The sequence below is a fragment of the Streptococcus sp. 477 genome (assembly GCF_013277295.1).
Taxonomy (GTDB): domain Bacteria; phylum Bacillota; class Bacilli; order Lactobacillales; family Streptococcaceae; genus Streptococcus; species Streptococcus pseudopneumoniae.
This window is the reverse complement of sequence record NZ_VMMQ01000031.1, coordinates 1-54,013: the sequence shown is the minus strand read 5'-3', so window position 1 is coordinate 54,013 and position 54,013 is coordinate 1. Positions and strand designations below refer to the sequence as shown.

Sequence of the window (54,013 nt, the reverse complement as noted above, 5' to 3'; positions counted from 1 at the left end):
AGGTGCCCACCAAGGACTTGTACCTCAGGTGCCCACCAAGGACTTGTACCTCAGATGCACGACATGCCCGTCGTACCAGAAAAGAGCAGGAAAAATTTCCTACTCCAATTTTCTACACTCGTTCTCCATCACTGTTTACTCTGTAGCCATCCACCGTCGTATTAACAGCTAGGGCACCTGAAGAGTAAGAATAATACCACTTACCAGAAACTTGATACCAACCTGTTTTCATTGCCCCTGAACTATCCAGATAATACCACGAGCCATTTTCCTTTAACCATCCTGTCTGCATTTCACCAGATAATTTCAAATAATACCAGCTAGAACCGTCTTTCAGCCAGCCTGTTGATTTAGAACCATTTGATTTGAAATGATACCAACTACCATTTATTTTCTTCCAACCGACAGTTGGACTACTATTGGATCTATAGCTAGAGCTATTTCCTGATTGATTCTGATAATTTTGTGAAGAAGTCACTCCCTCTAGCTGTATATAGCGACGACTTCCGTTATAAGCCGTATAACTCAACCACTTGTAGCCATCTTTTTCGAGAATTTGATCATAATGAACCTTCTCCCCAGGATAATAGTAATCAATCACAGTTGCGCTAGCTAGAGGTTGATTTTTGATAGCTGACTTAGTCTTAAAATAATGTGTGCCCCCTGTTGAAGCTAAGGATTGACTAGTCCCAACACTGCCACCAGCCAAATCTTTAAAATGAATAAATCCTGTCATCGTATTTGCTTTTATACTTCGTTTATTATAGGCTTCTGTATAACCATAGTTATATTCCTCGATCTCAATCTGATCTCCCATTACATTTGACACCCAGGCAACATGCCCATAAGTTCCTGCAGTAGACCAAGCAATGGAGCCAATCGTCGGTGTATTATCTACACGATAGCCTTCACGACGAGCACGATGCCCCCATTCATTCGCATTTCCATAAGCCCTTGGAATCTCAAAACCATTGACATTACTCAAACGAAAGGCTGCGAAAGAAGTACACTGACGAGAATACATGCGCCACTGATCAATCTCCTGGCTCCCATTTTTATAATAAGCAGGATAATCATCTCCACGCGCAATCGATCCATTCCCTCCAGAGTAGGCATAGACACTATCACCCGCTGCTAGCATCAATCCTACTACTAAAAAAGAAACAAGCTTTTTAACTGACATCTTCAAGTAATAACTTGTCCCTCTTGCTATAAACGGTAAAATTTTCATTCTTCCTCCTTGAAAAATAATATAAATCGAAGATTGCCTTCACTTAAACTATTCGGAGAAAAAAGAAAAAGTGAGAAAATTTCTCACTTTAGTCCAGATAATGAATCAAATTCTTTTCTGTAAGGATATCTGAGTAGGTAAAGGATTCAACGTAAACATTAGCTTGTTTATCTCCTTCAACGTTCCCAAATTCCACAATAAATAGGGATGGATAAACTTCAATTAACTTACCCAATCTATTTTTTTGGCGCTTGCGCCCATTTTCCAAAGTCATTTCAATTACATGACCCTCATGCGCCTTGATTTCCTCTTTGATTTTTTTCATCTTGGCTACATCTGTAAATGCATCTGACATCTTATGCCTCCCTCTTTGAGATACTTGAAAATTTATTGTATTCTTTTTGGAAAATCAATTCCACAGTTCCACGAGCTCCACTACGGTTTTTCTCGATAATAACTTCCACCTTATTATTTGGTATGCCTTCCTCTTCTTCACCACCACGCTCATAGTAATCGTCGCGATAAAGAAAGGCTACGATATCAGCGTCCTGCTCGATAGACCCAGATTCACGAATATCAGACAAGACTGGTCTTTTATCCTGACGTTGTTCTACACCACGAGACAACTGACTCAGAGCGATTACTGGAACCTTCAGTTCCTTGGCTAGGATTTTCAACTGACGTGAAATTTCTGAAACTTCTTGTTGGCGGTTTTCTCGCCCAGTTCCCGTGATAAGCTGCAAGTAATCTATCAAAATCAAACCTAGATTGCCCGTTTCTTGAGCCAGTTTACGAGAACGAGAACGAATCTCTGTAATTCGAATCCCTGGCGTATCATCGATATAGATACTTGCGTTTGCTAGGTTCCCTTGAGCAATGGTATATTTTTGCCACTCCTCATCGGTCAATTGACCTGTACGGATAGAATGCGACTCAACCAACCCTTCTGCCGCTAACATACGATCGACTAGACTTTCCGCACCCATTTCGAGCGAAAAGATAGCAACCGTTTTGTCCAACTTAGTTCCAATGTTCTGAGCGATATTCAAGGCAAAGGCTGTCTTACCAACCGCTGGACGGGCTGCTAGAATAATCAACTCCTCCTCGTGTAGACCAGTCGTCATATGATCCAAATCACGATAACCTGTCGCAATACCTGTAATATCGGTCGTTTGTTGCGAGCGAGCTTCCAGATTTCCAAAGTTGACATTCAACACATCTCGAATGTTCTTAAACCCGCTTCGATTAGCATTTTCACTGACATCAATCAGGCCTTTTTCTGCCTGAGCAATGATTTCATCAGCTGGTTGCGACGCTTCGTAAGCTTGGTTGACAGACTCTGTCAACTTAGCGATTAATCGCCGTAACATAGCCTTTTCTGCAACGATTTTAGCATAATACTCCGCATTAGCAGAAGTTGGCACAGAATTGACAATCTCAACTAGGTAAGACAGGCCACCAATATTCTGTAAATCCCCTTGATTATCAAGAATGGTGCGAACCGTTGTTGCATCTATGGCATCACCACGATCGGATAAATCGACCATGGCTTGGAAAATCAAACGATGGGCATACTTAAAAAAGTCCCGAGACTCAATGTATTCTCGCACAAAAACAAGTTTACTCTCATCAATAAAGATAGCCCCCAAAACAGATTGCTCAGCTAAGATGTCTTGAGGTTGTACTCGTAACTCTTCTACTTCTGCCATCAGACTTCCCTTCCTTTTACAATCTTGTCAAGAAGGTGTAAACTTATCCTTCTTTCACACGAAGATTGATTACACTTGTGATATCTTGATAGATTTTCACTGGCACATCAATCAAACCAACCGCTCGAATCGGAGCTTGTACTTGAATATGACGTTTATCAATCTTAATTCCAAATTGCTTTTGCAATTCTTCTGCAATCTTCTTATTGGTAATAGAACCAAAGGTACGACCATCTGGACCAACTTTTTCAACAAATTCTACAACCGTTTCTTCTGCTTCAAGTTGGGCTTTAATTGCTTTTGCTTCTGCAATCATCTCAGCGTGAGCTTTCTCTTCAGATTTTTGTTTACCACGAAGTTCACCTACAGCTTGAGCAGTCGCTTCTTTTGCTAGGTTCTTTTTGATAAGAAAGTTTTGCGCATACCCTGTTGGTACTTCCTTAATTTCGCCTTTTTTACCTTTTCCTTTAACATCTGCTAAAAAAATTACTTTCATTCTTCTTTCTCCTTTTCCTTTATTTCATTTAATACAATTTCTGTCAGTTTTTCACCTGCTTCTGACAAGGTTAAATCTTTAATTTGAGCTGCTGCCAAATTAAAGTGACCTCCACCGCCTAACTCTTCCATAATCCGTTGCACATTCAGTTTACTACGACTCCGAGCTGAGATGGATATAAAGCCTTGTGTATTTTTCGCAAGAACAAAACTCGCTTCAATACCTGACATAGCTAACATGGCATCTGCTGCCTTACTAATAACAACTGTATCATAGCATTTCGTGTCCTTAGCCTCTGCTATTAGTACATCTGAACCTAATTTACGCCCCTGTAAAATCAGTTCATTGACCTCACGATATTCTTCAAAATCTGTCGCAGCGATTTCTTGGATAGCAATACTATCACTTCCGCGCGTTCTGAGATAGCTAGCAACATCAAATGTCCGACTAGTCACTCGTGAGGTGAAATTTTTAGTATCCAGCATCATACCAGCCATCAAGACACTTGCTTGCATACGACTCAAACGATTTTTCTTAGAATTTTGGAACTGAATCAACTCCGTTACCAACTCACTGGCACTGCTTGCACCACTTTCGATATAAGTGATAACTGCATTGTCTGGGAAATCCTGATCCCTTCTATGGTGGTCAATAACAATGGTTTGGGTAAATAAATCATAAAAATCTTTTGATAATGTTAAGGCTGTCTTTGAATGGTCTACAAGAATCAACAAAGAACGATTGGTCACCATCCCCATTGCATCCTTAACAGACAACAACTTCGTAACTCCTTCTTTTTCTAAGAATGAAACAGCTCGTTCAATATCTGGAGACATTTGTTCTTCATCATAAAGAGCATAGCTATTTTCAATCACATTGCTGGCGAACAACTGCATACCTACAGCAGAGCCCAAAGCATCCATATCTAAATTTCTATGCCCAACTACAAACACTTGATCCACACTACGAATCTTATCAGATATGGCTGTCATCATAGCGCGCGTACGAGTCCGTGTACGCTTGATTGAAGCAGCAGACCCACCACCAAAATAAACTGGATTTTTCGTTTCGTCGTTTTCCTTAACAACCACCTGGTCGCCACCACGTACTTCAGCCAAGTTCAAATTGAGCAAAGCAACTTTCCCTATCTCATCATGATTTCCATCGCCATAAGAAAATCCCATACTTAAGGTCAAGGGCAACTGTCTCTGTTTCGACTCTTCTCTGAAAGCATCAATAACAGAAAATTTATCATTCATCAAGCCCTCAAGCACCGTGTAGTCAGTAAATAGATAAAATCGATCCATACTTACCCGACGAGAAAACATCATGTGTTTTTCTGAAAACTCTGATATAAAATTAGCTATAAAACTATTGATTTGACTAATATCTGACTCAGAAGTTGCATCCTCCAAATCATCATAATTATCCACAGAGACAATCCCAATCACTGGTCGACTTGTTACCAATTCATCTGTTATGGCTTGTTCCCTGGATACATCTACAAAATACAAAACACCGGAAGAAGCATCCATATGAACAGCATAACGCTTCTCACCAAGCTTGGCATAAGTAGACGGATTTCCTACTGAAGCCTTGATAATCGTTTGAACAGCTTCTAAATCAAAATCACCATCTTCCTTGGTCAAAATCAATTCAGCATAGGGATTAAACCACTCAACCTCTCCAGAAGATAAATTCAATTTCATAACACCTACAGGCATTTGTTCCAATAGAGATGTCAAACTTTCTTCCGCTTGGTGGTTTACATACTGTATCTGTTCTACATCACTCCTTGTATAATGCACTCTCAGTTTCTTAAATAAAAAAACATAGCCTCCTACAAAAAGAAACAAAATTAAAACCGTCAACAGATTATTATTAACAAAAATAATGAAAGTGGATAAGACTCCAAACGCAATCAATCCTACTAGAATAGGAAAAATTGGACTTACATAAAATTTTTTCATTCAAAACCTCTTGGCACCCATTATACCATAATACCCCTCAAAAAGCGACTTTTTAAAAGTGTAATCAGTAATTCTATCAATTATAAGAAAAAGGTAGTTTACAATTCAGTAAACCTACCTTTACACATATTGAAATTAAGATTCTTTAACCTCTAACAAACCAATTTCGCCATCCTCACGACGATAAATCACATTGGTTGTCTGATCTTCAACATCCACATAGATAAAGAAATCATGCCCCAATAAATCCATTTGTAGAATTGCTTCTTCCAAATCCATTGGTTTTAAATCAATTTGTTTTGAACGAACAACTTTAGACTGGACAATATTTGAATCTTCCACCAAAGCATCTGTAAATAATTGACCAGTTGCTACCTTATTTTTATTTTTACGCTCGATTTTTGTTTTATTTTTACGAATCTGACGTTCAATTTTATCAGTTACAAGGTCAATTGAACCATACATATCTTGAGATACATCTTCTGCGCGGAGAGTAATAGATCCAAGCGGAATCGTTACTTCCACTTTAGCCGTTTTTTCACGATAAACTTTTAAGTTAATTCGGGCATCCAACTCTTGTTCTGGTTGGAAGTACTTTTCGATCTTTTCGAGTTTAGAAACTACATAATCACGAATTGCTTCTGTTACTTCTAGGTTTTCACCACGTATACTATATTTAATCATATGAGTACCTTCTTTCTAAACATTTTTGTTTTTATGATTTTATTATAACGCTTTCATTCTATTTTTGCAAATTTTTTCCTCATCTTACAAGGGAAAATGTTTTTACATCCTTAGCACCAGCTTCTTCCAACAGTTTCTTGACACGATTTATAGTTGCTCCTGTAGTATAGATATCATCTATAAGTAGGATTTTTTTAGGAATAGTGACTCCACTTTTTATAAAGAAAGGAAGTTCTGTCCCCAAGCGTTCTGAACGATTTTTAGAAGAACTGGCTCTCTCTTCTCTTTTCCCTAGTAAATCCAGATACGAAAAACCTGCTGCCTCTACCAAGCCCTCAACCTGATTAAATCCTCTGTTAACATATCTATCAGGACTTAGGGGAATGACTACAAATTGATACTCTTTGTACTTTTTTAACTCCTCACTTAAAACTGAAGCAAACACTTTTCTTAAAAGGAAGTCTCCATCAAACTTATACCGACTGAAAAAATCCTTCATAGCTTGATTGTAAGTAAAAATCGCTCTATGACTGACTTCAACTCCTTCTTTACACCAAAATTGACAATCTTGACACTTTGTTGACAATCCTATTTTCATACAGTTTGGACAGTGCTCTTCTCCAATCCTCTCAAAAGTAGAATCACAATCTAAACAAAGACAGGAGGCATCATTCTTCAGAAGTAAGAGACTACTAAAAGTTAAAACAGTCTTCATAGTCTGCTCACATAACAAGCACTTCATAGACCAGCCTCCTTATTCATCATCTGAATTTCCTTAATCGCCTTCTTAATTGAAGCATTTAACCCATCATGGAAGAAAAGCAAATCTCCTGTCGGTCTATCCATACTTCGTCCAACTCGTCCACCAATTTGAATCAAACTAGACTTGGTAAACAAACGATGATTGGCCTCTACTACAAAAACATCCACACAAGGGAATGTAACTCCACGCTCCAAGATTGTCGTACTGATAAGTATTGTCAGCTCCCCATCTCGAAAAGCTTGTACTTGCTCTAATCGATCCTCTGTTACAGAAGATACAAAGCCAATTTTCTCATTTGGAAATTGCTCCTGTAAGATTTCTTTTAACTGCTCCCCTTTCTTAATTTCTGAAGCAAAAATAAGTAACGGATAACCTGTCTTTCTCTGCTTATCAATATAGGACTTTAACTTTGGCGACAAACACTTCTTATCTAAGTAGCGATTAAAATCCGATAACCAAATTGGTTTTGGAATAATCAACGGATTTCCATGAAACCGTCTCGGTAAGCTCAATCTTTTTAGTTCTCCTAAACGGACTTTCCTATCTAACTCATCTGTCGAAGTCGCTGTTAAAAAGATTCTCAATCCATTCTCCTTTACACTATTCTTGACAGCATGGTAAAGCGTGGGATTGTCAACATAAGGAAAGGCATCTACTTCATCCACTATCAGCAAATCAAAAGCTTGATAAAACTTCAATAACTGATGGGTCGTCGCAACAACTAGTGGTGTTCGAAAATACGGCTCTGATTCTCCGTGTAGTAAAGATATCTCGCAAGCAAAATCATCTTGCAGGCGCTTGTATAGCTCCAAACAAACATCTATGCGAGGACTGGCCAAACATACTGCACCACCTTCATCAATCACTTTGGCCACTACTTGATAAATCATTTCTGTCTTTCCAGCTCCTGTTACAGCGTGAACCAAGGTTGGCTCCTGCTTGTCTACTGCTCGAATCAGTCCCTGTGATACCTTCTCTTGAAAAGGAGTTAATTGACCGCGCCATTTGAGAACATCTTGCTTCGGAAAATCCTCCTGCGGAAAATAGTATAAAGTTTGATCACTTCTGACTCGCTTCATCAGCAAGCACTCTCGACAATAGTAAGCACCGATGGGCAAATACCATTCTTCTAGAATAGTACTATTACAGCGTTGACAGAAAAGTTTCCCCTTCTCCTTTCTCATTGCTGGAAGTTTCTCCGCCAACTGACGTTCTTCTTCTGTTAATTCATTCTCAGTAAATAAACGACCGAGATAATCTAAATTTACTTTCATACTTCTTTATTCGTAAAAACTAGCACTTTAGATGATTTTTTAGTACAATTAAATCATGGAATTTAGGACAATTAAAGAGGACGGTCAAGTCCAAGAAGAAATCAAAAAATCTCGCTTTATCTGCCATGCCAAGCGTGTTTATAGCGAAGAAGAGGCTCGTGACTTCATTACTGCCATCAAAAAAGAACACTACAAAGCGACACATAACTGCTCTGCCTTCATTATTGGAGAACGTAGTGAAATTAAACGTACAAGTGATGATGGTGAGCCTAGTGGTACTGCTGGTGTTCCCATGCTTGGGGTACTAGAAAATCACAATCTCACCAATGTCTGTGTGGTCGTGACACGCTACTTTGGTGGTATTAAACTAGGCGCTGGAGGACTAATTCGTGCTTACGCCGGCAGTGTCGCCTTAGCTGTCAAAGAAATTGGTATTATTGAAATAAAAGAACAGGCTGGCATTGCTATTCAAATGTCTTATGCTCAGTACCAAGAGTACAGTAACTTCCTTAAAGAACATGGTCTCATGGAGCTGGATACAAACTTTACAGATCAAGTCGATACGATGATTTATGTTGATAAAGAAGAAAAAGAAACTATTAAAGCTGCACTTGTGGAGTTTTTTAATGGAAAAGTCACTTTAACTGACCAAGGTTTACGAGAGGTTGAAGTTCCTGTAAACTTAGTGTAAACAATGAATAATACAGCGTTTCGTTGACATTCTCACAACTACTTTAGCGAGCAAAATAAAAAGAGGCGTACCAAAATATACTAGAAAATGAAGCAATTCAAACGAAACCTGATATCGTTTTCCTTCACACCTATTTACTAGAATTAGCTGAACACAATCGCTTAAAAATTAATGGCTTAGACCTGTGATATAAAAAAATCCTATCACTTCGATAGGATTTCTATATTTTACAAATGGTATAGATAGCGTTATACTAGAAATATCTTATACAAAGAGGTATTCATATGTCTATTTATAACAACATTACTGAACTAGTCGGTCAAACACCGATTGTTAGACTCAACAACATTGTGCCAGAAGGTGCTGCAGATGTCTATGTAAAACTTGAAGCATTTAATCCTGGTTCATCTGTAAAAGACCGTATTGCCCTTAGCATGATTGAAAAAGCTGAACAAGATGGTATTCTGAAACCTGGTTCTACTATTGTTGAAGCAACAAGTGGAAACACTGGTATTGGACTTTCATGGGTAGGGGCTGCTAAAGGGTATAAAGTTGTCATCGTTATGCCTGAAACTATGAGTGTAGAACGCCGTAAGATTATCCAAGCCTATGGTGCTGAACTCGTCCTTACGCCTGGTAGCGAAGGAATGAAGGGTGCTATTGCTAAGGCTCAAGAAATCGCTGCTGAACGTGATGGCTTCCTTCCTCTTCAATTTGACAATCCAGCTAATCCAGAAGTACACGAAAGAACAACAGGAGCTGAAATACTAGCTGCTTTCGGTAAAGATGGACTAGATGCCTTTGTTGCTGGAGTGGGTACCGGTGGAACGATTTCTGGTGTTTCTCATGCACTCAAATCAGCAAATTCAAACATTCAAGTTTATGCAGTGGAAGCTGATGAATCTGCTATTCTATCTGGTGAAAAACCTGGTCCTCACAAAATTCAAGGTATCTCAGCTGGATTTATTCCTGATACACTTGATACAAACGCCTATGATGGTATTGTTCGTGTAACATCAGATGATGCTCTTGCACTCGGACGTGAAATTGGTGGAAAAGAAGGCTTCCTTGTAGGGATTTCTTCAGCTGCAGCTATCTACGGAGCCATCGAGGTTGCCAAAAAATTAGGTACAGGTAAAAAGGTCCTTGCTCTAGCACCAGATAACGGTGAACGTTATCTCTCTACAGCACTCTATGAATTTGAAGTTTAGTCTCCTAAATACAATTGGCCCTTATTATAGGGCTTTTTATTTTTACCTTAAAAATAGGAAGCTCTCCCTATAGGGATCGACTGCATAGAAAAAAGGAAGCAAATTTACTTCCTTTCTATAATCAGTTATTCAAGGCTGCTGCCATTGTAGCTGCAACTTCAGCTTCGAAGTCGTTTGCAGCTTTTTCGATACCTTCACCAACTTCAAAGCGAGCGAACTCAACTACTGAAGCGTTAACTGATTCAAGGTATGCTTCAACTGTCTTGCTATCATCCATGATGTAAACTTGTGCAAGAAGTGTGTAAGCTTGGTCAACTTTAGTGTTGTCAAGCATGAAGCGATCCATTTTACCTGGGATAATTTTATCCCAGATTTTTTCTGGTTTGCCTTCTGCAGCCAACTCAGCTTTGATGTCAGCTTCAGCTTGAGCAATAACATCATCAGTCAATTGAGCTTTTGATCCATATTTCAAGTGTGGAAGAGCTGGTTTGTTAACCATTGCACGGCTTTCGTTATCTTGGTCGATAACGTGGTTCAATTGTGCCAACTCATCTTTAACAAATTGCTCATCCAATTCTTTGTATGAAAGAACTGTTGGTTTCATCGCTGCGATGTGCATTGAAATTTGTTTAGCAAGTGCTTCGTCTCCACCTTCGATTACAGAGATAACACCGATACGTCCACCGTTGTGTTGGTATGCTCCGAAGTGTTGTGCATCTGTTTTTTCAATCAAAGCAAAGCGACGGAATGAGATTTTTTCTCCGATAGTCGCTGTTGCAGATACGTATGCAGCTTCAAGAGTTTCACCTGAAGGCATTGTCAAAGCAAGAGCTTCTTCGTTGTTAGCTGGTTTTCCTTCAACGATTGCTTTAGCTGTTGCGTTTACCAACTCAACAAATTGAGCGTTTTTCGCAACGAAGTCAGTTTCAGCATTTACTTCAACAACTGCTGCAATGTTACCGTCAACATAAACACCAGTCAAACCTTCTGCAGCAACACGGTCAGCTTTCTTAGCTGCTTTTGCCATACCTTTTTCGCGAAGCAATTCAATCGCTTTTTCGATATCGCCTTCCACTTCAACCAATGCTTTTTTAGCGTCCATAACACCAGCACCAGATTTTTCACGCAACTCTTTAACAAGTTTAGCTGTAATTTCTGCCATTTTGATTCTCCTATATTTTTTAAAAATAGGAGAGCCGGGCTAAGCCCCGCCCTCCTAGGTAATTACTATTTATTATGAATTAAGCGTTGTCGCCTTCTACAACTTCAACGATTTCTTCAATTGAATCTGCTTGAGTTTCTGAAGCTGCAAATTCTGCTTCAACTGCTGCTGCATCTTCACCTTGACGTCCTTCGATGATAGCGTCAGCCAATTTAGCTGTGATCAATTTAACAGCGCGGATAGCATCATCGTTAGCTGGGATGATTACATCGATATCATCTGGATCAGTGTTTGTGTCAACCATCGCTACAACTGGGATTCCCAATTTCTTAGCTTCTTTAACAGCGATTTGCTCTTTATGTGGGTCAACTACGTACATCACATCTGGGATACGAGGCATATCTTCGATACCACCCAAGAATTTTTCAAGACGTGCACGTTGTTTGTTAAGAAGTGCAACTTCTTTCTTAGGAAGAACTTCGAAAGTTCCATCTTCTTCCATACGTTTGATTTCTTTCAAACGAGCGATACGTTTTTGGATTGTTCCCCAGTTTGTAAGAGTTCCACCCAACCAACGGTGGTTGATGAAGTATTGACCTGAACGTACTGCTTCTTCAGCAACTGCATCAGCTGCTTGTTTCTTAGTACCAACGAACAATACAACTGCATCGTTAGCTGCTGCATCACGCATGAAGTCGTATGCTTGGTCAGCATATTTTACAGTTTGTTGCAAGTCGATAACGTGGATTCCGTTACGTTCAGTAAAGATGTACTTAGCCATCTTAGGGTTCCAGCGACGAGTTTGGTGACCAAAGTGTACACCAGCCTCAAGAAGTTGTTTCATTGAAATTACTGCCATGAGTATTTCTCCTTTTTGTTTTTTCCTCTTCTTGACTTCAACTCGCAAAACGACCCAAGGGCAACTGCTTCACAATTCATCAAGAATGAGTATTATCGTTCATACGACAATTTTTATTCTACCATACTTTTTCGATATTTTCAAGCTATTTTGATGGGATTTTTAATAGTTATTGTCTCTGGTAAAATCTGAAAAGAGGGCTCTATTCGAGTCCCTCTATAATTAGTCTGCATAAATATATGTTACAAAACCTTCAGAAGTCGTTGTTGGATTGAACCATCCACGGTGATTTCCAATTGTACGATTCCCAGCATAATTTGATTCTGATACTTGGATACGTGTTGTTGATTCAACAGCTGTAACAACCGCTACGTGACCATATCCACCATCGTTCCAACATGCAATTGCTCCAACTTGAGGTGTTGAACCTGTACGGAAACCTGCTGCTGCTGCACTTGTGGCCCACTGTGCTCCATTACCCCAATAGTCTCCAGCCCAAGGTGCTAATGTTTTAACTCCCCATGTACATTCACCAATTGGATAAGTTGAGGCATTTGTGTTATATGTTGGACGTACTTTAGCCTGAACAGGTGCTACTGCAGATTCAGATACTGCTTGTACCTGTGCTGTTAGGTTTGTATTACCTGAAGCAAGTACTGACTGTTGTTGGCTAGCTTGTTTTTCTTTATAAGCTGCTTCTGCTGCCGCAGCTGCACGAGCCTCTGCCTCAGCTGCTGCTTTTTGCTCTAATAGACTTGCTTTTTCCCCTTCAGCTGTCGCTTTCTCAGCAGCAAGACTCAATTCAGCAGCCTTTAGTTCTGCCTGTTTCGTAGTCAATGCTTGAGCATCATCAGCTAATTTTTGTTGATTAGCAATTACAGTATTGATAGCATCATTATTTGCTACTTGTTTTTCAGAAATAGCTTTTTTATCTGCCTTTTGTTGTTCTAACATTTTGTTGTTCGCAGATACGATTTCACTCATTGCAGTAACACGTGAAATAGCTTCTGTAATTGATTTTGAGTTTACAATGGTATTGATATAGCTAGTTGCAGCTCCATTTGTTTGAGCACTACGAGCTTGTTTTTCCAAAGATTGGTTACGAGAAACAATGTTTTTGGAAAGTTCTGTAATCTCACCCTCGAGTTTCTTAGATTCTGCTTGTAATCTATCATTTTCAGATTGCAAGTTAGATTGCTCTGCTTGAATCGCAGATACTTGCTCCTGAATTTGATCAACTTGTTTTTGTGCTTCTTCTTGTTGTGCTGTTAAATTACTAATTTTATTATCTTGAGCAGCAATTTTGTCATCAGTCGTTTCTGCATGGGCAGTCGTCAATACTGCTGCCTGGGAAACCATTACTGTACTTAATAAAAGCGAGGCTAAGATTTTTTTCTTCATGGCTAATAAATACTCCTTCTGTTTAAGACAATACTAGTATACCAAAAAAAATTCCAATAAACATTACGCCTTTGTTACATTTATATGTCGTTCTTATAGATAATATTTTTCAAAAATAAATTGAAAAACAGTAATCCATAAAAAATTTAAAATCATCGTCGGTACCAAGCTATAGACTATAAAAATCGACATGCTATCTACTGTCAACCCTACCATAAAAGCCAAAAGATAACTACCCATTTCAAACAGGAATGTCAGCACAATCATAGCTAGCATTCTTGTCCAACGATTCAACAAAATAACACTATTCAATTTATGAAGGAAGGCTCCCAATAAGATAAATAAGAGAGTTGCAATCCCTATTAGATGGAAAAAGTAAACATCATAAACCAAGCCTATAACAAAACAATAGACTAGATAGAGATACTCTGATACTTCTATCGTCTCAAATAAGAGAAATAGAAACAGAAAATGACTAGCCAAATGTACATGGGGGAAAAATGAGCCCAGAAGCTGGCTAATATGGGCGTCAATTAGAACAAAGAAAGGAAGCAATAAAAATACTCCAACCTGCTTCAACTGTCTCATTATGAATTCCCCACTAATTCTATCACATCCACATTATGAGTATCTGCACTCAATTTAACAGTTACTTCTCGTGTCAAATAGTCTGTACTATGCGTTGTGGCAACCACTTCACCAACAGGAATATCCGCAACATTAAAGTTTCCTAATCCACCCGTTGTCACCTTATCGCCTGAACTAATATCGCTATTACTATTTAATTGGCTAATTTTAAGAACTTCATTTTCCTTGTCGTAGCCAACAATAATACCATAAATTGTGGTAGTGCCGTGTTGAATTTTAACAGAAATCTTATCAGCATTTTCCGTATTTGTCAGAAGGTTGACCATAGTAGAGTTGTCCTCCACTTTTGAAACACTCCCAATCAAACCACCGTTTGCAATTACTAACATATTCTCAGAAGCACCTTTTGATCTACCTGCATCCAAGGTCAACTCCTGCTTCCAAGATACCGGAGAACGCATAATAACATCTGCTGCCAAAGTCTTTGTGGCTTGCAATTTAGACTTCATATCAAGCAATTGACGCAGTTGTTCATTTTCCGTCTTTAAACTTTCCGCCTCATTTGATTTGACTTCTAACTGGTAAAGCTGTTTCTTCAAACTTTCATTTTCATTATATGCTCGTGTCAAATGAGCCAAATCTGATTTGACAGAATCAAACCACCGAAAAGGTTTTTGCACAACCCTATCAACCAATGAGATTCCATCTCCTAATTTTGTCACAATTGTACTTGAATAAGTCGTCGCTAAGAGAGCTAAGACAAGCAGAACAGTGACAAAAACAATAATGACATATTTTGATTTTTTAAAACGGTTCATATCCCTACCTTTATATCAAGAACTGTTACAGTAACTTTTTTATCAATTCCTGAAAGCTACTAAGATTTTAAGAAAAATAAGCAACAACCAAGTACGATAATAACAAGAATGGTCAGCGTATCCTTTAGAGTCCATTTCAATTGTCGGTATTGACTTCTGCCTTTTCCACCCTGATAACCACGCGCTTCCATAGCGATAGCCAAGGAATCCGCACGTTTTAAACTTGTTGCAAAAAGAGGAATCAAAATGGGAATCATCGCCTTTACTTTTTGAACAATGCTTCCTTCACCAAAATCCACTCCACGCGCTTTCTGCGCATTCATAATCCGCGTCGTATCATCCATTAATGTTGGGACAAAACGTAGACTCATGGACAGCATCAATCCAATTTCATGAACTGGAACTTTCACACGCTTTAAAGGCGCTAACAAAGCTTCGACAGCTGATGCTAAACTTAAGGGCATGGTCGTTAAGGTTAACAAAGTTGAAAAGAAAATAATCAATACAAAACGACAAAAAATAATTCCAGCTTGTTGCAAAGCATAATCCGTGATTCTCACAAACGAAAACTCAAATAAAACATTCCCATTAGAAATGAAAAATAGTTGAAAAATAGTTGTGAAGGCAATCAAGAAAAACATAGACTTCAAGCCCTGAATAAAAAATGAAAGAGATACTCCTGACAAGGCAATAAATATCCCTGTCGCTATAAAAAGAATCAGATTCGTCAAGGGGTTATTAGCCCAAAACACAATCAAAATCAGTAGCATCATAGCAAGCAATTTGCTACGTGGATCCAATCGGTGAACAATCGAATCCCCTGGGATATAACGCCCCAAAATCATACTATCCATTTAGCGACTCCTTGAACTCCTCTATCTTAATCGGTAATCGTTTAAATGACACGCCTCTATCCACCAATCGTTTACAAAAGGCCGTAATTTTAGGTACTCCCAACTGCACTTCTTCCATAAAGACAACATCTTGAAAGACATCACTTGGTTTACCACCCTTCACCAAACGTCCCTTTTCCATCACATAGACTTGATTCGCATATTCAGCAACATCATCCATCAAATGCGTTACCAAGACAATTGTCATCCCTGACTGGTGGAGTTTTTTGAACAAATTCATCAGCTCTTTTCTTCCCATGGGATCTAGGCCTGCTGTGGGCTCATCTAAGACTAATATGGCTGGTTCCATGGCAAGTATGCCTGCAATGGCGACACGTCTCATTTGTCCACCTGATAGCTCAAACGGACTGCGATCAAAAAGTGATTCATCAATTCCAACCAGAGCCAGTTTTTCACGCGCAATCTGCTCCGCATCTTCTTCAGAAACTCCAAAATTTTGTGGTCCAAAAGCAACGTCCTTCAAAACTGTTTCTTCAAAGATCTGATTTTCAGCAAACTGAAATACCAAGCCAACCTGTTTTCTAATTTGACGAATATCTTTATTTTTAGAAGTCGAGGTGATTAAGGTATCAAAAACCCTCACACTCCCTTGACTTGGCACCAATAAACCATTTAAGAGTTGTAAAATAGTTGATTTACCACTACCTGTGTGCCCAATTAAAGCCGTATAAGAACCATCTTCAATCGTCAAAGAAACATCCGACAAAGCTGTTGAAGCTAAGGGAGTCCCTTCTTGATATGTAAAACTCACATTTTCTAGAGCAATTCCCATAATTTATCCTCTAGCTCACTTTCTGTCAAATAATTTTCAGGTAAATCATAGCCATTCTGGCTCAAAGAATATTTTACTTGATTGGCAAAAGGATCGTCTAATCCAATTTGATCTAAATCATTTCGAGAGAAAAGTTCTCTTGGGCTACTAGTTGATTCAATTTCCCCTTTTTTCATGACCAATACGCGGTCACTCATGGCAACTTCTTCCAAATCATGGGTAATAGAAATGACCGTCATATCATAGTCTTTCCGAATTCCCTGTACTGTCTCAATCAGTTCTCTACGCCCCTCAGGGTCCAACATACTCGTTGCTTCATCTAAGATTAAAATAGCTGGTCTTAGGGCTACAACACCTGCAATGGCCACACGTTGTTTTTGGCCACCTGATAGACGCGCCGGCTCTCTCTTTTTAAAGTCCAACATGCCAACCAAATCTAGAGCTTCCTCCACTCTCTTTTTCATTTCTTGACGAGAAAGACCCTGATTTTCCAAACCAAAGGCTACATCATCTTCAACAGTCGCTCCAACAAATTGATTGTCTGGATTTTGAAAAACCATACCGATTTGACGACGTATTTTCCAAACATTTTCCTCAGTCAACCGTTGACCATCTATTACAATCTCTCCAGATTCTGCTTCCAGTAAGCCATCAATTAATCGAACCGTCGTTGATTTACCACTACCATTATGCCCTACAATCGAAAGCCATTCTCCACGTTTCACGTGAAACGTAATATCCTTCACATCATAGTATTCTTGACTTTCCTTATAACGAAAAGAAAGATTTTTTACATCAATTATTGATTTCATTTCGAACCAAATGTCCCTTTAAATACATAGGCACTACCCTTGAAATAATCATAGCCAGAGTAGATAGTGAAAAACAAGGCTACATAAAGTAGAACTTGACCAAGCAAAGTCCAATGTAATAGCAAGAAAATAATGGCAAACATCTGACTAAAAGTTTTAATTTTTCCAGGCATTGCTGCTGCTAAAACTGTTCCACCAGTTTCAACCAATAAAAGCCTTAAACCTGTCACAGCCAACTCACGACAGATGATCACTGCAACAATCCAAGCTGGAGCCATACCTAACTCAATCAGCATAATAAAAGCCGACATAACTAGTAACTTATCCGCCATAGGATCTGCAAATTTACCAAAATTACTGACCACATTCCATTTACGAGCTAAATATCCATCTAAATAATCTGTAATACTAGCAATAGCAAAGATAATAGCTGCCACTATATGACTCTCTATCGAATTTCCTATCGTTAAAATAAAGATAAAAATAGGTATAAAGAGAATTCGACCTATTGTTAAAAGATTGGGAATTTGTTCTTTTTTCATTCGTTTTTCCTTAATTTTTAGTAAAGGTTACAGTGATTTGTCCAGTCTGAGCTGTTAATTTCGATAAATCAACAGTCTGATTATCTACTGTCAAAGCAACACCTTTTACAACACCTAAGGTAATTGTTACAGGACTTTTAGTTGCAACTGTTGCTTCTGCACTTTTCTTCTCTGGCGATAAGGTTACACCGCCCTCAAGTTCGCTTTCTGAAACGCTGACCCAACTTGTAACATCTGAAACTGCCAATTGCAATTTAACTGTTTCCTTACTTGTCTTATAAGCGATTTCTACATGATTTCCTTCACCTGATACACTTATAGCTGATTCTATACTAGAAGAACTGCTAGATGAACTACTACTTGAGGAGTGGGGAACAGAGCTAGTTGAACTTATTGAACTTGTTGATTGAACCACACTGTAATTAGAAAGAGAAGGCCCCTCTGGTTGAGTTTGAATATAGTTCCAAACATAATAGGTCACAAAAATTAAAATAGATAAGGCAAAAAGGATAAAATAAAATAAAGGTAAAAAGGATGGTTTTTTCTTATTTTTCTTACTTGAACGTCTGCGCCCTGTCAACTCGTCTTCATCAACATCTACTTCCTCATAAGTAATCATACTCCCAGAATCATAAGCATCCAAGACAATTTGGTCATCTAACTCAACAGCCCATGCATATTTTCTCAAGAAAGAACGTGTGTAAAAAGGACTTGGAAGTTGATCGAAATCATCTGCTTCCATTGCTTCCAACATATCTAACTGGATTTCTGTCTTTTTCTGCAATTCATCTAAACTCAATCCCTGATTGATTCTAGCTAATCGTAAAACCTCTCCAATTGTTTTTTTTCTCATACTTGTCATCCCTTCTTTCTAGTGTCTATTATAATAGGTTACTACGATGGGAATATTGTAAAATCAACTATGTCACCATCATCTATTAAATGATGTCCAGCATCAAGGACATCCTCTAAAGTAATTTCCTGTAAAATTTTCGGCAAATCAAAAATTGTCTCACCATTTTCAAAAGCATCATATTGCGTTGCAATAAATTCAAGAGAGTTCATGCTACTGAAAAATTCTCCAAACATCTCTCTTTTGATAATATCTAAATGATCCTCTGTAATATCTAAATCCTTTGTAAAATTACGAATGGCCTTCCTAAATTGATGGGATAAAGCAACTGGCTCTTTCGTATCCATTGTCAACATAACAAAATGAAAACGACTTGTTACTTCAATTTCAAGAGATAAGGACGCATCAATTTTACCTGATTCATATAATTTTTGAAAACGATCCGAAGTCCAACCAAACATCATTGCAAACAATAATTTTAATAAAATATGATGTCGATAGCAATCCGCTTCAGAAACTTCTCGCTTACCTCTAACTCCAATCGCTAGTTTGGGAGAAGATACTTCTATTCTCATACTATCTGTTGGCTTTACAGGCTGTAAAAACAACTTTTCTCTTGCTACTTCCTGAAAATCTGAATCTTTCAGTTCTTTGCTTTCAAAATAGTCCTGTACTCGCTCCACATCAAAATCACCAACTAAAAACAGAGACATGTTTACAGGTTTGTAAAATCTTGCAAAATTTTCTTGCAAATTAGTTAGATTTATTTGGGAAATGGACTCCTCACTTCCAACTATATCCGTCGCTAAAGGTGTACCTGGATACAAATTCGCTAAGGTTGAAAAGAATAAACACGAATCTGGATCATCTTGATACATTTCTCGTTCTTGCTGAATAATATCCTGCTCTCTTAAAATGGAATCTTCAGTAAAATGTGCTGATGTTACCAATTCATCAAGTAAATCTAAATTTTCTAAAAAATGATCCGTTGCTGAAAAAAGATAGCTTGTTTTTGTAAAGCTTGTAAAGGCATTACTATCTGCACCTAGACTCGTAAAAGCCGACATCAAATCGCTAGAATCTTCTCTCTCAAATAATTTATGTTCAAGAAAATGAGCAATTCCCGCAGGATATTCTTTTACATCTCCGTCAACTTCTGTGACAAGCGTATCTACCGAACCAAATTGTACAGTTACACTCCCGTAAACCTCTTTAAATTCCTTTTTAGGCAAAAGAGCAACTGTCAATCCGTTGGCCAAACGAGTTCGATAAATCATTTCTTTTACAGCTGGATAGTATTTTTCTTCAAAAACAACCTTTGTCATTCTATTCCTTCCATAAAGTAAATCGCCTGTAGTTTCACATTATTAGCTGCTCTACAAATAGCATCTTTGTCAACTTGCTCGAGTTTTGCAATCCAACTTTTAAAGTCTGCTGAAGATTTCCCAAGTAAGGCATTTTGATAAGCACGTTCAATCAATGAACCTTGATTATCTTGAGAAAGCAACAAAGACCGACGAATCATTTCCTTGGTCTGCTCTAGCTCAAGCTCTGTAAAATAACCTTTTTTTAAATCAAGTAATTGATTATTCATCATTTTTCGAGCCTGATTCCTATTTTCTCGATTGATACCAGCATACATTCTCAAGAATCCACTAAACAAATCGAGTTGACTTAAAATGGTATAAGCTAATCCAGCATTTTCACGGACATTTGTAAAGAGCTTAGAGTGAGCAAATCCACCAAGTAAACCATTCATTACAATCATGGGTAAATGTTGCTCATCGCCATATTCAGCAGAGCAATAATATCCCAACTCTAAAATAGACTGTCCCACATTTTTCCGAACCATACCTTCCTGAAGGATATTGGAATAAGGTTGACAATACTGAACCTTCATATCTCCTTTTCGAGCTTTAAAGGCAAATGATTCTAATACATTTTGAATTTCAACCTCATTAAAATCACCTAGGAAAAAGAAATCTATTCGATCATTGGCCAAAAATTCTTGGAAACAAGAATAAGAACTTTGTGGAGTTTCAGCTAAAATACGATTTCGTAAATCACTATATTCCAATTGAAGACGTTCATCATGAAAAAACAATTTATCCAATTCTTTATGTGCAAAATAAAAAGAATCATCCATATCAGCTGCTAAACTTGCTAGCAATTGTTTTTTCTCAATTTCAAATAAGGCCGGATCAAACCCATTATCAACTACTACGGGTGAAAAAAGAGTTTCTTTTACAAGTTCCAAAATCTGAGAGGTTAGCACGTTTTTCCTACTTAAAAACTCATCACGAACATAGGTAAATGTCAATTCTATAATGTGGCTTTGCCCTCTTCTGAAACAATTGGTTGACATATCTGTACCGTATAGACTGGCCAAGTGTCTCCTCAAATCTTGAGAAGTGGGGTACATCTGATTAGCAGTCTCTAGCATACTTGCACTCAACATGTGACCTGCAATCGTATCAAGGGATAATGGAGCGGTAAAACGCACGGTAATTTTGTTTGTTTTAAACTTTTTTGATTGGATAAAATGTGTTGAAATTCCATGCACTAACTCCATGATTTACCTCCTTATATACAGACTTCTATTATATCACGAAAACCTGAAATTTTCTTGTTCCCTGTAACACTTTTGAAATAAAAATCGCTTACATTTCTCGCTGTCTCTCTCACTATTTTTAGGAAAATATGGTATAATACCAAAGATTGAGGTGAATTATGGAATACAAATTATTTGAAGAATTTATTACCCTCCAAGCACTACTCAAAGAACTTGGAATTACACATAGCGGAGGAGCTATTAAATCATTTCTCTCTGAACATTCTGTTTACTTTAATAGGGAATTAGAGAGTCGTCGTGGAAAAAAACTTCGTATTGGCGATAAAGTTGACATCCCTGACATGAACATTGACATCTTGTTGACACAACCTACTTCTGAAGAACAAGATGAATACCAAGCTGATAAAGTTGAAAAAGAACGGATCGCTAAACTTGTCAAAAAGATGAATAAGGGAGTTAAAAAAGACAAATCGAAACCTGCTTCATCACCAAAAAGCAAACAAGCTCCACGATTCCCTGGTAGATAATCATGTGGCTACAACACCTATCTCTCAAAACTTTTCGTAACTACAAAGAGACGAAAATAGACTTTAATCCTAAATTAAATGTCTTTTTAGGACGTAATGCACAAGGTAAAACAAATATGTTAGAGGCTATCTATTTTTTAGCCTTAACACGTAGCCATCGAACTCGAACAGATAAAAATCTCATTCATTTTGATGAGGAACAACTTCATCTTTCAGGTCTCGTTCAGAAAAAAACGGGATCTATTCCTCTCGAAATTGAACTAACACAAAAAGGACGTGTTACAAAAGTTAATCACTTAAAACAGGCACGACTTTCAGACTATGTAGGACACATGAATGTTGTCTTATTTGCTCCTGAAGATTTACAACTAATTAAAGGGGCACCTTCAGTTCGACGAAAATTCATTGATATGGAGCTTGGGCAAATTAAGCCAATCTATTTATCGGATTTAACCAATTATAACCACATCCTAAAACAAAGAAACACTTACCTAAAATCAGCTCAAAAAATAGATGAAACCTTCCTTTCAGTCTTAGATGATCAGCTAGTTGATTATGGATGTCGTGTAATGAATCACCGCTTAGATTTCATAAAAAAACTAGAATATTTTGGTCGTGAGACACATTTTGAACTTTCTAATCAGATTGAAGAGTTGTCAATATCCTATCAATCTTCTGTAAAGATAACTGACAAGGAAGGCTTATCAGAATCTTTCAAAATTGCTTTAGAAAAAAGTAGGTCCAGAGATTTATTTAAAAAGAATACTGGTGTTGGTCCTCATCGAGATGATATTTCTTTTTATATAAATGGTATGGATGCTAGTTTTGGAAGTCAAGGTCAACATCGTAGTCTCGTCCTCTCGATAAAATTAGCAGAAATCGAGTTAATGGAAAGCATTACTACAGAATCTCCAATATTACTGCTTGACGATGTTATGAGCGAACTTGACAACACTAGACAACTAAAATTATTAGAAACGATTTCTCATTCAATCCAAACCTTTATCACAACAACAAGCTTAGACCATCTTCAAAATCTACCAGAAAATCTAAGTATCTTCACTATTCAAGATGGTAAAGTTATTGTAAATGAAAATTGACAACATTGTAAAAGAACTCCTGTTTCCACGGGAGTTCTTTTCATTGTTTTTTTACATAGAATAATTTGGTGCCTCATTCGTAATTTGTACATCATGAGGATGGCTTTCTTTCAAACCAGCACCAGACATTTCAATAAATTGAGCATTATCGTGTAGTTCTTTAAGGTTAGCTGCACCACAGTAACCCATACCAGAGCGAATACCACCAATCATTTGGAAGACAATATCAGCTGCAGCACCTTTATAAGCAACACGACCTTCAATTCCTTCTGGAACAAGTTTGTTTGCTTCATTGACAGAACCTTGGAAGTAACGATCGCTTGAACCTTTCTTCATAGCAGCAATTGATCCCATACCACGGTAAGTCTTAAACTTACGTCCTTGGAAGATTTCAGTTTCGCCTGGAGCTTCATCAGTTCCAGCAAACATTGATCCAAGCATAACTGCATTTCCACCTGCAGCAAGGGCTTTTACAATATCTCCAGAATACTTGATTCCACCGTCAGCAATAATCGTTTTTCCATATTCACGCGCAACAGCTGCAGCATCGTAGATAGCTGTTACTTGCGGAACACCAACACCAGCAATCACACGAGTAGTACAGATAGAACCTGGTCCAATCCCAACCTTGACAACGTCCACACCTGCTTCGTAAAGTGCGCGCGCTCCTTCAGCAGTAGCAATATTTCCAGCAATCAAAGTACGATCTGGGAAGTGAGCACGAATCTCAGCAATTTTACGCAAGACACCTGCAGAATGACCATGTGCAGTATCAATAACAATCGCATCCGCTCCTGCCTCAAAAAGAGCCTCTGCACGTTCAAATGTATCTGAAGTAACACCTACTGCACCTGCAACTAGAAGACGACCAAACTCATCTTTAGCAGCATTTGGAAACTCAATAACTTTTTCAATATCTTTGATAGTAATCAAGCCAGAAAGACGACCTTCTTCATCTACCAACGGAAGTTTTTCAATACGGTGTTCTTGAAGAATATTCTCAGCTGTTGCAAGGTCTGTACCCACAGGAGCAGTAACAAGATTTTCACTAGTCATATGGTTTGAGATTGGTTGGTTATAATCTGAAATAAAACGAAGATCTCGGTTTGTCAAAATACCAACCAATTTACGATTTTCAAGTGTTTCAACAACTGGAACACCACTGATGCGGTAACGACCCATAAGCTCATCTGCTTCAGCAATTGTATGTTCAGGTGTCAAGAAGAACGGATCAATAATAACTCCATTTTCAGAACGTTTTACCTTACGAACCTCGTCTGCTTGTTGAGCAATTGACATGTTTTTATGGATAACTCCGAGACCGCCTGCACGAGCAATAGCAATAGCCATTTGACTCTCTGTAACTGTGTCCATGGCAGCGGTAATAATTGGGATATTTAAAGTCAGATTATCTGCCAATTTAGTTGTTAAATCTGCATCGTTAGGCAACACATGACTTTCAGCTGGAATAAGTAATACATCATCAAAGGTAAAACCTTTTTTCAAAAATTTAGTGTCCCAATTAGACATTCGAAGTTTCCTCTTTTCTTTCTTTTTGAGCTTGACTCTTTTTATATTGTATCTATCATACCATTCTATAAAAATTTGTCAAATGTTACAGGGGTAAATAAAAAACTATCTTTTCTTCGAGATAGAAATGATAGTTTCTTGTAAAATAAACTTAGTTAAAGTAATGAAGTCCCATTGCTCCTTTAACCTCAGATAGGGTTTGACCTGCAACTTCACGCGCTCTTTCACTACCTTTTTGAAGCATATTATAAACTTCTCCCATATCCTTAGCAAATTCGATACGGCGCTCACGAATAGGACCCAGTTCACGTTCTAATATTTCAAGTAGATAACGCTTGGTCTTCACATCACCAAGACCACCTCGTTGATAATGTTCTTTCATTTCAGCAATTTCTTGAGCATCTTCTGGGCGACCAAAAACATCTAGATAATGGAAAACCATATTTCCTTCAATTTTACCTGGATCCTCAACGCGGATATGATCTGGGTCTGTATACATACTCATTACTTTTTTACGCAAAGTATCCGCATCATCAGCTAAATAAATACCGTTATTGAGTGATTTAGACATTTTAGCATTCCCATCTAAACCAGGCAAACGCCCTGCTCTCTCATTTTCTGGATAAATACCTTCCGGTTCTACCAAGACATCACAGTTATATGCATTGTTAAAAGAACGAGCAATTTCACGAGTTTGCTCAATCATTGGTTTCTGATCTGTCCCAACAGGAACATAGTTAGCCTTGAAAGCTGTGATGTCAGCTGCTTGAGCTATTGGATAGACCAAGAATCCTGTCGGAATGCTTTCTCCAAATCCTTTCTGAGCAATTTCTGTCTTGACAGTTGGATTACGCTCCAGACGTGCTAATGAAACCAGATTCATATAATACATAGACAACTCAGCCAGCTCTGGAATCTGGCTTTGAATAAAGATAGTTGATTTACTTGGATCCAATCCAACTGCAAGATAATCCAAAGCCACATTTCCGATAGACTCTACAATGGTTTGAGGATCTTTGGCATGATCTGTCAAGGCTTGTTGGTCAGCCAAGAACACAAACATATCATACTTATCCTCTTCCTGTAATAATACTCGATTTTTGAGACTTCCAACATAATGTCCAATATGCAATTTTCCTGTTGGACGGTCTCCTGTTAAAATAATGGGTTTAGTCATTTTGTTCTCCTTCGATATAGTCCCTTCAATTATAGCATTTTTTTAATGAAATAACCGCAATTTATCAAAATAAATCAACCTTACTATTCACGGATTTGTGTAAAGTATGCTGTAAAATTAATTTACACAAAATTGACAGATAAAAATTTGAATATTTCCGTATTTTCTAGTAGAATAAATATATTACACATATAGGAGAAAAACATTGCTTACAGTATCTGATGTTTCACTACGTTTTAGTGATCGCAAACTTTTTGATGATGTCAATATCAAATTTACAGAAGGAAATACTTACGGATTAATCGGTGCTAATGGTGCCGGAAAATCAACCTTTTTAAAAATTTTAGCCGGAGATATCGAACCTACTACTGGTCACATCTCTCTTGGTCCAGATGAACGTCTCTCTGTTCTTCGTCAAAATCACTTTGACTATGAAGATGAACGTGCCATTGATGTTGTTATCATGGGAAATGAAAAACTTTATAGCATCATGAAAGAGAAAGATGCTATCTACATGAAGGAAGATTTCTCAGACGAGGACGGGGTTCGTGCTGCCGAACTCGAAGAAGAGTTTGCTGAGCTTGGAGGCTGGGAAGCAGAAAGCGAAGCCTCTCAACTCCTTCAAAACCTAAACATTCCAGAAGAATTACACTACCAAAACATGAGCGAATTGGCCAACGGTGAGAAAGTAAAGGTTCTCCTTGCCAAAGCACTTTTTGGTAAACCAGATGTTCTTCTCTTGGACGAGCCTACCAACGGTTTAGACATCCAATCAATTACATGGTTAGAAGACTTCTTGATTGACTTTGATAACACAGTTATCGTAGTATCCCACGACCGTCACTTCTTAAACAAAGTATGTACTCACATGGCCGACCTTGACTTTGGAAAAATCAAACTCTATGTCGGAAACTACGACTTCTGGAAGGAATCTTCTGAACTCGCTGCTAAATTGCTAGCAGACCGTAATGCTAAAGCAGAAGAAAAAATTAAACAATTGCAAGAATTCGTTGCTCGTTTCTCTGCTAATGCTTCTAAATCAAGACAAGCAACATCACGTAAGAAAATGCTTGATAAGATTGAACTAGAAGAGATTGTACCATCTAGTCGTAAATATCCATTTATTAACTTTAAAGCGGAGCGTGAAATAGGTAATGATCTCCTGACAGTAGAAAATCTAACTGTAAAGATTGATGGTGAGACTATTTTAGATAATATCAGTTTTATCTTGCGTCCAGGTGATAAGACAGCGCTTATTGGTCAAAATGACATCCAAACGACTGCATTAATTCGTGCAATCATGGGGGACATTGACTATGAAGGAACTGTCAAGTGGGGAGTAACTACTAGCCGTTCTTACTTGCCAAAAGATAACTCGGCAGATTTTGCAGGAGGAGAGTCAATCCTTGACTGGTTGCGTCAATTCGCAAGTAAAGAAGAAGATGACAATACTTTCCTACGTGGCTTCCTCGGCCGTATGCTCTTCTCTGGAGATGAGGTTAACAAACCTGTAAATGTCTTGTCAGGGGGAGAAAAAGTTCGTGTCATGCTTTCAAAACTCATGCTTTTAAAATCAAATGTCCTTGTACTTGATGATCCAACAAATCACTTGGACTTGGAATCTATCTCAAGCTTGAATGATGGATTGAAAAACTTTAAAGAATCAATCATCTTTGCCAGCCATGACCACGAGTTTATTCAAACTCTAGCTAACCATATCATTGTCTTGTCTAAAAATGGCGTCATTGACCGTATCGATGAAACCTATGATGAATTCCTAGAAAATGCAGAAGTACAAGCAAAAGTTAAAGAACTTTGGAAAGACTAAAAAAATTCAAAACTCAGTTGGGTTAACCAGCTGAGTTTTCTAACATTTTATGAGGTAACATGAAATTATTTTTTAAAACATATTGGATCTATTTTGTTTCTTTCATCATTCCTGTAGTAATTATGATAGGAGTATATCTATCTCAAGGTATCTACTGGAATAGCGACAAATCTCCTCTATTAGGAGATGGCTTTCATCAATACGTTATTTTTGATATAGCTCTAAGAAATATCCTACATGGAAATAGTAGTCTGTTTTACACCTTTACAAGTGGTCTAGGGCTAAACTTCTATGCTCTATCTAGTTATTACTTGGGTAGTTTTCTTTCACCTCTGGTTTACTTTTTTGATCTAACGAATATGCCAGATGCTGTCTATCTGACCACTCTCTTAAAATTTGGATTGATTGGTTTGTCAACTTACTTTAGTTTAAATAAATTATTTCAATCGATTCCTAAGCCTTTAAAACTAGCCTTATCTACTTCCTATACTCTGATGAGTTTCACTGTCAGTCAATTAGAGATAAAAACCTGGCTAGATGTTTTTATCTTGATTCCTTTAATTATAACTGGTTTACATCTACTGATAACTGAAAAGAAACTCCTATTGTACTTTACAAGTCTGTCAATCTTATTTATTCAAAATTATTATTTTGGATATATGACAGTATTGTTTCTTATTTTCTGGTATCTCTGTCAAATTTCGTGGGACTTTAAGACTCGAAAATCATCTGTTCTTGATTTCATAGTTATCTCCTTTTTAGCTGGTATGGCTAGTTTGATTATGACTCTTCCCACTCTGTTTGATTTACAGACACATGGGGAAAAATTGACTGAAGTTACAAAGTTTCAAACTGAAAGTAGCTGGTATCTTGATCTCTTTGCTAAGCAATTCATTGGTTCCTTTGACACAACAAAGTATGGGGCCATCCCAATGATTTTTGTTGGACTACTTCCCTTTATTTTGACCATTTTATTTTTTACGCTGAAATCTATTAAGTTTCACGTGAAACTCATATATGTAATATTCTTTGCATTTCTAATTGCAAGCTTTTACATAGAAGCTCTTGACTTATTTTGGCAAGGTATGCATACTCCAAATATGTTTTTACATCGCTATTCTTGGATTTTCTCTACCTTGTTAATTTACACAGCAGCGGAAGTCTTAAATCGTCTGAAAGAAATTAAAATCTGGAATTTTTTAGTTTCGCTTTTTCTTATAGTAACAGGATTTTTAGCTACCATCTATCTAAAATCACATTATTCTTTTTTAACAGATTTGAATATTCTACTGACTCTTGAATTTTTAGTTGTCTATTCTCTTTTACTCCTTGCAGTTATCAAAAAGTTTATCTCTGTAAATCTATTTGCCATTCTAATCTCTTTATTTATAATGGTTGAAATAAGTTTAAATGCTTCATCTCAAATAGACGGAATTGCTAAAGAATGGGGATTTGCTTCTCGAAGTGCATATAATCGAGATATCCCAGCTATGAAATCTTTCTCAACATATATTGGAAATCAATTTACTCGTACTGAAAAACTAGAGACTCAAACAGGAAATGACAGTATGAAATTCAACTACAATGGAATATCTCAATTTTCATCTGTTCGAAATCGTTCAGCAAGCTCTACTTTGGATAAACTTGGGTTTAAATCCTCTGGGACTAATCTCAATCTACGCTATGCAAATAATAGTATTTTGGCTGATAGTTTATTTGGTATCCAGTACAATATCTCAGACAGTCCTAGTGATAAGTATGGTTTTAAAGATATCTATCAAAAAGATAATCTTACCCTATATGAAAATCAATTCTCTCTTCCGATTGCCTTTGCTAGTCAATCTGTTTACAATGATGTCAAGTTCAATGAACATACTTTAGATAATCAAGCCTCGTTTTTAAATCAACTTGCTAACGTCGATTTTGATTATTTTTCTACAATCCCTTATGACAAAACAGAAAATACTAATGATTTGATTATTGTCACAAGTTCTTCAAATGAGGATGCAGCAATCCAGTATCAAATTGAAGTGCCAGAAAACAGCCAAGTTTATCTTTCTTTCACAAACCTTCACTTTTCTAATGATAAACAAAAAAAGGTTGACATCCTTGTAAATGGAGAAAAGAAAACTTTTACAACTGATAATATCTTCTCCTTCTTTAATCTAGGCTATACAAAAGAGAAAAAAACTTTCAATATCAATGTTAGTTTCCCTGGAAATTCACAAGTATCATTTGAATCTCCTACCTTCTACCGTTTAGATACCAAAACATTCACCGAGGCAATTCAAAAAATTAAAGAACAACCTGTCACAGTATCAACTTCTAAAAACAAGGTCTTTGCTACATATGATGTTAAACAAGATACGTCCATTTTCTTCACCATTCCTTATGACAAAGGTTGGTCTGCCTACCAAGATGGTAAGAAAATAGAAATTAAACAAGCTCAAACTGGATTTATGAAAGTTGAGGTTCCCAAGGGGAAAGGAACTATTACACTCTCCTTCATTCCCAATGGTTTTATTACTGGAGCAATTTGTTCCTTTACTTCTCTCTTACTATTTGGAACCTATAATCACAGACGAAAGTCATATAAGGCATAAAAAATCGACCAATTAATCGGTCGATTTTTTTAATCTTCTTCCATTTTCTTAGGTTGATAGGCTAGCATACCTAAACCAGTAAATAGAGCTAGTATGGCATCTAGGAAAATGACTTGCTGATGAATATTTCCTGTCATAGAGATTGTTTGTCGTAATCCCGAAACTGAATAACTCATTGGTAACCAAGGACTAATAGTTCTAAAGAAATCATTTGTCAAGGCAAGTGGATAAGTACCGGCACTTGATGCTAACTGTAATAAAAGCAAAATAAGTGAGAAGAAAGCTCCTATACGGCTATTCCATGTTGTTAATGCGGTCACCATGGACATGAATACTAAACTTGTTAGGATAATGAGAATAAATGTTCTCATCTCATGATTAGCCGTTAGACCAATAAGATGAACTCCTCCATATACCAAAATTCCTGCCAAAACAGCTATAATACCATTTATTTCAGCCCGAGATTTCAACCAAGCCCAACGGCTCTCTGGATGAGGTCCTGAAGGCAGCTTCGCAAAGATCATATTCGTTGATATTGCTGCAACAAAGAGAGCAACTGATATCATATAAGGAGCCATTGCAATTCCATTTACAGGAACTTGGTCATTGTCTGTTTTGGAAAGATTGAGTGGATTTGACAAAATATCTGCATTTTGAGATTCCGTAGATGCTGATTTGAGTTGATCACTAGCATTACTTAGTCCTTGTCCTAAAGAAGCAACTCCTGTCTGTAAACCTTCCAATCCAGAAGTTAACTTTGTTCCACCTTCTGCTAATTTCCCAGCTCCATCTGCCAATTTATTAGCTCCACTTTCTAATTGAGAAGCACCTGAAAGTAACTGACTGGATTTGTCAGCTAGTCGGCTAGATCCTGACTGCAATTTATCAACTCCTGCTATCAATTCTTGACTCTTTTGATTCAATTGGTTAGAGCCAGTTGATAATTTTTCAATACCAGATACTAATTCTGGAGTTTTTTCAACTAATTGACTAACTCCTGCTGTCAAGCTAGAAGATTTTTGTGTCAAGGTGTTTGAGCCTGAAACTAGTTGATCCAAACTACCTGTCAAGGTGGCATTTTTTTCACTTAGTTTACTTGCTCCCTGAGAAACTTTATCAACACCTGTAGTATATGCGTTTACACCTGATGCAATCGACTGACTATCAGGAACTAATTTGCTAGTAACAGCTCCTTGTATCTCTGTTAATCCACTTGACAATCTTGTCAAAGAAGTAGAAGCAATAGGTAATACTTGATTAGCTTGATTTTTTAAAGTCGCAAGATTAGAAGATTGATTTTGTAAGTTTTCTAAACTTCCCTGTAAACCTTTAACTACAGCTACAATTGACTGTGCTGATTGAATACTATCAGTCGAATTTTGAGATACAGAAGCACTTATTTCAGCTTGTTGCTCACTTGTCAAAGATTGATAAGCTGCTGTCGATTGAATATTGGCTAATGTAGTCGCTTTAGCAGACTGAGCACTTGCTAACATTTGATTAGAAAGAGATACTATACTTGATAAAACAGAATCTAATTGTTTTGTATCTCCAACATCAATATTTTGAATGGCTTGATTTAACTGATTCAGACCAGAAGATAATTGATTAATTTGATCTTTTTTCCCAGACGAAGCATCTAACTTGCTAGAAAGTTGTTGAATCCCTTCACTTAATTGCTCCACCCCTATTCGAAGTGTAGCTGATTGATTAGATAACTGATTAGCACCTGTTGCAAGACTTCCCACTCCATTGGTGTAGGCACTAACACCAGATGAAAATTGATTAAGACCAGCATTAAGCTGAGAAACACCGCCAGTATAGGATTCTACACCAGAATATAACTGATTGATTCCTCCTACTAATTCAGGACTTTTAGAAGATAATTGACCTAATCCGCTATCTAATTGACTCACTGCACCAGTATATGTAACTAAACCACTATTAAAATTCCCTAAGCCAAGATGAAGTTGTTCAACACCAGAGACATAAGAGGATAATCCTTTAGTAAACTGCTCCGTTCCATTTGAAAATGTTAAACTTGAAGCTGCTAAAGAGTGTAGGTTAGTAGTTAATGTTTGACTTCCTGCCACTAACTGATTCGCTACATCAGTTAGTTTTTCACTTCCAGAATCTGCTTGGCTCATACCATCCTTTAAATAGACCATTTTGTTGAATAAAGCTTTAGTATAGGTCTCGGTTACATTGGTAGAAACACTCTGCTTTAATTGTGTCATAGCAGAATCGCTCATCTTGCTGGCAATAAAACTATGACCACTTGAAGTCTGATAATCGATTTGCATTTGCTCTGGATAATCCGTTAAAATAGAAGCTGCTTTTTCAGATAAATCACTTGGTAAAGTCACTACCATATAGTAATCGCCATTTTCTAAACCCTTCTTACCTTCTTCATCTACAAAATGAAAATCCAAGGTTTTATTTTCTTTTAAATTGGACACCATGTCTTTTCCTATAGACATGCTATTACCATTATAGGAAGCCTCTTTATCATTATTGACAACTGCCACAGGTAAGTCAGACAATTGCCCATATGGATCCCACATTGATGACAAAAATATGATATTGTACAGAGCTGGAATAAGAGAAATCCCTATCATGACAATAATAAAGGTTGGTTTTTTAAAAATTGCTTTCCATTCTTTAAACATAGTTTCTCCTTTTTTAAACATATTGTCTAAAATTTTGATATAATAGATTATACAATAAAAAATCTAAATTACAATATAAAAAATCCATTTTTAGACATATAGTCTAATTTGTTTACAAGGAGGAAATATGCAAGAAAGTAACAAACGCTTAAAAACAAAGCGAACTATTGAAAATGCTATGGTACAATTACTAATGGAACAGCCATTTGATCAAATTTCTACTGTCAAGTTAGCAGAAAAATCCAGAATTAGCCGTTCCAGCTTCTATACGCACTATAAGGATAAGTATGATATGATTGAGCACTATCAAAGCAAGCTATTTCATACATTTGAATATATTTTTCAAAAACATGCTCATCACAAAAGAGACGCTATTTTAGAAGTTTTTGAATATCTAGAGTCAGAACCACTTCTGGCTGCCCTTCTTTCTGAAAATGGGACTAAAGAAATCCAAAATTTCTTACGAAATAAACTTCATATCATGCTCAGTACAGATTTACAAAAGCGATTTATGCAACTGAATCTAAATACCACTGAATTAGAATATAGTAGCATCTATCTAACTCATGCACTTTTTGGTGTCTGCCAAACTTGGATTGCACATGGAAAAAAAGAAAGTTCTCAAGAAATAACAAACTTCCTTATGAAAATGCTTGGTGATACAAATTGATACAAAAAGAGGAACACAGCTGTGTTCCCTTTTATCTATACTCCGCCAGTAGGACTCGAACCTACGACATCATGATTAACAGTCATGCGCTACTACCAACTGAGCTATGGCGGATAAAATAGTCCGTACGGGATTCGAACCCGTGTTACCGCCGTGAAAAGGCGGTGTCTTAACCCCTTGACCAACGGACCTTCTATCTGTAGCAGATATAACCATTATATCAATTTCTTGCTAATTGTCAATCACTTTTGAGATTTTTTCTCTAAAATATCTTTTAATTTTCTAATTTTTAATCTTGAAATAGGACAACGATGATCTTCATAGAAAACAATTTCTAGATTTTTTCGATCAATCTCTCTAATATTGCCTATATTTACCAAAAATGACTTATGAGGAGAATAAAATCGCTGAGTATGTTTGTCCTTTTCCTGAATATCTGTCATAGTACCGTAAAACTCTTTGGCAAAATTCTTACCAATAATACGTAATTTATGAGAGACTCCTGTCGTTTCAATATACAAAATATCATGGTAAGGGATTTTTAAATCATTTCCCTTGTAATTGTAGTCAAAATAATCCACTACATCTTCATTTTCAAGTAACATACTCTTCGTGTAAAAGATATTTTGCTCAATTCTCTTCTTAAACATCTCATCGTTGATATCCTTATCAACAAAATCTAGGGCTGATACCTGGTATTTATAGGTTAGAGTCGCAAACTCTGATCGACTGGTGATAAAGACGATAATAGCGTAAGGATTGTAATGACGAATGAGCTGAGCCACTTCAAATCCCTTTTTCTCAATTCCATGAATATCAATATCTAGGAAATAAAGCTGATTTACTTCATCGTTTTCAATGTATTCTTCAAATTCACGGACTTTTCCCGTTGTCTTGTATGATATTGGAATATTCGATTCTTTCGAAATTTCATCCAATATTCTCTCTAGTCTCACTTGATGTTCAATAACATCTTCTAAAATTAAAACTTTCATTCAAATTCCCTCTTACATCTAATGATTTGTCTAAATGTACTGCCTTCCATCTCTGTTTCTAAAATAATATTGTTGTACTTATCTAGTAGTTCCTTCACATTATTTAATCCGACTCCGCGATTTCTTCCCTTAGTGGAGAATCCTAAGGCAAATAGATTTCCTGAAGGAGTCATCGTCATTTTACATGAATTCTGAATCACAATCACTGTTTCAGTTTCCATCTTAATAACTGCTACTTCCATCTGCTTTTTATAACTATCAGCCGATCCTTCGACAGCATTGTTCAATAAAACACTCATAATACGAACCAAATCCAATAGTTCAATTGGGAGCTTGGTAATCGTATCTTTTACTTCCAGTGTAAACTCTACACCATTATTTCGAGCATAGACAATGGACTGAGCAACCAAACTTCGTAAAGCTGAATCTTCTATGTTGTTCAAATCAAAGTAAGTGTACTTATCTGAACGCAGTTTGTGATTAGCTTTGACCAAAACTTCATTGTAAACTCTGTCAATTTCTTGTAAATCACCACTGTCAATTGCCATCTGCATGCTGACAAGCATTCCAGCATAGTCATGTCGAAAACCACGGATTTCATTATACAGTCCGACAATTTCGTCTGTATAGTTTTGTAAATGTTTCTGTTCAAATTTCTTCTGCTTCAAAGCAATCTCTTTTTCCATTTGTTCTTTATGCGAATTCATTGCAAAGAAGGTCAAAAGTAACGAGATAAAAACAATAGATGACAAAATACTTCCAAAACTATTCAAATGTTTAACCGTACTTACCATATCTGAAACGAAAGATACAATATGGAGCAGTAGTAAGGCAAAAAATACTTTTTTCAAGAAAGGATAGAGGTAGTCTTTGTCAAAATAGGCTAGTTCCAAATGGAAATAATGAATGATTTTAAGACAACAAAATAGGTCAACACCGTTACAACGAAAAAGAATGGGGCATGATATTGTGAAACAAAATTGTCTCCTGTTATAGAAGAGAAAGTTACGGACAGAAAGTTATGAGTGCTCTCATATAAAAGAGATAGTAGTAAACTTAGGAATAGTCCTCTATCCCTCTCATACTGTTTAATCCATCGAAAATAGGAATATAGGCCCAAAGGAAATAAAAATCTTTCAATCACTATTTCATCTAAATATAGAAGATAAAAGGAAAGTTCAAGTACTGCTTCTACTAGTAATGTATAGAGACCAAAAAAATATAGTTCCTTTGATTTTATTTGACCTTTACAAATTAAACGGTAACTGTGACTAATAATTAAAAAATGACCAATAACTGTCCCAAATCCAAATAAATTCATTACTCTTTCCCCTTATTTTATTACTTTTTTCTTGGGAAAATAAAATCACGGAGGATTTTTGGAAGTCTCATTTCCCCACCTTTAATCTTTTGCAAGTCTTTTTCCTTCAAGGCTACAAACTGTTCCAATTTAACTGTGTTTTTCATAATAAAATCTCCTAAAATGTTTTTTCTTGTAAGCTAACTTACAAAAACCATTATACAAAATGGAATTTCGTTTTAGATAAAATTCTCTCAACTGTCATTTTTTTCTCCCAAAGTGTACTTTTTTAAGAAAAAAGCCGGGAAAATTCCCAGCTTTGCTATTATATTGATCCCAGCAGGATTCGAACCTGCGACCGTTCGCTTAGAAGGCGAATGCTCTATCCAGCTGAGCTATGAGACCTAACACAATTATTCTACCAAAAATTCAATTAAAAGTCAATTTATTTATGATAGGGTGATCCCTGCTGAATCGTAAAAGCGCGATAGATTTGTTCAACAAGAACTAGTCTCATTAACTGATGGGGCAAGGTTAGGCGACCAAAACTGACAGAAAGATTGGCTCTATTTTTTACAGCTGATGACAATCCTAAACTTCCCCCAATAATAAAGGTAAGAGTAGAAAATCCTTTTATAGAAGCTTCTTCTAACTGCTTACTAAATTCTTCTGAAGAGAACATTTTCCCTTCAATAGCTAATGCAATAACAAAATCACGGTCAGCAACTTTTGATAAAATTCTCTGACCTTCTATTTCTAAAATCTTTTGATTTTCTGATTCACTGGCCTTATCTGGTGTTTTTTCATCTGATAACTCAATCATTTCAAACTTAGCAAATCTAGAAATTCGTTTTGAATACTCTGCGATACCATCTTTTAAATACTTTTCTTTCAGTTTCCCAACTGTTACAACTTTAATTTTCATGACTCTATTCTAACATATTCTCTATTTTTTCACATCTTATTCACAAAATAAAAAATAGATTTCAATTAAGAAAATCACAGCTTCAAAAGAGTTATCCACAGTTTGTGTAAAACTTTTGTGTTTAAGTTATAATTAAGCTAGTCAGTTTATACTTTCAGTAATTCAAACATATGGAGGCAAATATGAAACATCTAAAAACATTTTACAAAAAATGGTTTCAATTATTAGTCGTTATCGTCATTAGCTTTTTTAGTGGAGCCTTGGGTAGTTTTTCAATAACTCAACTAACTCAAAAAAGTAGTGTAAACAACTCTAACAACAATAGTACTATTACACAAACTGCCTATAAGAACGAAAATTCAACAACACAGGCTGTTAATAAAGTAAAAGATGCCGTTGTATCCGTTATTACTTATTCAGCAAATAGACAAAATAGCGTATTTGGCAATGATGAGACTGATACAGATTCTCAGCAAATCTCTAGTGAGGGATCTGGCGTTATTTATAAAAAGAATGATAAAGAAGCTTACATCGTCACCAACAATCACGTTATAAATGGCGCTAGCAAAGTAGATATTCGATTATCAGATGGGACTAAAGTACCTGGAGAAATTGTCGGAGCGGATACTTTCTCTGATATTGCTGTCGTCAAAATCTCTTCAGAAAAAGTGACAACAGTAGCTGAATTTGGTGATTCTAGCAAGTTAACCGTAGGAGAAACTGCTATTGCCATTGGTAGTCCGTTAGGTTCTGAATATGCAAATACTGTCACTCAAGGTATCGTATCTAGTCTTAATCGAAATGTATCTTTAAAATCTGAAGATGGACAAGCCATTTCTACAAAAGCCATCCAAACTGATACTGCTATTAATCCAGGTAACTCTGGTGGCCCACTGATCAATATCCAAGGACAGGTTATCGGAATTACCTCAAGTAAAATTGCCACAAATGGAGGAACATCTGTAGAAGGTCTTGGTTTTGCAATCCCTGCAAATGATGCTATCAATATTATTGAACAGTTAGAAAAAAACGGAAAAGTGACGCGTCCAGCTTTGGGAATCCAGATGGTTAATTTATCTAATGTGAGTACAAGCGACATCAGAAGACTCAATATTCCAAGTAATGTTACATCTGGTGTAGTTGTTCGTTCGATACAAAGTAATATGCCTGCCAATGGTCACCTTGAAAAATACGATGTAATTACAAAAGTAGATGACAAAGAGATTGCTTCATCAACAGACTTACAAAGTGCTCTTTACAATCATTCTATCGGAGACACCATTAAGATCACTTACTATCGCAACGGTAAAGAAGAAACTACATCTATTAAACTTGACAAGAGTTCAGGTGATTTAGAATCTTAATTGACATCTATGTAAAGAAAGCTTTACATAAGAGAAAAGATGTGTTAGTGTAGAATCATGGAAAAATTTGAAATGATTTCTATCACAGATATACAAAAAAATCCCTATCAACCCCGAAAAGAATTTGATAGAGAAAAACTAGATGAACTAGCACAGTCTATCAAAGAAAATGGGGTCATTCAACCGATTATTGTTCGTCAATCTCCTGTTATTGGTTATGAAATCCTTGCAGGAGAGAGACGCTATCGGGCTTCACTTTTAGCTGGTCTACGGTCTATCCCAGCTGTTGTTAAACAGATTTCAGACCAAGAGATGATGGTTCAGTCCATTATTGAAAATTTACAGAGAGAAAATTTAAACCCAATAGAAGAAGCACGCGCCTATGAATCTCTCGTAGAGAAAGGATTCACCCATGCTGAAATTGCAGATAAAATGGGCAAGTCTCGTCCATATATCAGCAACTCCATTCGTTTACTTTCCTTGCCAGAACAGATTCTCTCAGAAGTAGAAAATGGCAAACTATCACAAGCCCATGCGCGTTCCCTAGTTGGGTTAAATAAGGAACAACAAGACTATTTCTTTCAACGGATTATAGAAGAAGATATTTCTGTAAGGAAGTTAGAAGCTCTTCTGACAGAGAAAAAACAAAAGAAACAGCAAAAAACGAATCATTTCATACAAAATGAAGAAAAACAGTTAAGAAAACTACTCGGATTAGATGTAGAAATTAAACTATCTAAAAAAGACAGTGGAAAAATCATTATTTCTTTTTCAAATCAAGAAGAATATAGTAGAATTATCAACAGCCTGAAATAAGGCTGTTCTTTTATTTTTTTATCTCACAAGGTTATCCACTATGTTTTTCGATAAAAAGCTTAATAAATCAATAATTTTTTCTTTTATCCCCAACCTGTGGATAAAGTTTGGTAACATTGTGGATTATTTTTCACAGCTTGTGGAAAATTCTTGCTATCTATGGTAAAATATCTCTAGTATTAAACTTTTAAATAGTAAAGGAGGAGAAAAGATTGAAAGAAAAACAATTTTGGAATCGTATATTAGAATTTGCACAAGAAAGACTGACTCGATCCATGTATGATTTCTATGCTATTCAAGCTGAACTCATCAAGGTAGAGGAAAATGTTGCCACTATATTTCTACCTCGCTCTGAAATGGAAATGGTCTGGGAAAAACAACTAAAAGATATTATTGTAGTAGCTGGTTTTGAAATTTATGACGCTGAAATAACTCCCCACTATATTTTCACCAAACCTCAAGATACGACTAGCTCACAAGTTGAAGAAGCTACAAATTTAACTCTTTATGACTATAGTCCAAAGTTAGTATCTATTCCTTATTCAGATACGGGATTAAAAGAAAAGTATACCTTTGATAACTTTATTCAAGGGGATGGAAATGTTTGGGCTGTATCAGCCGCTTTAGCTGTCTCTGAAGATTTGGCTCTGACCTATAACCCTCTTTTTATCTATGGAGGACCAGGCCTTGGTAAGACTCACTTATTAAACGCTATTGGAAATGAAATTCTAAAAAATATTCCAAATGCACGTGTCAAATACATACCTGCTGAAAGCTTTATTAATGACTTTCTTGATCACCTAAGACTTGGGGAAATGGAAAAATTTAAAAAAACCTATCGTAGTCTTGATCTTTTGTTAATCGATGATATCCAGTCACTCAGCGGAAAAAAAGTCGCAACTCAGGAAGAATTTTTCAATACCTTTAACGCCCTTCATGACAAGCAAAAACAGATTGTCCTAACCAGTGATCGTAGTCCAAAACATTTAGAAGGGCTCGAGGAGAGGCTTGTCACGCGCTTTAGTTGGGGATTGACACAAACTATCACACCCCCTGACTTTGAAACACGCATTGCCATTTTACAAAGTAAAACGGAACATTTAGGCTACAATTTCCAAAGTGATACTCTAGAATACCTAGCTGGGCAATTTGATTCAAATGTTCGAGATCTTGAGGGAGCCATAAACGACATCACTTTAATTGCCAGAGTAAAAAATATCAAGGATATCACTATTGATATTGCTGCAGAAGCTATTAGAGCTCGAAAACAAGATGTTAGCCAAATGCTCGTCATCCCAATTGACAAAATCCAAAATGAAGTTGGTAACTTCTATGGAGTTAGTGTCAAAGAAATGAAGGGAAGCAGACGCCTTCAAAACATTGTGTTAGCCCGTCAAGTAGCCATGTATTTATCTAGAGAACTAACAGATAATAGTCTTCCAAAAATTGGGAAGGAATTTGGTGGAAAAGATCATACAACAGTTATTCATGCCCATGCTAAAATTAAATCTTTGATTGATGAAGACGATAATTTACGCTTAGAAATTGAATCAATCAAAAAGAAAATCAAATAAGTTGTGGATAACTTTTACTTTATTATCTTTTTTATCCACATTTTTTAAACAAGCCAAAAAACTTGATATGACTTGTTTAAAGTCTGTTTTCCACAGATTTCACAGACTCTATTATTACTATTATCCTTCTAATACTAAAAATAAATAAAGGAGAATCCATGATTCATTTTTCAATTAATAAAAATTTATTTCTACAAGCCTTAAATACAACTAAAAGAGCTATTAGTTCTAAAAATGCCATTCCTATTTTATCAACTGTCAAAATTGACGTGACCAATGAAGGTGTTACTTTAATTGGTTCAAATGGTCAAATTTCAATTGAAAATTTTATTTCTCAAAAAAATGAAGATGCTGGTCTATTAATTACTTCTTTAGGTTCGATCCTTCTTGAAGCTTCTTTCTTTATCAATGTGGTATCTAGCCTACCTGATGTAACTCTTGATTTTAAAGAAATTGAACAAAATCAAATTGTTTTAACCAGCGGCAAATCAGAAATTACCTTAAAAGGAAAAGATAGTGAACAGTATCCACGAATCCAAGAAATTTCAGCAAGCACTCCTTTGGTTCTTGAAACAAAATTGCTCAAGAAAATTATCAATGAAACAGCTTTTGCTGCAAGTACACAAGAAAGTCGTCCAATTTTAACAGGTGTTCATTTTGTATTGAGTCAGCATAAGGAGCTAAAAACAGTGGCAACAGACTCTCATCGTCTAAGCCAGAAAAAATTAATGCTTGAGAAAAATAGTGATGATTTTGATGTCGTGATTCCTAGCCGTTCTCTACGCGAATTTTCAGTGGTATTTACAGATGATATCGAAACTGTAGAGATTTTCTTTGCCAATAACCAAATCCTCTTTAGAAGCGAAAATATTAGCTTCTATACTCGTCTCCTAGAAGGAAACTATCCTGATACAGATCGCTTGATTCCAACAGACTTTAACACTACTATTACTTTTGATGTGGTAAACTTACGCCAGTCAATGGAGCGTGCTCGTCTTTTATCAAGTGCGACTCAAAATGGTACTGTGAAACTTGAAATTAAAGGTGGTATTGTTAGCGCCCATGTTCACTCTCCAGAAGTTGGTAAAGTAAACGAAGAAATCGATACTGATCAGGTTACTGGTGAAGATTTGACCATTAGTTTCAACCCAACTTACTTAATTGATTCTCTTAAAGCTTTAAATAGCGAAAAGGTTACCATTAGCTTTATCTCAGCTGTTCGTCCATTTACTCTTGTGCCAGCAGATACTGACGAAGACTTCATGCAGCTCATTACACCAGTTCGTACAAATTAAGTGAAAGAGGTTGAGCTTAGCTCGCCTCTTTTATGATATAATCGAAAAAGAAAAGGAGAATAGTATGTATCAAGTTGGAAATTTTGTTGAAATGAAAAAACCACATGCTTGCACCATCAAGTCAACAGGAAAAAAAGCTAATCGTTGGGAAATTACACGTGTAGGAGCAGATATCAAAATCAAATGCAGTAATTGTGACCATGTTGTCATGATGGGACGCTATGATTTTGATCGAAAAATGAATAAAATTATTGACTGAGAACCCTTAGTTAGAGGGTTAGCAAGTTTTCCCTTTTTGTGTTATAATATTAGGGATTGAAATGAAAACGGAGAATGAGAAATATGGCTTTGACAGCAGGTATCGTTGGTTTGCCAAACGTTGGTAAATCAACACTATTTAATGCAATTACAAAAGCAGGAGCAGAGGCAGCAAACTACCCATTTGCGACGATTGATCCAAACGTTGGAATGGTTGAAGTTCCAGATGAACGCCTACAAAAACTAACTGAAATGATTACTCCTAAAAAGACAGTGCCAACAACATTTGAATTTACAGATATTGCAGGGATTGTAAAAGGAGCTTCAAAAGGAGAAGGGCTAGGGAATAAATTCTTGGCCAATATTCGTGAAGTAGATGCGATTGTTCACGTAGTTCGTGCTTTTGATGATGAAAATGTGATGCGCGAGCAAGGACGTGAAGACGCCTTTGTAGATCCACTTGCCGATATTGACACCATTAACCTAGAATTGATTCTTGCTGACTTAGAATCGGTGAACAAACGATATGCGCGTGTAGAAAAGATGGCACGTACGCAAAAAGATAAAGAATCAGTAGCTGAGTTTAATGTTCTTCAAAAGATTAAACCAGTCCTTGAAGATGGGAAATCAGCTCGAACTATTGAATTTACAGATGAGGAACAAAAGGTTGTAAAAGGTCTTTTCCTTTTGACGACTAAACCAGTGCTCTATGTTGCTAATGTTGACGAGGATGTGGTTTCAGAACCTGACTCTATCAACTATGTCAAACAAATTCGTGAATTTGCAGCGACAGAAAATGCTGAAGTAGTCGTCATTTCTGCGCGTGCTGAGGAAGAAATTTCTGAATTGGACGATGAAGATAAAAAAGAGTTTCTTGAAGCCATTGGTTTGACAGAATCAGGTGTAGATAAGTTGACGCGTGCAGCTTACCACTTGCTTGGATTGGGAACTTACTTCACAGCTGGTGAAAAAGAAGTTCGCGCTTGGACTTTCAAACGTAGTATGAAGGCTCCTCAAGCAGCTGGGATTATCCACTCAGACTTTGAAAAAGGATTTATTCGTGCAGTAACCATGTCATATGAGGATTTAGTGAAATACGGATCTGAAAAGGCCGTAAAAGAAGCTGGACGCTTGCGTGAAGAAGGAAAAGAATATATCGTTCAAGATGGCGATATCATGGAATTCCGCTTTAATGTCTAAAAAATTAATAAATGGTGTCAATTAGGTTGGAAAAAAATTCCAACCCTTTTGGCTTTTGAAAGGAAAAATAAATGACCAAATTACTTGTAGGCTTGGGAAATCCAGGGGATAAATATTTTGAAACAAAACACAATGTTGGTTTCATGTTGATTGACCAACTAGCGAAAAAACAAAATGTCACTTTTACACACGATAAGATATTTCAAGCAGACCTAGCATCCTTTTTCTTCAATGGAGAAAAAATTTATCTGGTTAAACCAACGACCTTTATGAATGAAAGTGGAAAAGCAGTTCATGCTTTATTAACTTACTATGGTTTGGATATTGAAGATTTACTTATCATTTACGATGACCTTGACATGGAAGTTGGAAAGATTCGTTTAAGAGCAAAGGGCTCAGCAGGTGGTCACAATGGTATTAAGTCTATTATTCAACATATTGGAACTCAGGTCTTTAACCGTGTTAAGATTGGAATTGGGAGACCTAAAAATGGTATGTCAGTTGTTCACCATGTTTTGAGTACCTTTGACAGGGATGATTATATCGGTATTTTACAGTCTATTGACAAGGTTGACGATTCTGTAAACTACTATTTACAAGAGAAAAATTTTGAGAAAACAATGCAGAGGTATAATGGATAAATGGTGACCTTATTAGATTTATTCTCAGAAAATAATCAGATCAAAAAATGGCATCAAAATTTAACAGATAAGAAAAGACAACTGATACTTGGTTTATCAACGTCTACTAAGTCTCTTGCAATTGCAAGCAGTTTAGAAAAAGAAGATAAGATTGTATTGTTGACGTCAACTTATGGAGAAGCAGAAGGACTTGTTAGTGATCTTCTATCTATCTTGGGTGAGGAACTTGTCTATCCATTTTTGGTAGATGATACTCCTATGGTGGAGTTTTTGATGTCTTCACAAGAAAAAATCATTTCACGGGTTGAAGCCTTGCGTTTTTTGACTGATTCATCTAAGAGAGGGATTTTAGTTTGTAATATCGCAGCAAGTCGATTGATTTTACCGTCTCCCAATGTATTCAAAGATAGTATTGTAAAAATCTCACTTGGTGAAGAATATGATCAACACGCGCTTATCCATCAGTTAAAGGAAATTGGCTATCGAAAAGTTACACAAGTACAAACTCAAGGCGAATTTAGTCTGCGAGGAGATATTTTAGATATTTTTGAAATATCCCAGTTAGAACCTTGCCGAATTGAGTTTTTTGGTGATGAAATTGATGGTATCAGGTCATTTGAAGTAGAAACACAATTATCGAAAGAAAATAAGACAGAACTCACAATCTTTCCAGCTAGCGACATACTTTTGAGAGAAAATGATTATCAACGAGGTCAGTCAGCTTTAGAAAAACAGATTTCAAAAACGTTATCACCTATTTTAAAATCATACTTAGAAGAAATTCTTTCAAGTTTTCACCAAAAACAAATGCATTCTGATTCACGGAAATTTTTATCTTTATGCTATGATAAGACATGGACTGTATTTGATTATATTGAAAAAAACATACCAATATTCTTTGATGATTATCAAAAATTGATGAATCAGTATGAAGTCTTTGAAAGAGAATTAGCGCAGTACTTTACAGAAGAATTACAGAATAGTAAAGCATTTTCTGATATGCAGTATTTTGCTGATATTGAACAAATCTATAAAAAACAAAGTCCGGTGACTTTTTTCTCTAATCTTCAAAAGGGACTAGGAAATCTCAAGTTTGACCAAATTTATCAATTTAATCAATATCCTATGCAGGAGTTTTTCAATCAATTTTCTTTTTTAAAAGAAGAAATTGAACGATACAAAAAAATGGATTACACTATTATCCTGCAATCTAGCAATTCAATGGGAAGTAAAACATTGGAGGATATGTTAGAGGAATATCAGATTAAATTGGATTCCAGAGATAAGTCAAGAATCTATCAACAATCTGTAAACTTAATTGAGAGTAACCTAAGACATGGTTTTCATTTTGTAGATGAAAAGATTTTATTGATAACTGAACATGAGATTTTTCAAAAGAAATTGAAACGTCGTTTTCGAAGACAGCATGTTTCAAACGCAGAGAGATTAAAAGATTACAATGAACTTGAAAAAGGAGATTACGTTGTTCACCATATTCATGGGATTGGTCAATATCTAGGAATTGAAACAATTGAAATCAAGGGGATTCACCGTGATTATGTTAGTGTTCAATACCAAAACGGGGATCAAATCTCTATCCCAGTAGAACAGATTCATCTACTGTCTAAATATGTTTCAAGTGATGGGAAAGCTCCAAAGCTCAATAAATTAAATGACGGTCATTTTAAAAAGGCCAAGCAAAAGGTTAAGAACCAGGTAGAGGATATAGCTGACGATTTAATTAAACTCTACTCTGAACGTAACCAGTTGAAGGGTTTTGCTTTTTCAGCTGATAATGAAGATCAAGATGCCTTTGATGATGCTTTCCCTTATGTTGAAACGGATGATCAACTTCGTAGTATTGAGGAAATCAAGAGAGATATGCAGGCTTCTCAGCCAATGGATAGACTTTTAGTTGGGGATGTTGGTTTTGGAAAGACTGAAGTTGCTATGCGTGCAGCCTTTAAGGCAGTCAATGATCACAAACAGGCTGTCGTCTTAGTTCCGACGACGGTTTTAGCGCAACAGCACTATACAAATTTTAAGGAACGATTCCAAAATTTTGCAGTTAATATTGATGTATTGAGTCGCTTTAGAAGTAAAAAAGAGCAGACTGAAACACTTGAAAAATTAAAAAACGGTCAAGTTGATATTTTGATTGGAACCCATCGTGTTTTGTCAAAAGATGTTGTGTTTGCTGATTTGGGCTTGATGATTATTGATGAAGAACAACGATTTGGTGTCAAGCACAAGGAAACCTTGAAAGAGTTGAAGAAACAAGTGGATGTCCTAACTTTGACCGCTACGCCAATCCCTCGTACCCTCCATATGTCTATGTTGGGAATCAGAGATTTGTCTGTTATTGAAACTCCGCCGACTAATCGTTATCCTGTTCAGACATATGTTTTGGAAAAGAATGATAGTGTCATTCGTGATGCTGTTTTGCGTGAAATGGAGCGTGGAGGTCAAGTTTACTACCTTTACAACAAAGTTGACACGATTGACCAGAAGGTTTCAGAATTACAGGAGTTGATTCCAGAGGCTTCGATTGGTTATGTTCATGGTAGAATGAGTGAAATCCAGTTGGAAAATACTCTACTAGACTTTATTGAGGGACAATACGATATCTTGGTGACGACTACCATTATTGAGACAGGGGTGGACATTCCAAATGCCAATACTTTGTTTATTGAAAATGCGGACCATATGGGTTTGTCAACCTTGTATCAGTTAAGAGGAAGAGTCGGTCGTAGTAATCGTATTGCTTATGCCTATCTCATGTATCGTCCAGAAAAATCAATCAGTGAAGTCTCTGAAAAGAGATTAGAGGCAATCAAAGGATTTACAGAATTGGGCTCTGGATTTAAGATTGCTATGCGAGATCTTTCGATTCGTGGAGCAGGGAATCTCCTAGGAAAATCCCAGTCTGGTTTCATTGATTCTGTTGGTTTTGAATTGTATTCACAGTTACTAGAGGAAGCTATTGCTAAACGAAACGGTAATGCTAACGCTAACACAAGAACCAAAGGGAATGCTGAGTTGATTTTGCAAATTGATGCCTATCTTCCTGATACTTATATTTCTGACCAACGACATAAGATTGAAATTTACAAGAAAATTCGTCAAATTGACAGCCGTGTCAATTATGAAGAGTTACAAGAGGAGTTGATAGACCGTTTTGGAGAATACCCAGATGTAGTTGCTTATCTTTTAGAGATTGGTTTAGTCAAGTCATATTTGGACAAGGTCTTTGTTCAACGTGTGGAAAGAAAAGATAATAAAATTACAATTCAATTTGAAAAAGTCACTCAACGACTGTTTTTAGCTCAAGATTATTTTAAATCTTTATCCGCAACGAACTTAAAAGCAGGCATCGCTGAGAATAAGGGATCAATGGAGCTTGTATTTGATGTCCGAAATAAGAAAGATTATGAAATTTTAGAAGGTCTGCTGATTTTTGGAGAAAGTTTATTAGAGATAAAAGAGTCTAAGAAAGAAAATTCCATTTGATATTTTTCTTCTATAAAATAGATAAAAATGGTACAATAATAAATTGAGGTAATAAGTATGAGATTAGATAAATATTTAAAAGTATCGCGAATTATCAAGCGTCGTACAGTCGCAAAGGAAGTAGCAGATAAAGGTAGAATCAAGGTTAATGGAATCTTGGCCAAAAGTTCAACGGACTTGAAAGTTAATGACCAAGTTGAAATTCGCTTTGGCAATAAGTTGCTACTTGTAAAAGTACTGGAGATGAAAGATAGTACAAAAAAAGAAGATGCAGCAGGCATGTATGAAATTATCAGTGAAACACGGGTAGAAGAAAATGTCTAAAAATATTGTACAATTGAATAATTCTTTTATTCAAAATGAACACCAACGTCGTCGCTACCTGATGAAAGAACGACAAAAACGGAATCGTTTTATGGGGTGGGTATTGATTTTGATTATGCTATTATTTATCTTGCCAACTTTTAATTTAGCGCAGAGCTATCAGCAATTACTCCAAAGACGTCAGCAATTAGCAGACTTGCAAACTCAGTATCAAACCTTGAGTGATGAAAAGGATAAGGAGACAGCATTTGCTACCAAGTTGAAAGATGAGGATTATGCTGCCAAATATACACGAGCGAAGTACTATTATTCTAAGTCGAGGGAAATAGTTTATACGATTCCTGACTTGCTTCAAAGGTGATAAAATGGAAAATCTATTAGATGTAATTGAGCAATTTTTGAGTTTATCAGATGAAAAGCTGGAAGAATTGGCTGATAAAAATCAATTATTGCGTTTACAAGAAGAAAAGGAAAGGAAGAATGCGTAAATTCTTAATTATTTTGTTGCTACCGAGTTTTTTGACCATCTCAAAAGTCGTTAGCACAGAAAAAGAAGTCGTCTATACTTCGAAAGAAATTTATTACCTTTCACAATCTGACTTTGGTATTTATTTTAGAGAAAAGCTAAGTTCTCCTATGGTTTATGGAGAAGTTCCTGTCTATGCGAATGAAGATTTAGTAGTGGAATCTGGAAAATTGACTCCTAAAACAAGTTTTCAAATAACCGAGTGGCGCTTAAATAAACAAGGAATTCCGGTATTTAAGCTATCAAATCATCAATTTATAGCTGCGGACAAACGATTTTTATATGATCAGTCAGAGGTAACTTCAACAATAAAAAAAGTATGGTTAGAATCTGACTTTAAACTGTATAATAGCCCTTATGATTTAAAAGAAGTGAAATCATCCTTATCAGCTTATTCGCAAGTATCAATCGACAAAACCATGTTTGTAGAAGGAAGAGAATTTCTACATATTGATCAGGTTGGATGGGTAGCTAAAGAATCAACTTCTGAAGAAGATAATCGGATGAGTAAAGTCCAAGAAATGTTATCGGAAAAATATCAGAAGGATTCATTCTCTATTTATGTTAAGCAACTGACTACTGGAAAAGAAGCAGGTATCAATCAAGATGAAAAGATGTATGCAGCTAGCGTTTTGAAACTCCCTTATCTCTATTATGCGCAAGAAAAAATAAATGATGGTCTTTATCAGTTAGATACGACTGTAAAATACGTATCTGCAGTCAATGATTTTCCAGGTTCTTATAAACCAGAGGGAAGTGGTAGTCTTCCTAAAAAAGAGGATAATAAAGAGTATTCTCTCAAGGACTTAATCACAAAAGTATCTAAAGAATCTGATAATGTAGCTCATAATCTATTGGGTTATTACATTTCAAACCAATCTGATGCCACATTCAAATCCAAGATGTCTGCCATTATGGGAGATGATTGGAATCCAAAAGAAAAATTGATTTCTTCCAAGATGGCCGGGAAGGTCATGGAAGCTATTTATAATCAAAATGGATTTGTGCTAGAGTCTTTGACTAAAACAGATTTTGATAATCAGCGAATTGCCAAAGGTGTTTCTGTGAAGGTAGCTCATAAAATTGGGGATGCGGACGAATTTAAGCATGATACGGGTGTTATCTACGCAGATTTTCCATTTATTCTTTCTATTTTCACTAAGAATTCTGATTATGATACGATTTCTCAGATAGCCAAGGATGTTTATGAGGTTCTAAAATGAGAGAACAAGATTTTTTAAATCATTTTCTCAAGAGAGGATATTTTAAAAAGCATACTAAGGTGGTGCTAGCTCTTTCTGGTGGATTAGATTCTATGTTTCTATTTAAGGTATTGTTTACTTATCAAAAAGAGTTAGAGATTGAATTGATTCTGGCTCATGTGAATCATAAGCAGAGAATTGAATCAGATTGGGAAGAACAGGAATTAAGGAAGTTGGCTGCTGAATCTGGACTTCCTATTTATGTCAGCAATTTTTCAGGAGAATTTTCAGAAGCGCGTGCACGAAATTTTCGCTATGATTTTTTTCAAGAGGTCATGAAAAAGACAGGTGCGACAGCCTTAGTCACTGCCCACCATGCGGATGACCAGGTGGAAACGATTTTGATGCGCTTGATTCGAGGTACTCGCTTGCGCTATCTATCAGGAATTAAGGAGAAGCAAGTAGTCGGAGAGATAGAAATCATTCGTCCCTTCTTGCATTTTCAGAAAAAAGACTTTCCATCAATTTTTCACTTTGAAGATACATCAAATCAGGAGAATCATTATTTTCGAAATCGTATTCGAAACTCTTACTTACCAGAATTGGAAAAAGAAAATCCTCGATTTAGGGATGCAATCTTAGGCATTGGCAATGAAATTTTAGATTATGATTTGGCAATAGCTGAATTATCTAACAATATTAATGTGGAAGATTTACAGCAGTTATTTTCTTACTCTGAGTCTACACAAAGAGTTTTACTTCAAACTTATCTGAATCGTTTTCCAGATTTGAATCTTACAAAAGCTCAGTTTGCTGAAGTTCAGCAGATTTTAAAATCTAAAAGCCAGTATCGTCATCCGATTAAAAATGGCTATGAATTGATAAAAGAGTACCAACAGTTTCAGATTTGTAAAATCAGTCCGCAGGCTGATGAAAAGGAAGATGAACTTGTGTTACACTATCAAAATCAGGTAGCTTATCAAGGATATTTATTTTCTTTTGGACTTCCATTAGAAGGTGAATCAATTCAACAAATACCTGTTTCACGTGAAACATCCATACACATTCGTCATCGAAAAACAGGAGATGTTTTGCTTCAAAATGGGCATAGAAAAAAACTCAGACGTTTATTTATTGATTTGAAAATCCCTATGGAAAAGCGAAAATCTGCTCTGATTATTGAGCAATTTGGTGAAATTGTCTCAATTTTGGGAATTGCGACCAGTAATTTGAGTAAAAACACGAAAAATGATATAATGAACACTGTACTTTATATAGAAAAAATAGATAGGTAAAAAAATGTTAGAAAACGATATTAAAAAAATTCTCGTTTCACACGATGAAATTACAGAAGCTGCTAAAAAATTAGGTGCTCAACTCACTAAAGACTATGCAGGAAAAAATCCAATCTTAGTCGGGATTTTAAAAGGATCTATTCCTTTTATGGCTGAATTGGTTAAACATATTGATACACATATTGAAATGGACTTCATGATGGTTTCTAGCTACCATGGTGGAACAGCAAGTAGTGGTGTTATCAATATTAAACAAGATGTGACTCAAGATATCAAAGGAAGACATGTTCTATTTGTAGAAGATATCATTGATACAGGTCAAACTTTGAAGAATTTGCGAGATATGTTTATTGCAAGAGAAGCAGCTTCTGTTAAGATTGCAACCTTGTTGGATAAACCAGAAGGACGTGTTGTAGAAATTGAGGCAGACTATACCTGCTTTACTATCCCAAATGAGTTTGTAGTAGGTTATGGTTTAGACTACAAAGAAAATTATCGTAATCTTCCTTATGTTGGAGTATTGAAAGAAGAAGTGTATTCAAATTAGAAAGAATAATTTTTAATGAAAAAACAAAATAATGGTTTAATTAAAAATCCATTTCTATGGTTATTACTTATTTTTTTCCTAGTTACAGCTTACCAGTATTTTAGTACAGGTAGTGTTGCAGGGAAAAGTGAGCAAATTAATTATACAGAATTGGTAAAAGAAATTACCGATGACAATGTAAAAGAATTAACCTACCAACCAAATGGCAGTGTTATCGAAGTTTCGGGTGTTTATAAAAATCCTAAAACAAGTAGAGAAGAAACAGGCATTCAGTTTTTCACGCCATCTGTTACTAAGGTAGAGAAATTTACCAGCACTATTCTTCCTGCAGATACTACCGTATCAGAATTGCAAAAACTTGCTACTGACCATAAAGCAGAAGTAACTGTTAAGCATGAAAGTTCAAGTGGTATGTGGATTAATCTACTCGTATCCATTGTGCCATTTGGAATTCTATTCTTCTTCCTATTCTCTATGATGGGAAATATGGGAGGAGGAAATGGCCGTAATCCAATGAGTTTTGGACGTAGTAAGGCTAAAGCTGCAAATAAAGAAGATATTAAAGTAAGATTTTCAGATGTTGCTGGAGCTGAGGAAGAAAAACAAGAACTAGTTGAAGTTGTTGAATTCTTAAAAGATCCAAAACGATTTACAAAACTTGGGGCTCGTATTCCAGCAGGTGTCCTTCTGGAGGGACCTCCGGGAACAGGTAAAACTTTGCTTGCTAAAGCAGTCGCCGGAGAAGCAGGTGTTCCATTCTTGAGTATCTCAGGTTCTGATTTTGTAGAAATGTTTGTCGGAGTTGGAGCTAGTCGTGTTCGTTCTCTTTTTGAAGATGCCAAAAAAGCAGCGCCAGCTATCATCTTTATCGATGAAATTGATGCTGTTGGTCGCCAACGTGGTGTCGGCCTCGGTGGAGGAAATGATGAACGTGAGCAAACCTTGAACCAACTCTTGATTGAGATGGATGGTTTTGAGGGAAATGAAGGGATTATCGTCATTGCTGCGACAAACCGTTCAGATGTACTAGACCCTGCCCTTTTACGTCCAGGACGTTTTGATAGAAAAGTATTGGTTGGTCGCCCTGATGTTAAAGGTCGTGAAGCAATCTTGAAAGTTCATGCTAAGAACAAGCCTTTAGCAGAAGATGTTGATTTGAAATTAGTGGCTCAACAAACTCCAGGCTTTGTTGGTGCTGATTTAGAGAATGTCTTGAATGAAGCAGCCTTGGTTGCTGCTCGTCGCAATAAATCGATAATTGATGCTTCAGATATTGATGAAGCAGAAGATAGAGTGATTGCTGGACCTTCTAAGAAAGATAAGACAGTTTCACAAAAAGAACGTGAATTGGTTGCCTACCATGAGGCAGGACATACCATTGTTGGCCTAGTCTTATCGAATGCCCGCGTTGTTCATAAGGTTACAATTGTACCAAGAGGCCGTGCAGGCGGATACATGATTGCACTTCCTAAAGAAGATCAAATGCTTCTATCTAAAGAAGATATGAAAGAGCAATTGGCTGGCTTAATGGGTGGACGTGTAGCTGAAGAAATTATCTTTAATGTCCAAACTACAGGAGCTTCAAACGACTTTGAACAGGCGACACAAATGGCGCGTGCAATGGTTACAGAGTACGGTATGAGTGAAAAACTTGGCCCAGTACAATATGAAGGAAATCATGCCATGTTTGGTGCACAGAGTCCTCAAAAATCAATTTCAGAACAAACAGCTTATGAAATTGACGAAGAGGTTCGTTTATTATTGAATGAAGCACGAAATAAAGCTGCTGAAATTATTCAGTCAAATCGTGAAACTCACAAGTTGATTGCAGAAGCACTATTGAAATACGAAACATTGGATAGTACACAAATTAAATCTCTCTATGAAACAGGAAAGATGCCTGAAGCAGTAGAAGAGGAATCTCATGCATTATCTTATGATGAAGTAAAGTCAAAAATGAATGATGAAAAATAACCCAAAGAGAGGCAAGACCTCTCTTTTTTGTGCAGTTGAGGAGCTAAAGGGTGCAGAATGGATGAAATGTACCAAAAGTGTTTCTAATCTGTTAGACTGTATCTAGAAAGGGGAAAATTATGATTAAAGAATTGTATGAAGAAGTCCAAGGAACTGTGTATAAGTGTAGAAATGAATATTACCTTCATTTATGGGAATTGTCGGATTGGGACCAAGAGGGAATGATATGTCTATATGAATTGATTAGTAAAGAAGAAGGATTAGTAGAAGATATCTCTCGTTTAAGGAAATATTTTAAGACTAAGTTTCGGAATCGAATTCTAGACTATATCCGTAAACAAGAAAGCTACAAACGAAGATATAATAAAGAACCATATGAAGAAGTAGGTGAGATTAGTCATCGTATAAGTGAGGGAGGTCTGTGGATAGATGACTATTATCTCTTTTATGAAACACTAAGAGATTATAGAAACAAACAAAGTAAAGAGAAACAAGAAGAGCTAGAACGCATTTTAAGAAATGAACGATTCCGAGGGCGTCAAAGAGTGTTAAGAGACTTACGTATTGTGTTTAAAGAGTTTGACATCCGTAGCCGGTAAGAAGCAATGCAAAAAAATGAAAAAAATAGGAAAAGGTGTGTCAATCGAAAGTGATGATGCCCCAAAAAATGGTGAGATTGAGGGCAATTATTTTGCTTTCATTTGACACGAGGAACCCTTGAAGCTGTTTTTTCAGCTAAACCAAGGCTAGTCTTAGCCTTGGCTCTCTAGCCTCACAACTCCAAGCCTCTTATCAAATGAAATGCTTGTCTTAGACTCCTTACTTTCTCTCTCCTAAATGT

Annotated in this window: 49 protein-coding genes, 3 tRNA genes and 2 pseudogenes; 24 read left to right on the top strand and 30 right to left on the bottom strand. The window is 36.4% G+C overall.

What is annotated here, in order from left to right:
• Positions 1-112 precede the first annotated feature (112 nt).
• The 8 genes from cbpD to HT691_RS05020 all read right to left on the bottom strand — a co-directional run bounded on the left by cbpD (position 113) and on the right by HT691_RS05020 (position 8,127).
• On the bottom strand, positions 113-1,231 hold the full coding sequence (gene cbpD, locus HT691_RS05055) for a choline binding-anchored murein hydrolase CbpD (protein WP_000698583.1): 1,119 nt from the start codon (positions 1,229-1,231) through the stop codon (positions 113-115).
• 88 nt (positions 1,232-1,319) lie between these two features.
• Positions 1,320-1,586: a Veg family protein gene (locus tag HT691_RS05050; RefSeq protein ID WP_001278160.1), complete on the bottom strand. Its 267-nt coding sequence runs from the start codon at positions 1,584-1,586 to the stop codon at positions 1,320-1,322.
• A 1-nt stretch (position 1,587) separates the two neighbouring features.
• The gene (gene dnaB / locus HT691_RS05045) at positions 1,588-2,940 is read right to left on the bottom strand and encodes a replicative DNA helicase (protein ID WP_000852490.1); all 1,353 of its coding nucleotides are present in this window, start codon (positions 2,938-2,940) and stop codon (positions 1,588-1,590) included.
• Between the two features lie 43 nt (positions 2,941-2,983).
• Positions 2,984-3,436: a 50S ribosomal protein L9 gene (gene rplI, locus HT691_RS05040; RefSeq protein ID WP_000864214.1), complete on the bottom strand. Its 453-nt coding sequence runs from the start codon at positions 3,434-3,436 to the stop codon at positions 2,984-2,986.
• The gene (locus HT691_RS05035; protein WP_172921738.1) at positions 3,433-5,406 is read right to left on the bottom strand and encodes a DHH family phosphoesterase; all 1,974 of its coding nucleotides are present in this window, start codon (positions 5,404-5,406) and stop codon (positions 3,433-3,435) included. Before HT691_RS05035 ends, rplI begins: the two co-directional genes overlap by 4 nt.
• Before the next feature lie 135 nt (positions 5,407-5,541).
• Entirely contained in the window at positions 5,542-6,090 is a 549-nt protein-coding gene (gene raiA, locus HT691_RS05030) for a ribosome-associated translation inhibitor RaiA (RefSeq protein WP_000599104.1), read from the bottom strand.
• Positions 6,091-6,169: 79 nt separating this feature from the next.
• Positions 6,170-6,832, bottom strand: a complete 663-nt coding sequence (locus HT691_RS05025) for a ComF family protein (protein WP_000649947.1) — start codon at positions 6,830-6,832, stop codon at positions 6,170-6,172.
• Positions 6,829-8,127 (bottom strand): DEAD/DEAH box helicase, encoded by a 1,299-nt coding sequence (locus tag HT691_RS05020; RefSeq protein WP_023933025.1) that lies wholly within the window; start codon positions 8,125-8,127, stop codon positions 6,829-6,831. Before HT691_RS05020 ends, HT691_RS05025 begins: the two co-directional genes overlap by 4 nt.
• A 55-nt stretch (positions 8,128-8,182) precedes the next feature.
• Between HT691_RS05020 and HT691_RS05015 the strand changes: the two genes are divergently transcribed.
• The 3 genes and pseudogenes from HT691_RS05015 to cysK all read left to right on the top strand — a co-directional run bounded on the left by HT691_RS05015 (position 8,183) and on the right by cysK (position 10,029).
• The gene (locus HT691_RS05015) at positions 8,183-8,818 is read left to right on the top strand and encodes a YigZ family protein (protein WP_000395742.1); all 636 of its coding nucleotides are present in this window, start codon (positions 8,183-8,185) and stop codon (positions 8,816-8,818) included.
• Positions 8,819-8,922: 104 nt separating this feature from the next.
• Positions 8,923-9,006 (top strand): annotated as a pseudogene (locus tag HT691_RS11640) (PH domain-containing protein); the annotation flags it as partial.
• Positions 9,007-9,102: 96 nt separating this feature from the next.
• On the top strand, positions 9,103-10,029 hold the full coding sequence (gene cysK / locus HT691_RS05010) for a cysteine synthase A (protein ID WP_000029891.1): 927 nt from the start codon (positions 9,103-9,105) through the stop codon (positions 10,027-10,029).
• A gap of 121 nt (positions 10,030-10,150) precedes the next feature.
• Here the strand turns inward: cysK and tsf are convergent, their stop codons facing one another.
• From tsf to HT691_RS04950, 12 genes are all read right to left on the bottom strand, one after another.
• Positions 10,151-11,191 (bottom strand): translation elongation factor Ts, encoded by a 1,041-nt coding sequence (gene tsf / locus HT691_RS05005; RefSeq protein WP_000808091.1) that lies wholly within the window; start codon positions 11,189-11,191, stop codon positions 10,151-10,153.
• 79 nt (positions 11,192-11,270) lie between these two features.
• Positions 11,271-12,050, bottom strand: a complete 780-nt coding sequence (gene rpsB / locus HT691_RS05000; RefSeq protein ID WP_014017378.1) for a 30S ribosomal protein S2 — start codon at positions 12,048-12,050, stop codon at positions 11,271-11,273.
• A 222-nt stretch (positions 12,051-12,272) separates the two neighbouring features.
• Positions 12,273-13,451 (bottom strand): CHAP domain-containing protein, encoded by a 1,179-nt coding sequence (locus HT691_RS04995; RefSeq protein ID WP_000727004.1) that lies wholly within the window; start codon positions 13,449-13,451, stop codon positions 12,273-12,275.
• A 93-nt stretch (positions 13,452-13,544) separates the two neighbouring features.
• Positions 13,545-14,039: a rod shape-determining protein MreD gene (gene mreD, locus HT691_RS04990; RefSeq protein ID WP_023933023.1), complete on the bottom strand. Its 495-nt coding sequence runs from the start codon at positions 14,037-14,039 to the stop codon at positions 13,545-13,547.
• Positions 14,039-14,857, bottom strand: coding sequence for a rod shape-determining protein MreC (gene mreC, locus HT691_RS04985; RefSeq protein WP_023933021.1), 819 nt, complete (start codon positions 14,855-14,857; stop codon positions 14,039-14,041). The genes mreD and mreC overlap by 1 nt, the downstream gene beginning before the upstream one ends.
• 59 nt (positions 14,858-14,916) lie before the next feature.
• On the bottom strand, positions 14,917-15,711 hold the full coding sequence (locus tag HT691_RS04980; RefSeq protein ID WP_023936273.1) for an energy-coupling factor transporter transmembrane protein EcfT: 795 nt from the start codon (positions 15,709-15,711) through the stop codon (positions 14,917-14,919).
• Positions 15,704-16,543 carry an energy-coupling factor transporter ATPase gene (locus tag HT691_RS04975; protein WP_138699845.1) on the bottom strand — a complete coding sequence of 280 codons (840 nt, stop codon included), beginning with the start codon at positions 16,541-16,543 and terminating at the stop codon, positions 15,704-15,706. Before HT691_RS04975 ends, HT691_RS04980 begins: the two co-directional genes overlap by 8 nt.
• Positions 16,528-17,355, bottom strand: a complete 828-nt coding sequence (locus tag HT691_RS04970) for an energy-coupling factor ABC transporter ATP-binding protein (protein WP_000835726.1) — start codon at positions 17,353-17,355, stop codon at positions 16,528-16,530. The genes HT691_RS04975 and HT691_RS04970 overlap by 16 nt, the downstream gene beginning before the upstream one ends.
• The gene (gene pgsA / locus HT691_RS04965) at positions 17,352-17,897 is read right to left on the bottom strand and encodes a CDP-diacylglycerol--glycerol-3-phosphate 3-phosphatidyltransferase (RefSeq protein WP_000712127.1); all 546 of its coding nucleotides are present in this window, start codon (positions 17,895-17,897) and stop codon (positions 17,352-17,354) included. The genes HT691_RS04970 and pgsA overlap by 4 nt, the downstream gene beginning before the upstream one ends.
• Positions 17,898-17,907: 10 nt before the next feature.
• Positions 17,908-18,750 (bottom strand): cytoskeleton protein RodZ, encoded by an 843-nt coding sequence (rodZ, locus tag HT691_RS04960; protein ID WP_023936269.1) that lies wholly within the window; start codon positions 18,748-18,750, stop codon positions 17,908-17,910.
• Between the two features lie 41 nt (positions 18,751-18,791).
• The gene (locus tag HT691_RS04955; RefSeq protein WP_023933019.1) at positions 18,792-20,075 is read right to left on the bottom strand and encodes a pitrilysin family protein; all 1,284 of its coding nucleotides are present in this window, start codon (positions 20,073-20,075) and stop codon (positions 18,792-18,794) included.
• Positions 20,072-21,322 (bottom strand): pitrilysin family protein, encoded by a 1,251-nt coding sequence (locus HT691_RS04950; protein ID WP_023933017.1) that lies wholly within the window; start codon positions 21,320-21,322, stop codon positions 20,072-20,074. The genes HT691_RS04955 and HT691_RS04950 overlap by 4 nt, the downstream gene beginning before the upstream one ends.
• A 158-nt stretch (positions 21,323-21,480) precedes the next feature.
• Between HT691_RS04950 and yaaA the strand changes: the two genes are divergently transcribed.
• Both yaaA and recF read left to right on the top strand, forming a co-directional pair.
• The gene (gene yaaA / locus HT691_RS04945; protein WP_000455902.1) at positions 21,481-21,849 is read left to right on the top strand and encodes a S4 domain-containing protein YaaA; all 369 of its coding nucleotides are present in this window, start codon (positions 21,481-21,483) and stop codon (positions 21,847-21,849) included.
• Positions 21,850-21,851: 2 nt separating this feature from the next.
• Positions 21,852-22,949 (top strand): DNA replication/repair protein RecF, encoded by a 1,098-nt coding sequence (gene recF / locus HT691_RS04940; RefSeq protein WP_050261857.1) that lies wholly within the window; start codon positions 21,852-21,854, stop codon positions 22,947-22,949.
• A 51-nt stretch (positions 22,950-23,000) separates the two neighbouring features.
• Here recF and guaB read toward each other — a convergent pair whose 3' ends face one another.
• Positions 23,001-24,479 carry an IMP dehydrogenase gene (guaB, locus tag HT691_RS04935; protein WP_000073412.1) on the bottom strand — a complete coding sequence of 493 codons (1,479 nt, stop codon included), beginning with the start codon at positions 24,477-24,479 and terminating at the stop codon, positions 23,001-23,003.
• Positions 24,480-24,630: 151 nt separating this feature from the next.
• The gene (trpS, locus tag HT691_RS04930; protein ID WP_138706140.1) at positions 24,631-25,656 is read right to left on the bottom strand and encodes a tryptophan--tRNA ligase; all 1,026 of its coding nucleotides are present in this window, start codon (positions 25,654-25,656) and stop codon (positions 24,631-24,633) included.
• Positions 25,657-25,861: 205 nt separating this feature from the next.
• On the opposite strand from trpS, the gene HT691_RS04925 reads away from it, so the two are divergent.
• Both HT691_RS04925 and HT691_RS04920 read left to right on the top strand, forming a co-directional pair.
• Positions 25,862-27,484 (top strand): ATP-binding cassette domain-containing protein, encoded by a 1,623-nt coding sequence (locus HT691_RS04925; RefSeq protein WP_000958762.1) that lies wholly within the window; start codon positions 25,862-25,864, stop codon positions 27,482-27,484.
• A 59-nt stretch (positions 27,485-27,543) separates the two neighbouring features.
• Positions 27,544-30,087, top strand: a complete 2,544-nt coding sequence (locus HT691_RS04920; RefSeq protein WP_138706141.1) for a YfhO family protein — start codon at positions 27,544-27,546, stop codon at positions 30,085-30,087.
• 29 nt (positions 30,088-30,116) lie between these two features.
• Here the strand turns inward: HT691_RS04920 and HT691_RS04915 are convergent, their stop codons facing one another.
• Entirely contained in the window at positions 30,117-32,756 is a 2,640-nt protein-coding gene (locus tag HT691_RS04915; RefSeq protein ID WP_050223253.1) for a YhgE/Pip domain-containing protein, read from the bottom strand.
• 127 nt (positions 32,757-32,883) lie between these two features.
• Between HT691_RS04915 and HT691_RS04910 the strand changes: the two genes are divergently transcribed.
• A complete protein-coding gene (locus HT691_RS04910) occupies positions 32,884-33,426 on the top strand; it encodes a TetR-like C-terminal domain-containing protein (RefSeq protein WP_001158278.1) in 543 nt (180 codons plus the stop codon).
• 40 nt (positions 33,427-33,466) lie between these two features.
• Here the strand turns inward: HT691_RS04910 and HT691_RS04905 are convergent.
• The 7 genes and pseudogenes from HT691_RS04905 to rlmH all read right to left on the bottom strand — a co-directional run bounded on the left by HT691_RS04905 (position 33,467) and on the right by rlmH (position 36,646).
• Positions 33,467-33,540: transfer RNA gene (locus tag HT691_RS04905), tRNA-Asn, on the bottom strand.
• A gap of 5 nt (positions 33,541-33,545) precedes the next feature.
• Positions 33,546-33,617, bottom strand: a tRNA-Glu gene (locus HT691_RS04900).
• A gap of 51 nt (positions 33,618-33,668) precedes the next feature.
• A complete protein-coding gene (comE, locus tag HT691_RS04895; protein ID WP_000866065.1) occupies positions 33,669-34,421 on the bottom strand; it encodes a competence system response regulator transcription factor ComE in 753 nt (250 codons plus the stop codon).
• Positions 34,418-35,742: pseudogene (gene comD / locus HT691_RS04890) on the bottom strand (competence system sensor histidine kinase ComD). Before comD ends, comE begins: the two are co-directional and overlap by 4 nt.
• A 20-nt stretch (positions 35,743-35,762) precedes the next feature.
• Positions 35,763-35,888: a competence-stimulating peptide ComC gene (gene comC, locus HT691_RS04885; RefSeq protein ID WP_000799687.1), complete on the bottom strand. Its 126-nt coding sequence runs from the start codon at positions 35,886-35,888 to the stop codon at positions 35,763-35,765.
• A 164-nt stretch (positions 35,889-36,052) separates the two neighbouring features.
• Positions 36,053-36,126: transfer RNA gene (locus HT691_RS04880), tRNA-Arg, on the bottom strand.
• Between the two features lie 40 nt (positions 36,127-36,166).
• Positions 36,167-36,646, bottom strand: a complete 480-nt coding sequence (gene rlmH, locus HT691_RS04875) for a 23S rRNA (pseudouridine(1915)-N(3))-methyltransferase RlmH (protein WP_000695932.1) — start codon at positions 36,644-36,646, stop codon at positions 36,167-36,169.
• Between the two features lie 182 nt (positions 36,647-36,828).
• On the opposite strand from rlmH, the gene HT691_RS04870 reads away from it, so the two are divergent.
• The 16 genes from HT691_RS04870 to HT691_RS04800 all read left to right on the top strand — a co-directional run bounded on the left by HT691_RS04870 (position 36,829) and on the right by HT691_RS04800 (position 53,771).
• Positions 36,829-38,010, top strand: a complete 1,182-nt coding sequence (locus HT691_RS04870) for a S1C family serine protease (protein WP_000681604.1) — start codon at positions 36,829-36,831, stop codon at positions 38,008-38,010.
• 57 nt (positions 38,011-38,067) lie between these two features.
• Positions 38,068-38,826, top strand: coding sequence for a ParB/RepB/Spo0J family partition protein (locus tag HT691_RS04865; protein WP_000410378.1), 759 nt, complete (start codon positions 38,068-38,070; stop codon positions 38,824-38,826).
• Between the two features lie 212 nt (positions 38,827-39,038).
• Positions 39,039-40,400, top strand: coding sequence for a chromosomal replication initiator protein DnaA (dnaA, locus tag HT691_RS04860; protein ID WP_023936251.1), 1,362 nt, complete (start codon positions 39,039-39,041; stop codon positions 40,398-40,400).
• Between the two features lie 158 nt (positions 40,401-40,558).
• On the top strand, positions 40,559-41,695 hold the full coding sequence (gene dnaN, locus HT691_RS04855; protein WP_023940601.1) for a DNA polymerase III subunit beta: 1,137 nt from the start codon (positions 40,559-40,561) through the stop codon (positions 41,693-41,695).
• Between the two features lie 64 nt (positions 41,696-41,759).
• The gene (locus HT691_RS04850) at positions 41,760-41,954 is read left to right on the top strand and encodes a DUF951 family protein (RefSeq protein ID WP_000285186.1); all 195 of its coding nucleotides are present in this window, start codon (positions 41,760-41,762) and stop codon (positions 41,952-41,954) included.
• An 83-nt stretch (positions 41,955-42,037) separates the two neighbouring features.
• Positions 42,038-43,153 carry a redox-regulated ATPase YchF gene (gene ychF, locus HT691_RS04845; protein ID WP_001218715.1) on the top strand — a complete coding sequence of 372 codons (1,116 nt, stop codon included), beginning with the start codon at positions 42,038-42,040 and terminating at the stop codon, positions 43,151-43,153.
• Between the two features lie 71 nt (positions 43,154-43,224).
• Entirely contained in the window at positions 43,225-43,794 is a 570-nt protein-coding gene (pth, locus tag HT691_RS04840; protein WP_000163917.1) for an aminoacyl-tRNA hydrolase, read from the top strand.
• Positions 43,795-47,304, top strand: coding sequence for a transcription-repair coupling factor (mfd, locus tag HT691_RS04835; protein ID WP_023936245.1), 3,510 nt, complete (start codon positions 43,795-43,797; stop codon positions 47,302-47,304).
• A 57-nt stretch (positions 47,305-47,361) separates the two neighbouring features.
• Positions 47,362-47,628 (top strand): RNA-binding S4 domain-containing protein, encoded by a 267-nt coding sequence (locus HT691_RS04830; RefSeq protein WP_001234978.1) that lies wholly within the window; start codon positions 47,362-47,364, stop codon positions 47,626-47,628.
• The gene (locus tag HT691_RS04825; protein WP_000041903.1) at positions 47,621-47,989 is read left to right on the top strand and encodes a septum formation initiator family protein; all 369 of its coding nucleotides are present in this window, start codon (positions 47,621-47,623) and stop codon (positions 47,987-47,989) included. The genes HT691_RS04830 and HT691_RS04825 overlap by 8 nt, the downstream gene beginning before the upstream one ends.
• Positions 47,990-47,993: 4 nt before the next feature.
• The gene (locus tag HT691_RS11520; protein WP_000429334.1) at positions 47,994-48,116 is read left to right on the top strand and encodes an SP_0009 family protein; all 123 of its coding nucleotides are present in this window, start codon (positions 47,994-47,996) and stop codon (positions 48,114-48,116) included.
• Complete coding sequence (locus HT691_RS04820) at positions 48,109-49,377, top strand: serine hydrolase (RefSeq protein ID WP_001224763.1); 1,269 nt, start codon at positions 48,109-48,111, stop codon at positions 49,375-49,377. The genes HT691_RS11520 and HT691_RS04820 overlap by 8 nt, the downstream gene beginning before the upstream one ends.
• Positions 49,374-50,651 (top strand): tRNA lysidine(34) synthetase TilS, encoded by a 1,278-nt coding sequence (tilS, locus tag HT691_RS04815; protein WP_138706144.1) that lies wholly within the window; start codon positions 49,374-49,376, stop codon positions 50,649-50,651. Before HT691_RS04820 ends, tilS begins: the two co-directional genes overlap by 4 nt.
• Positions 50,652-50,655: 4 nt before the next feature.
• Entirely contained in the window at positions 50,656-51,198 is a 543-nt protein-coding gene (gene hpt, locus HT691_RS04810) for a hypoxanthine phosphoribosyltransferase (RefSeq protein WP_000892175.1), read from the top strand.
• 15 nt (positions 51,199-51,213) lie between these two features.
• On the top strand, positions 51,214-53,172 hold the full coding sequence (gene ftsH, locus HT691_RS04805; RefSeq protein ID WP_000744568.1) for an ATP-dependent zinc metalloprotease FtsH: 1,959 nt from the start codon (positions 51,214-51,216) through the stop codon (positions 53,170-53,172).
• Between the two features lie 119 nt (positions 53,173-53,291).
• Positions 53,292-53,771 (top strand): sigma-70 family RNA polymerase sigma factor, encoded by a 480-nt coding sequence (locus HT691_RS04800; protein ID WP_000588858.1) that lies wholly within the window; start codon positions 53,292-53,294, stop codon positions 53,769-53,771.
• The last annotated feature ends 242 nt before the right edge of the window (positions 53,772-54,013 follow it).

Bases quoted from the DNA above. Each gene is read 5' to 3' on its own strand.
- HT691_RS05020 (WP_023933025.1), bottom strand. From the start codon at position 8,127: ATGAAAGTAAATTTAGATTATCTCGGTCGTTTATTTACTGAGAATGAA.
- HT691_RS04915 (WP_050223253.1), bottom strand. From the start codon at position 32,756: ATGTTTAAAGAATGGAAAGCAATTTTTAAAAAACCAACCTTTATTATT.
- mfd (WP_023936245.1), top strand. From the start codon at position 43,795: ATGGTGACCTTATTAGATTTATTCTCAGAAAATAATCAGATCAAAAAA.
- comC (WP_000799687.1), bottom strand. From the start codon at position 35,888: ATGAAAAACACAGTTAAATTGGAACAGTTTGTAGCCTTGAAGGAAAAA.
- HT691_RS11520 (WP_000429334.1), top strand. From the start codon at position 47,994: ATGGAAAATCTATTAGATGTAATTGAGCAATTTTTGAGTTTATCAGAT.
- tilS (WP_138706144.1), top strand. From the start codon at position 49,374: ATGAGAGAACAAGATTTTTTAAATCATTTTCTCAAGAGAGGATATTTT.
- dnaB (WP_000852490.1), bottom strand. From the start codon at position 2,940: ATGGCAGAAGTAGAAGAGTTACGAGTACAACCTCAAGACATCTTAGCT.
- HT691_RS04920 (WP_138706141.1), top strand. From the start codon at position 27,544: ATGAAATTATTTTTTAAAACATATTGGATCTATTTTGTTTCTTTCATC.
- HT691_RS04975 (WP_138699845.1), bottom strand. From the start codon at position 16,543: ATGGGAATTGCTCTAGAAAATGTGAGTTTTACATATCAAGAAGGGACT.
- HT691_RS04820 (WP_001224763.1), top strand. From the start codon at position 48,109: ATGCGTAAATTCTTAATTATTTTGTTGCTACCGAGTTTTTTGACCATC.
- HT691_RS04865 (WP_000410378.1), top strand. From the start codon at position 38,068: ATGGAAAAATTTGAAATGATTTCTATCACAGATATACAAAAAAATCCC.
- tsf (WP_000808091.1), bottom strand. From the start codon at position 11,191: ATGGCAGAAATTACAGCTAAACTTGTTAAAGAGTTGCGTGAAAAATCT.
- recF (WP_050261857.1), top strand. From the start codon at position 21,852: ATGTGGCTACAACACCTATCTCTCAAAACTTTTCGTAACTACAAAGAG.
- HT691_RS04825 (WP_000041903.1), top strand. From the start codon at position 47,621: ATGTCTAAAAATATTGTACAATTGAATAATTCTTTTATTCAAAATGAA.
- HT691_RS05035 (WP_172921738.1), bottom strand. From the start codon at position 5,406: ATGAAAAAATTTTATGTAAGTCCAATTTTTCCTATTCTAGTAGGATTG.
- pgsA (WP_000712127.1), bottom strand. From the start codon at position 17,897: ATGAAAAAAGAACAAATTCCCAATCTTTTAACAATAGGTCGAATTCTC.
- comE (WP_000866065.1), bottom strand. From the start codon at position 34,421: ATGAAAGTTTTAATTTTAGAAGATGTTATTGAACATCAAGTGAGACTA.
- HT691_RS04970 (WP_000835726.1), bottom strand. From the start codon at position 17,355: ATGAAATCAATAATTGATGTAAAAAATCTTTCTTTTCGTTATAAGGAA.
- mreD (WP_023933023.1), bottom strand. From the start codon at position 14,039: ATGAGACAGTTGAAGCAGGTTGGAGTATTTTTATTGCTTCCTTTCTTT.
- raiA (WP_000599104.1), bottom strand. From the start codon at position 6,090: ATGATTAAATATAGTATACGTGGTGAAAACCTAGAAGTAACAGAAGCA.
- HT691_RS04830 (WP_001234978.1), top strand. From the start codon at position 47,362: ATGAGATTAGATAAATATTTAAAAGTATCGCGAATTATCAAGCGTCGT.
- HT691_RS04950 (WP_023933017.1), bottom strand. From the start codon at position 21,322: ATGGAGTTAGTGCATGGAATTTCAACACATTTTATCCAATCAAAAAAG.
- HT691_RS04870 (WP_000681604.1), top strand. From the start codon at position 36,829: ATGAAACATCTAAAAACATTTTACAAAAAATGGTTTCAATTATTAGTC.
- HT691_RS04850 (WP_000285186.1), top strand. From the start codon at position 41,760: ATGTATCAAGTTGGAAATTTTGTTGAAATGAAAAAACCACATGCTTGC.
- rodZ (WP_023936269.1), bottom strand. From the start codon at position 18,750: ATGAGAAAAAAAACAATTGGAGAGGTTTTACGATTAGCTAGAATCAAT.
- yaaA (WP_000455902.1), top strand. From the start codon at position 21,481: ATGGAATACAAATTATTTGAAGAATTTATTACCCTCCAAGCACTACTC.
- rlmH (WP_000695932.1), bottom strand. From the start codon at position 36,646: ATGAAAATTAAAGTTGTAACAGTTGGGAAACTGAAAGAAAAGTATTTA.
- HT691_RS04910 (WP_001158278.1), top strand. From the start codon at position 32,884: ATGCAAGAAAGTAACAAACGCTTAAAAACAAAGCGAACTATTGAAAAT.
- HT691_RS04995 (WP_000727004.1), bottom strand. From the start codon at position 13,451: ATGAAGAAAAAAATCTTAGCCTCGCTTTTATTAAGTACAGTAATGGTT.
- trpS (WP_138706140.1), bottom strand. From the start codon at position 25,656: ATGACTAAACCCATTATTTTAACAGGAGACCGTCCAACAGGAAAATTG.
- hpt (WP_000892175.1), top strand. From the start codon at position 50,656: ATGTTAGAAAACGATATTAAAAAAATTCTCGTTTCACACGATGAAATT.
- HT691_RS04800 (WP_000588858.1), top strand. From the start codon at position 53,292: ATGATTAAAGAATTGTATGAAGAAGTCCAAGGAACTGTGTATAAGTGT.
- HT691_RS04955 (WP_023933019.1), bottom strand. From the start codon at position 20,075: ATGACAAAGGTTGTTTTTGAAGAAAAATACTATCCAGCTGTAAAAGAA.
- HT691_RS05025 (WP_000649947.1), bottom strand. From the start codon at position 6,832: ATGAAGTGCTTGTTATGTGAGCAGACTATGAAGACTGTTTTAACTTTT.
- cysK (WP_000029891.1), top strand. From the start codon at position 9,103: ATGTCTATTTATAACAACATTACTGAACTAGTCGGTCAAACACCGATT.
- rplI (WP_000864214.1), bottom strand. From the start codon at position 3,436: ATGAAAGTAATTTTTTTAGCAGATGTTAAAGGAAAAGGTAAAAAAGGC.
- pth (WP_000163917.1), top strand. From the start codon at position 43,225: ATGACCAAATTACTTGTAGGCTTGGGAAATCCAGGGGATAAATATTTT.
- HT691_RS05015 (WP_000395742.1), top strand. From the start codon at position 8,183: ATGGAATTTAGGACAATTAAAGAGGACGGTCAAGTCCAAGAAGAAATC.
- ychF (WP_001218715.1), top strand. From the start codon at position 42,038: ATGGCTTTGACAGCAGGTATCGTTGGTTTGCCAAACGTTGGTAAATCA.
- mreC (WP_023933021.1), bottom strand. From the start codon at position 14,857: ATGAACCGTTTTAAAAAATCAAAATATGTCATTATTGTTTTTGTCACT.
- dnaN (WP_023940601.1), top strand. From the start codon at position 40,559: ATGATTCATTTTTCAATTAATAAAAATTTATTTCTACAAGCCTTAAAT.
- HT691_RS05050 (WP_001278160.1), bottom strand. From the start codon at position 1,586: ATGTCAGATGCATTTACAGATGTAGCCAAGATGAAAAAAATCAAAGAG.
- guaB (WP_000073412.1), bottom strand. From the start codon at position 24,479: ATGTCTAATTGGGACACTAAATTTTTGAAAAAAGGTTTTACCTTTGAT.
- ftsH (WP_000744568.1), top strand. From the start codon at position 51,214: ATGAAAAAACAAAATAATGGTTTAATTAAAAATCCATTTCTATGGTTA.
- cbpD (WP_000698583.1), bottom strand. From the start codon at position 1,231: ATGAAAATTTTACCGTTTATAGCAAGAGGGACAAGTTATTACTTGAAG.
- HT691_RS04980 (WP_023936273.1), bottom strand. From the start codon at position 15,711: ATGGATAGTATGATTTTGGGGCGTTATATCCCAGGGGATTCGATTGTT.
- rpsB (WP_014017378.1), bottom strand. From the start codon at position 12,050: ATGGCAGTAATTTCAATGAAACAACTTCTTGAGGCTGGTGTACACTTT.